The sequence below is a fragment of the Bradyrhizobium sp. USDA 4501 genome (assembly GCF_054062115.1).
On sequence record NZ_JBSSEX010000001.1, the window covers coordinates 7,283,744 to 7,340,948 of the forward strand.

The following is a 57,205-nucleotide window of genomic DNA, read 5'->3' on the forward strand; positions in this document are numbered from 1 at the left end:
TAGCAAGTATACTCCTGCTGGCTGGCTGTTGCGAGGCAATAGCCATAACTGGCGCTGTACGGGTAGCCGTAGCCATACGGATAACCGTAGCCATACCCGTAGTCGTAGCCATACCCATACGGGTAGCCGTATCCGTAGGGGTAACCGTAGGCAGCGTAGGCACCCGCCAAGCCCAGACCTATCCCAAGTCCAACAGCGGCCGCTCCAAACCCGCCTCCGCGCCAACCACCGCCGCGCCAGCCGCCGCCACCAAATCCGCCATGAAAACCACCATGAAAACCGCCGCCGCCGAAGCCTCCACGCGCAGAGGCAGCAGTCGGTGCAAACGCCACGGCGATAACTGCGATCAGTGAGATTAGGATTTTCCTAAACATCGGACTCTCCCAGCTTTTAGAAAGTCGCCCGATTCTAAAACACCTCACGTTCGTTTTGGTTGCTGAACTACCTGGTCCAACCGCCGACGTCGGGAGAGCTCCCTGGCCACGCTCATCAGTGTGTCCCGCCGAGCCCGGAATAGCCGACCATGAATACCTGTACGAACAAGCTAGCAGCCAAGACTGGCAGCAGAGAGCAATGGGATGAGCGAGCAACCGCAGGATTGGCGTCGCCGACAGGCAAGTCAGATTACCTGCCAACTGCCAGAGTATCGCGAGGACGCGCTGGCGGTGCAGCGCTTCGCCGAGGAGTTGGTAACCGGCTTCCTGTCTGAATCTGAAACCACCTGGATGTGGTTCCGAATCTTCGCGTGCCTGAACGGCGCTCCCGAAAACCAACCTCGCGCAACTGTCCGCGATTTAGCGGAATCCCTGTCCCGGAATTACTGAAATCGCCGTCCGCGAATTACCGAAATCGGTGTCCGGAAATTGCCGAAACACGCAGCCTGTGCAGCGAAGACGGTGAGACGGGTGGTCTACGTTCGCCATATTGTCTGTCACGACAATCGGGTTTTACTTGTCAATCGCGACAAATGCTGGATAGGCGGCCATGAATGTAAGGTGGCGGCTGCTGCGCGTGTAGACGAAGCGCGTGACGAAGAACACAACTGCCGCACTCGGCGAATTGTGTCACATGCGCCGGACGGCGTGACGTTATGGGTGGTGCAGCTTGGTGGTTGCCAATCGGGTTTACTTTTCCTCGGCTGGCATCAGCGCCACTCACGACGAAAGCTACCAGTGTGGCGGCGCTCGCTGTCAGCCGAGGATGATGACGACTTGCTGGACTGACTTACCGGCCAAGATCGGTGAGGGCGTCTCTCAGCAGCAAGGCTAGCCGGCTCTCGCATTCCGACATTGCGGCAGGATCGGATGTGTCGTCGACAACGATTTGTCCGCTGACATAGCCATCTCGCGACCTGACATCGAAGTTCCGGCAGATCACGGGCTGGTGGAGGGCATTCGTCGCTCTCTGGAGCGGTCCCCATTCGATAATTGAAGTCATCTTAGATGTCCCCGACTCACGTGGGCAGGCAAATTCTAGCACCGTTTGGTTTGCCGTGGTGGGAATTAACCTCGCGTCTCCAGCGACACGCCTAGGATAAACGCCTTAGCGATCGTAGCGCTCTTCGTGCGCTTTAGCCTTTTTGCGATTTTCGCTGCGCCCAACTTTTGCTTCGCTAACGCCTTAAGGTCGCGAACCTCGTCCGTTGTCCACTTGCGGCGAATTGCTTTTCTATTTTTGGCCACGTGGCGCTCCTTATTGAGAGGAGCGCCGTGTAGCACATTGCGCGATGTAGGCAACCCGGTCAGGACAAGTTCATCGACACTCCGGCAGGGCTAAGAGATTGTCGTTGTAGTAGCCGTCAGCATGGGTCCGAACATATTTGCCGTTCGGTCCATTTACGACTCCCACGTCGGCTCGCTTGCCGCCGACCATCGTGAAGAATGTGTTGGCCCCGCTTTCAATTGATTGGATGACTTGTGATCGCGGCCACTTCCAGTTGATGCCTCCGAGATGCGTGATGCCCTCGTGCGGATCGTTTCGTGGCTGCTTATTGATGCAGGTCACCTGTACGTCTGGCAATTTCCCCTCCCAATTAGCTCTTCTTCGAAAGCTCAATTTGGAACACAACTAGAGGGAGATGGAAATATGACATTGGTATCAAAACGAGTGGTGCGTCGTTTCCCCCATTCTAATGTGTGCCGCAGCAGCGGCGTTTAAAATCGGAGTGCTCACTTATTGCATCTTCAACCTTTGGCTGCTCGACCGCTGGCGTGGTCTCATCCACCCCATGGCCTTCTGCAGCAGCCAGTCGGCCGCCTGGGAGGCGTAGGACGCAAGGCTGAAGATAGCCCGGTTGTCGCCCTTGAGGACTTCGAGCCAGCCTTGCTGCAAGCTGGGGACTGGGCTTCGATATAGCTGTAACCGAAGTGAGCCGCTATGAACGCACTACCGAGTTCGGCGACGCATTCCTCGGCCGCCTTGGCATTGCTGAACACCTTCGCGTTGAACTTGTGGTTCAATCGTAACTGGTGCCCAGTGGCGTGGATCGGTTCGTGGCCAACGTCGAGACAAAGTCGTCGTCCGAATCGAATGCGGAATAGGCCGGCATCATGATTTTGCCTCGTGCGGGGTAATAGGCCGGTTTGGTCTGTCGCCTCGTAGTGCACCGGAATGCCACTCGCTGGAAGAACCCTTTCGATCCTCGTCATCGGCACAAGCCGTTGAAATCGCAGCAGATGCGAACGCCCTGCGAGCGCACCATAAACCCACGATACAACGTCGGTGATGAACTCCACGCCGGACGATCGCGATACACCTCGGGAGCTTGGCGAACGCCAAGCGCCACTGCTGGCGTGGTGCGCACCGCCTCATGCACCGGCCACAGATTGTAGTGAGCCACGTACAGGCTCACGACTGCTGCGTGGTGATCCAGATTCTTTGAGAAGCCGTTCGTGAGGCGCGCAAAGCGCTTTTCCGTCCTCGCCAGCATTGTAGCCGCGGCGATCGGCAAAGGCTTCATTGGCGGCACCGATGCGCTGGAAGCGGTCTTTGCCCAACCGCTGGTGGGTCGCACCGTCCTCGCGCTGGTGACGCATGCGATAATTCGGGTGGCGCTGGCAGGAGGCTTGCTGGTGGTGCTGCCGACGGTCGCCGGATTCCTATTTGTACTCTATCTCGCTCGCGCCGAGTCTTTCGTTTGAGTTGACGAGCGCAATGGTTTCATCCGGAATAGCCGCTGCCGGTATTGGCTCACACATTGGCGAAACCAAATGATGCTTAGCGCAGACGTGTCCAGCATGCTGGACCGCATTCTAGATGCAGCAACCGATAACCTCAGGTTCGCAAAGATTCTGGTTCAGATGGGGCTCGATCCCAACAACGTGACCTGGGACGCCATCTTCAGCCGGCTGCTGGAAATCTTTCTGCACAACATCACCCTGGCAAACATGTTCGCCCTGGTCGGCGCGATCTTCTTTGTCGCCACCCTGCTGACGCAGACCATGGTGCCGCTCCGGGTCGCTAACATGATCGGTTGCGTATTCTTCGCCATCTTCGGTGCGCTCACTGGAGCCGTCACGACATTTCTTCTTTATCTCCTGATGGTTCCCATCAACGCCTACCGCCTTCGTCAAATGCTCGCTCTCGTGAAGAAGGCGCGCGCCGCAACACAGGGCGACATGTCGATGGAGTGGCTCAAGCCGTTCATGACCCAGCGCAAGTATCGCAAGGGTGATATCTTGATGGAGAAAGGTGACGCAGCCAACGAAATGCTGCTGACAGTTACCGGCAGATTCCGGGTCGTCGAAATCAACGTCGATGTTCCGCCGGGCCGCCTGATGGGCGAACTCGGCTTCCTCACGCCTGACAACCGCCGGACCGCGACGATCGAATGTATCGAGGACGGCCACGTTCTAACCATCACCTATGAAAAGCTGCTCGAGATCTACTTCCAGAACCCGCAGTTCGGCTATTACTTCCTTGTCTTGACCAGCCAGCGCCTACTGGAAAATCTCGCGCGGGCCGAAGCCATCATCGCGCAGAACAGGATCGCGGTGCAGACGGGCTCCGCGAACTGACGGCGGTCCGGCTCGATAAACTCAATGGAGGCGGGTATCCAACAGACGGTTCCCCGACGGGTTAGTGCAGCGTACCAGGGCGCGCGAAAAGGCGAGAACCGGAGGTCAGCGAGGCCCGGGACCGAGCGTGCGCCGCCTTAGTTCGGGCTTGGTCTCGGTTGCTCACTGCTCGCTGGTTTCGGCATGGCGGCGAACGCGGGGCGCAGTTGGATACATATGGTGATATTTGCAGGAACCCTGACGGTCGCGCTCTACATCGTCACGGACATGGAGTATCCGCGCCTCGGTCTCATTCGGATCGAGAGCTTCGACCATTTTCTTGCCGACGCTTATGAGCGGATGAACTGAGCCGCTAGGCGGGTGGAGGAACGGATCGTCGCTCCGTTCCCTTCGGGAATACGCGCGGCAGGCAGCCACGTTAATCTAAGTCAAGAACGCGTGACAGGGACACTGGATGCTGTTGCTGGTTCGCCGTTGTTATGAGGAGGGACGCGCGACATGCGGATCATCAGAACAATATGCTGGATATGCGCCTTCCTCGGATTATTGCATGTCGGCCTTCCTGCGCGAGCACAGACAAACGACCAGGGGCCGCAAACGCCGAGCAATGCACCCGCGCCGGTTCCCGAGCAGCCGGCGCTAAAGCCGGCTGAGCTCGAGGCGCTGGTAGCGCCCATTGCATTGTATCCCGATACGCTAATGTCGAATGTGCTGATGGCATCGACCTATCCGCTGGAAGTGGTGCGCGCGGATCGCTGGATGAAGCAGAACAAGAACCTCAAGGGAGATGCCCTCAAGGCCGCGGCGGAGAAGCAGGATTGGGACGCGAGCGTCAAGGCGCTGATTGCGACACCGTCCGTACTCCAGATGATGAACGAGCGGCTCGAATGGACGCAAAAGCTCGGCGAAGCGTTTTTGGCTCAGCAACAGGACGTGATGGATGCCGTGCAGCGGTTGCGTTCAAAAGCCTACGACCGGAAGAAGCTGGTCACCACGAAAGAGCAGACAGTGACGGTAAAAGCAGAGCAGAACCGGCAGTTCATCTACATTGAGCCCGCCGTGGCTGACAGCATCTACGTTCCTTATTACGAACCGCAGGTGGTTTTCGGCGATTGGCCTTACTCCGACTATCCCGCTTATCCCTATTATTGGGGCTATCCCGACTACATCGGTGCCGGCATCATCGCAGCCGGCGTTGCCTTCGGCACAGCCTACGCACTGGGGCGGTGGGCCACCGGTGGCTACTGGGGCGGCGGCGGATGGTGGGGCGGCAGCCGGGTCAACTGGGTTGGTGGAGCTAATCGACATCAATCGTGGCGCTCGCGTCGAGCACTGGCAACACGACGTAAGGCATCGACAGGGTGCACGCTACAACAATTCGAGCCTGCAACAGAGGTTCGGCAGCGCCAATCAGAGGCCCGGTGGCGATCGGCAGAGAGTGCGGGCAGGCGCCGATCGTCCGAACGTCGGAGACCGGGCCCAGCGCGCCGACCGCGCTCAACGCTCCGACCGCGGCCGAGCAACAAACAGGCAGGCAGGCGCGGGCAGGACGGCCGGCAACCGCCAAGCGCGTAACCGCTCGACGGCTGCCAGGAACGCAAGATCTGGTGGTCGTGTGGCGCACCGTGGAGTTTCCAGAGCTGCCCATTTCAGGCCAGCGGCGGGCCGCGGCGGCGGTGCGCGGTTCGCTGGCGCTGGACATCGAGCTGCAGCATTCCGAGGCGGCGGTGGTCGCGGAGGCGGGGGATTTCGTGGGGCTGGGTTTCGCGGTGGCGGCGGGTTCAGGGGTGGTGGCGGCCGTGGCGGCGGGCGGCGATCGGACATCAATCTCAAGCACGACGTGGTGCTGCTCGGTCGGCTCGACAACGGTCTCGGTTACTACCGCTTCGCATACAACGGCAGCGACAAAACCTATGTCGGAGTGATCGCTCAGGAAGTGGAGGCGGTGAGACCCGACGCGGTCACACGCGGCCGCGACGGATATCTGCGTGTCTACTATTCCCGGCTCGGCCTCAAGTTTCGGTCGTATGGTGGTTGGGCCGCGTCCGGAGGCGTGCTGCCGAACACTGGCGCGCTGCCGCGCTGAAGACCGCGCCCACGGTCGGCTGCTCCAAGCGCGGATTCGCTGGCCCTAAACTAGCCAGCGGATCGGGGCTGGATCGCCGAACCAACCGGCAACCCCAGCTTTGAACGTGCTGGCCTGTTTCCATCCACAGTGGTCCGCTTTGATTTTTTGGAGCGACCTAGTTTGGGTTTTAGCCCTGTGGCAACCAAGCCTAGGCCGATGCTCTCATTAGAGATATCGAGAAGCCTATTCAGTGTTGTGGGTGTATAAATTCCTGCGTTGCAATTCGCGCTCATTTCGCGCATGCGCGTTTGATCCAGACAAGTTTGTTTCTCCAATTGAGGTGGCGGTGATTGCACTATGCAACCGCGTTCGATCGGATGTGTAGAGTCCCAACCGCAACGCAGGAGTTGCGGTCATGGGCAGTGATCTCCTTAGAAGCTTTTGTATTGTACTCTTTGGACTAAGCCCGCTCGTCATCATCGGCATCGCGATGTTCTTGCCGTAAGGCACTTGGCGCACATGCGCCGCCGCCCGGGCCGGTAGACGCCCCAGCACGCGCGCCCAACTTTTTGAGTTAAACAGCACGGCCGCCTCAGTTGGCGGCCTTATTCGTGCAGGAAACCCGGATGCATTCGCGTCCAAATGTCCGGCACGGAATGACAAGAACTGATGGCACGCAAGGGCTAGACTCGCGGCTTCTTGAGAAGGGGTTGCCAAGTGCCGTTCTCGCGGAGCCAGTCAGTCAAGTTGAAGGTCGCACAGTCCCAGATCTCGATGCTCGGTTGAATGGCATTTGTTTCCAATGTGTCGCGTGTTTCGGTGCGGCGGACGATCGGGGGGCTGCTCTTGGCTCGATCGTCTGTAGGCGCTTTCCTCATGGCAAGTTCCTTCGGGGTCACTGAGCAGTTTGCGGGCGGCATCGTCGGCTTACAACCCTCGGCGAAGAGCCTCGCGCTTACAGCGGTAGCGCCAAACAAATGACCTGGGGATCCCTTCCGCGTCGGACTTGAAAGCCAAATTTGGCGAAAACCCTTCGCATCGCCGTGTTCTCTGGCAGGACTTCGGCGACGAGCTGCTCGAGCCCAGCCGTGCGCGCCAGGATGAGGAGGTGGTGCATGAGCAAGGTGCCGACGCCCTGTCCCTGATAGTCGTCGATGGTCACGAAGGCGATCTCGGCCATTCCGGGATCCATGACGACGTAGCGACCGCCGCCGATGATCACCTCGTGTTCGTCCTCGTCGGCAAGCGCGATCAAGGCGACGTGATTGGCGAAATCGATGTTCATGAAGAAATCGACCTCCTTCTTTGAGAAGCTTCGCTTGGGGCCGAAGAAGCGACGTTGCAGCGACTGGCTACTCGTGCGGCCAACGGCGGCCAACATGTCGTCCTGGTCGTCCGCTCGTAACATGCGGATCTCGACGCTCCGGCCATCGCGCAGGCGTTCGGCCGCTGCATAATTCTCAGGCACGGGCATCAGCCTATCCTCCCGGCGCAAGAAAGACGTACGGCTGGGGCTCGTGGCTTGACCTAAATCAACGATCCGGTGCGCGTGACGCTTTCAATCGGACTGTCGGCGGAAGGACCGAAACGATGTCGCTGGACAATCTGCAACTCCCGGGCGGCCCGATGTCAGGGGTCGTCGCCAAGGCCGTGGAATATATGGTGGATGCCGGGCAGCGTAGCGTACTGCTGCTGGACATACTGCGGCAGCGCGGCGATCAGTATCGCGAGCATGTTGCCCAGACGGCGCCCCACGTCCTGAGCTATGCAGCCGAGCTCATCCTGGACGGTCGCACGCTCGAGCAGCCGGTCAACTATGCGTTGGTGCGCATCATCCCGCCCAAGGGTGTGGAAATCGACCTCAAGCGGCGGCCATTCGTTGTCGTCGACCCGCGTGCGGGCCATGGACCGGGGATCGGCGGCTTCAAAGCCGATAGTGAGATCGGCGTCGCGATGAAGGCGGGGCATCCCTGCTATTTCATCGGCTTCCTGCCCGAGCCAATGCCGGGCCAGACCATCGAGCGCATTGCCCACGCTGAAGCAATCTTCATCGAAAAGGTCATCGAGCGGCATCCCGAGGCTGATGGGAAACCATGTGTGATCGGGAACTGCCAGGCCGGCTGGGCGATCATGATCCTCGCCTCGTTACGGCCGGAACTGTTCGGTCCGGTGATCGTGGCGGGCGCGCCGCTCGCTTATTGGGCTGGCGTACACGGCAAATACCCGATGCGCTACTCCGGCGGACTGCTCGGCGGAAGCTGGCTGACCGCGCTTTCCAGCGACCTCGGCGCCGGCAAGTTTGACGGTGCCTGGCTGGTGCAGAACTTCGAGAATCAGAATCCGTCGAACACGCTCTGGACCAAGCAGTACAACGTCTACTCCAAGGTCGACACCGAGGCCGACCGCTATCTCGAATTCGAGCGCTGGTGGGGCGGGCACGTCAACCTCAATGCCGAGGAGATCCAGTTCATCGTCGATGAACTCTTCATCGGCAACAACCTGGGTGCCGGCCGGGTCAAGATGTCCGACGGGACCACGGTCGATCTGCGCAAGATTCGTTCGCCGATCGTGGTGTTCTGCTCGAAAGGGGACAACATCACGCCTCCGCAACAGGCGCTGCACTGGATTCTGGACCTTTATGCTGATGTCGACGAGATCAGGGCACATGGGCAGACCATCGTCTATACCGTGCATGAGACGGTCGGCCATCTCGGCATCTTCGTTTCCGGTGGCGTGGCCAAGAAGGAGCACGCGGAGTTCTCAAGCAACATCGACCTGATCGACGTGCTGCCGCCCGGCCTTTACGAAGCGACGTTCGAGGCGAGGGGATCCGACACGCTCAATGATGAGCTTGCGGTCGGGCAGTGGGTGATGCGCTGCGAGGCCCGCACACTCGACGACATCCGGGCGATGGGCGGGAACTCGCCGGAGGATGAGCGGCGTTTCGAGACTGCCAAGCGTGTCTCGGAAATGAATCTCGCCGCCTATCAGAAATACGTGCAGCCCTGGGTCAAATCGATGGTGACGCCACAGATGGCGGAGATGATGCGCAACTGGCATCCGCTCCGCCTGCAATACGAGGCGTTCAGCAGCGAGAACCCCTGGATGAAGATGGTGGAGAGCGCCGCGGAGAAAGCGCGCGACGACCGCAAACCCGTCGCCAAGGACAATCCGTTCCTGGCGTTCCAGGAGCGGGTATCGCAGCAGATCGTCAGTTCGCTCGATCAGTGGCGTGACTCGCAGGAGGCACTAAGCGAGGCGATGTTCCTTGCCGTTTACGGCTCGCCGGCGCTGCAGGCCGCGGTCGGGGTCGATCCGCAGTCGACACCCTCCCAACGCCGCGACATGGATCCAAAGCACCGCGAGCTCTTGCAAGCTCGCGTAGCGGAGCTGACTTCCAGGATCGGCTCCGGTGGTATGCGAGAGGCCGGCATTCGGGCCTTGCTTTACGTCGGATCGGCCCGGGGCATGGTGGACGAGCGCAGCCTCGAGGCGCTGCGGCGGCTTCGCCAGGCCGATGAGGCCGCGCGCGTGACGCTCGCGGAGTTCAAGATGTTGGTCCGCGAGCAGTTCTTCATGCTGCTGCTTGATCGGGAGGCCGCACTTGCGGCCATTCCAAGGCTATTGCCGGACAGCATGGACGAGCGCCGCAGGGCGTTTGCCGCCATTCAGGACGTGTTGTCGGCAAGCGCAGAGATATCCGGTGAAGTGGCCAGGCGATTGAAGCAGGTCGCCGGGCTGTTCGGGCTCGACGGTTACGACAACACCGTCCCTTTCGATCCGAAAGCCCGGGCATCATAGCAATTCAGAGCGGAGCGATGGGTGTCATGGCAGCCGGACCGAACGAAGCCCAGCCGGGATCGAAATATGATCGCCTCATCGTCGCCGCGAAGGGCGTTCCCTCGGTCTCCACGATCGTGGTGCATCCCTGCGATGAAAGCTCGCTGCGAGGGGCGATCGACTCCGCCGAGGCTGGAATCATCAAGGCGGTTCTGGTCGGTCCGGCCGCGCGAATCCGGGATACCGCGACAAAGCACAATATTGATATTGCGGGCTATGAGATCGTTGATACGCCGCCAACTGAGGCTGCTGCCGCGGCCAGGGGCGTCGAGTTGATTCATGAGGGGCGAGGCGAAGTCCTGATGAAGGGCAGCCTCCACACCGATGAACTGATGCGCAGCGTGACGGCAAAGGTCGGTGGGCTGCGCACCGACCGGCGCATCAGCCACGTGTTCGTGATGGACGTGCCGGCCTACGCCGAAACGGTGTTCGTCACCGATGCCGCCATCAACATCTTCCCGGACCTCGACGCCAAGCGCGATATCATCCAGAATGCCGTCGATCTCTACAATGAGGCCGGTTTCGGCACGACACCGCGGGTGGCGATCCTGTCGGCGGTCGAGACCGTCACGTCAAAGATTCCATCGACCATCGAAGCGGCCGCGCTCTGCAAAATGGCGGACCGCAAACAGATCACCGGCGCGCTGCTCGATGGTCCGCTGGCCTTTGACAATGCGATCGACCTGGAAGCGGCGCGGATCAAGGGGATCAGGTCGGAGGTCGCCGGCCGGGCGCAAATCCTGGTCGTGCCCGACCTCGAGTCCGGCAACATGCTGGCGAAGAATCTGGCCTATTTTGCCAAGGCCGATGGCGCCGGCATCGTGCTCGGCGCGCGGGTGCCGGTGGTGCTGACGTCGCGTGCCGATTCGGCGCGGTCACGGATGGCGTCAGCCGCGGTTGCATGCCTTTACGCGGATGCCCGGCGTCGCCGTGCTCCGATCGCCGCCGCGTGACTGCCATGGATACGATCCTCGTCGTCAATGCCGGCTCCTCAAGCGTGAAATTCCAGGTCTTCGCGGTGGAAGGCGAGGGCCGGCTGCGGCGGCAGCTGAAGGGCCAGATGGACGGCATCGGCAGCCGGCCGCGAATGCGCGCCAGCGGCTCAAGTGGCGAACCGCTGGCCGACCGCGCCTATCCGATCGAAGCGGTTGCCGACGTTCCTGCCGCCATGTCCGTCGCGGGAGCCTGGCTGAGGGAGGAACTCAACATCAACCCTGTGGCCGTAGGCCATCGGGTTGTTCACGGCGGCCCGGATTACGCGCACCCGGTGCTGATCGATCCTGTGGTCGTGTCGCGGCTGGAACGCTACGCGCAGCTGGCGCCGCTGCACCAGCCGCACAATCTGGCGCCCATCAAATCCCTGCTGACCAATTTTCCGGCCCTGCCGCAGGTGGCCTGCTTCGATACGGCGTTCCACCGTGATCATGACCCGCTGGCGGATCATTATGCCATTCCGCACCAGCTGTACGCCGAAGGCGTCAGGCGCTACGGCTTCCATGGCCTGTCATACGAATATGTGGCCAAGCGGCTGCCGCAGGTGGCGCCGGAGGTCGCGGTTGGACGTGTGATCGTGGCCCATCTCGGCAGTGGCGCCTCGATGTGTGCGATGCGGGCAGGCCGGAGCGTCGAGAGCACGATGGGATTTACGGCGCTCGACGGCCTCGCGATGGGAACGCGGCCCGGCCAGATCGATCCCGGTGTCGTCCTGCACCTGCTCACCGAGAAGGGAATGTCGGCCTCCAAGGTGCAGGATTTTCTCTACCGCGACTGCGGCTTAAAGGGACTGTCCGGCGTCAGCAACGACATGCGCGAGCTCGAGACAAGCGGAGACCCGCAAGCTGCATTTGCGATCGATTATTTCGTCTACCGTGTTGGCCTTAACGCCGGCATGCTGGCAGCCGCGCTGGAGGGACTCGACGGCTTCGTCTTCACCGCGGGGATCGGTGAGAACTCCGTTTCGATCCGTGCTCGCATTGCCGAGAGGCTGTCCTGGCTTGGGATCGCGCTGGATCCCGCCGAGAATGCGCGGCACGCGACCAGGATCTCCGGACCCGAAAGCCGAATCCCCGTATTCGTCGTGCCGACCGATGAGGAACTGATGATCGCGCAGCATACGCTGACGCTGCTCATGAACCAGCCATCGCCCAATCCTAAACGCGAGAGAGTGTCATGACCATCCCGGTTTATCCTGAGACCAGTGTCGCGCTGAAGGGCAAGAAGGGATTGATCGTCGGCATCGCCAATGACCAATCGATCGCCTGGGGCTGTGCCAAGGCGTTTCGGGCGCTCGGCGCCGAACTCGCCGTCACCTACCTGAACGAAAAGGCCAAGAAGCACGTCGAACCGCTGGCCAAGGCGCTGGAATCGCCGATCTTCATGCCGCTTGACGTGATGGTCGAGGGCGAGACCGAGAAAGTGTTCGAGCGGATCCAGAAGGAGTGGGGTCAGCTCGACTTCCTGCTTCACTCGATCGCGTTCTCACCGAAGGACGCCTTGCATGGCCGTGTGGTCGATGTGGATCGCGCCGGCTTCCAGAAGACCATGGACGTGTCCTGTTGGTCGTTCATGCGCATGGCCCATCTCGCCGAACCGCTGATGAAGAACGGCGGTACGATGTTCACCATGACCTATTACGGCAGCCAGATGGTGGTGAAGAACTACAATGTGATGGGCGTCGCGAAGGCGGCGCTTGAGGCAGCCGTGCGCTACATCGCGGCCGAGCTTGGGCCGAAAGGCATTCGGGTCCACGCCATCTCGCCAGGACCACTTGCCACGCGCGCAGCATCCGGCATTCCCGAATTCGATGAGCTGATGGACAAGGCGCAGTCGCAGGCACCGACGCGCAGCCTCGTCAGCATCGACGACGTCGGCAAGGCCACGGCGTTCCTCGCCCTCGACGGCGCAAAGCTGATCACGGGAGACGTGCTCTACGTCGATGGAGGCTACCATATCATCGATTGACGCACGTAAGCTCGGGGTCAGCTGTAGTGCAGGCCGATGACCTCCGCTACGCAGGCAGGGCGGGCACCGCCCTCCATCTCGATCACAACGCGGTAGTGCACTCTCAGCCCATTCGGCGGCACGTCTTCGGCTTCCGCGATGCCGACGCGACCGCGCAACTTTGATCCGGCGGGCACCGGTGCCAGGTAGCGGATCCGGTCCGCGCCATAGTTGAGCGTGTTCTTCAACCCCTTCAGGCCCATCACCGAGCGGATGAACATCGGCGTCAGGCTCAGCGACAAGAGGCCGTGGGCGATGGTCTTACCTCCGGGCATTTCGGCCTTCGCGCGTTCCTGATCGACGTGAATCCACTGCTCGTCGCAGGTCGCGTCGGCGAATTTGTTGATGCGTTCCTGGGTGATCTCAATCCATTCGCTGATGCCGACCTCGGTGCCGACCGCCGACTTGAGTTCGCCAAATCCGTTGAATATCCGCATAGTCCTTCTCGCTCTGTTCTGGCTCGCTTTCGTCAGAATGCCATTTCGGGAACGGCATCGGGAATTGCGAGTTCCGCCTCCGTCACCGCCAGTACCTCGGCGACCGTCAGGCCCGGCGCCGTTTCCAGCAGGGTCGCCTTGCCGCCGGGGAAGGCGATGACCGCCATATCTGTCACGACAAGGTCGACAGGTCGCGCTGACGTCAGCGGCAGGTTACATCTGGCCACGATCTTCGACTTTCCTTTTGCCGCATGTTGCATGGCGACGATGACCCGCTTGGCACCGCTGACGAGGTCCATGGCTCCGCCCATGCCCGGCACCATTTTGCCCGGGATCATCCAGTTAGCCAGATGCCCCGTGGCGTCGACCTGCAGGCCGCCGAGCACCGTGATGTCGACATGACCGCCACGGATCAGGCCGAACGACATGGCGCTATCGAAGGTCGCCGCGCCCGGCAAGGCGCTGATCGGCTTGCCGCCGGCATCGGTCAGCAGCGGATGAGCCATGCCCTGCTCGGGAATTGGGCCCGTGCCGATCAGGCCGTTCTCGGACTGGAAGTACACGTTGAGCCCTGCAGGAACGTAGTTCGCAACCAGGGTCGGAATTCCGATGCCGAGATTGACGAGGTTACCCGGCCGCAGTTCTTTCGCTACGCGACGCGCAATGATGGTCTGTGCATCCATGGCTCACCCGTTCGCAACGAGATAGTCGACCAGCGGTCCCGGCGTGATTACGTGATCCGGAGCAATCACGCCGACCGGAACAATATGTTCGGCGGTCACGATCACCGTGTCGGCCGCCATCGCCATCACTGGATTGAAATTTCGCGCGGTGAGGGCATAGGACAGGTTGCCGGCGTAGTCGGCCAGGAAGGCGTGGACGAGCGCGAAATCGGCGCGCAGCGCGGTCTCCAGCAGATATGGTTTGCCGTCGACTTCGATCTTCTGCTTGCCTTCCTCGACAAGCGTGCCGACGCCGGTGGGCGTCAGGACGCCGCCAAGACCGCATCCGCCGGCGCGGATCCGCTCGACAAAGGTGCCCTGCGGAATAAGGTCGACCGTGATCTGCTTGCCCAGCATCTGTTGCTGGGCTTTCGGATTCAGCCCGATATGAGTTCCTATCATGCTCGACACCTGGGTGCCGTCGAACAGCTTGCCGACACCCTTGCCGGGAGTGGCCGCATCATTGCTGATGAGTGACAGGCCCGATTTCTTCTGTCGGACCAGTTCATCCAGCAGGCGCTCCGGCGTGCCCACGCCCATGAAGCCGCCGACCATGATGCGCGCGTTGTTCGGAATCATCGCAACAGCTTCTTCGGCGGATACGGCCTTCATAATTGGGCTCCGGCAATTGATCCGAGGCGGGATATCCCGGTGAACACTGTCGTTTGGCGAAGCGGCTACGTTGATCTGGGTCAAGGCCCGCGTCATTCGCCGTCGGCGCGGTGGCTAATCCCAATGCTATCCAGCATCTCCGCCCACAATTTGCGCACCTGTCGATGCCGATCGTTCACGGCCGCGCTGACGGCGTCGCGGACGGGCTTGAGATCGTCACCTTTCAGAAAATGGATCTGGGCCTGGATCAGCCGGCTGCTTTCAAATTCGATCCGGCGCAACGCCACGACAAAAGGATCATCTGCCGACGCCTCGACCGGCAACAGGGCGGCGGGCCGGATGGCGCCGTGCGCGGCATGCCCGAGGGCTGCAATGTCGACTGTCGTGGCAAGCCGGCGATCGGCAACTCTGGAAACCGGGCTGGGCGCCCAAGCCAGTTCCCAGATCAGCGTGTTGTAGAAGGCCATGACATCAGGCGTCCACGAGGTGGCGCGCAGGAGAAGGGAAACGATCTCCGTCTCGCGATGCAACTGTGTGTTCAATTCGGTTTGCCAGCCGGCCTTGAACTGGCCCGGCAAGGCGAGGGCCAACTGTCGTGCAAGCGCGCCATGCACCGAGACCAGGAATGATGACACCCGAGTTTGCTGTGGCGGCGGTACGCGACCGGAGGAATCGAGCGGGCCAAGGAACTGGTTCATGACGTAGCCCTTGGCACGGGAATCGCACGCAGGTGGTCGAAGCCAGCCGGGAAGGGCATCATCTCGCCACCGGCGTCGTCGGGTGCGATCCATACCGTCTGCTTACCCTGCCAGCGCCCCGCTAGGACGTCTTCGGCGAAGCGTGCGAGCAGGTCGGCCGTCAGTGCGGCCTTCTCGAGGGTGAAGGCGTGGTAAGCGTTGGGGATGATGACTAGTGAGCTGTCGGCAATGTGAGTGCGCAGGGTTTCGTGAAGCGAACGCGGCGTGAGGAAGTCAAATTCTCCGTTGAGGATCATCGTTGGCGTCCTGATCGACGCCAGTTGTGGTGTCAGCGGCTGGAAGTCGAGGAAGGATTCCATCAAGTTTTGCACCGCATAAACGTCATTGATTAGCCAGCCCTGTCGCTTCACCGCGTCGAGATTGCCGAGCAGAGGCTTGAGCCAGGAGTCCGAGAGATTCATCGGAAGCAACAAATCCTGCAAATAGCTGGTTCCGCCCAAGATCAGCCCGGTGCGCAGCGCATTGCCAAGCAGCAGAAGTTGCGGCGACATTTCTGCGAAGGCACTCATAGGCACCAGGCCCGACAGCCTGTTGCTGTGCAAGATCGCGTAGCGCAGCGCGATCAGTGCGCCGAAACTGATGCCGCTGAGGAATATCGGGCCATCACCGAGTTCATCAATCAGGAGCCGAAGCGCCTCAACCTGATCATCCTGGCTGATAAACAGTTCTGGTTTGGCCGAGGCGCCCTGACCGAGCAGATCGAAAGTGGCGACACGAAATCCTTTGCCAACCAGCGTGTGCCGATAGGCCGCCCAGAGCTCCGAATATTGAGTAAGCCCGTTGACGAGCACATAGGCCGGCGCGTTCGTGGCACCGTCTAGTTCATAACGGATGCGGTGCGAGCCATGCGAGAGAAACGGCATTCGCTTCACTTGCTCAATGCTTTCGGGTGTCAAATTGTGGTGCGCGCCCAGCCGCACCCTTGACCTAGGTCAACGTCGGCCGCGCGGTCCCGACGGAACCTTCCCAAAATCGGTCAGGGAGGCATTCCATGAGGCGTCTTTTCATTGGCCTGCTATTGCTTGCCGTAAGCGCATCCGTTGCGGCTGCCCAACCGTTCACGCGCCGCTCGTCGCAAGTCCAGCATGACGGCCTGAAGCAGTATTACGAGATCGCCGACTTCAAGCTCGGCGGCAAGTATGACCTGGCCATTCCGTCCAAATGGGAAAATGGCGGCGAGGGGGGCGTGACCCTTGAATCGCTTGGCGGAGGAAAGCTGCGCACGGCCTATATCGCGGTCGGTACGCCGCGACGCAATGCCGCGGGTGAGATCACCAATGCCGTTGTCATCAATTCCTACTACTCCGGCGACTCCACCGACATGTACGAGCAGTGGGTCAAGGGTGCCGCGCTATCGGGGGGCGTCCCGATCATCGGACCGGGCCGGCCGATCGACACCGACCGCTATTACGTCGTGATGGTCGATCCGCTCGGGACCTGGGGCGCAAGCAAGCCGTCAGATGGTCTCGGGATCAAGTTTCCCCAGTACACCTATTACGACATGGTGCAGGCGAATTACCGCATGCTTCGCGATCATTTGAAGATCGCCAAGGTCGCGCTTGCGGCCGGCGTCTCGATGGGTGGCACGCAGACCTATGTCTGGGGCGTCATGCATCCGGAATATGTCAGTGCGCTGATGCCGATCGGCGGCACGACACAATCGGACGCCGGAGATCCCGTCGGCAACTGGACATTCCAATTGATGACGGCGGCGATCGAGTCGGATCCGGTCTGGCAGCAGACCAAGGGCGACTACTACAACCTGCCCAAGGAGAAGCACCCGCTGATGGGCATGGCGTTCGGCTGGTCGGTATTGGGTCTGACCGGTTACGATCTTTCATACCGGACTACGCAGGCGTTCACCGCGGTGCAGCCGGAAATCTTCTATTGGGATCCGCCGAACGAGAAGGCCGGGCTCAACGTGATCAATCGTTCCAAGCTCTATGACGCTGTTGACCTCGTATGGCGCAACCGCGTGGGCGAGCTTCACAACATCAACAATGACCTCGGTCGCATCCAGTCGCGCACTCTGGTCATGCACATCAAGAACGACCTGTGGCTCAACTTCAAGCTTGCCGAGAAAGCGGTCGAAAACATCCCGGGCGCCGACCTGATCGCCGAAGAGAGCCCGGTCGCGCATTACGGCGTGTTCTCGATCATCAATGGCCACAAGAACGACCCGAAATTCGTGGCGTTCATGGATGACGTCGCCAGCCTCGACAAGGCGCAGCAGTTCGTCGACAAGAACTTCCGCACGCCGGGCGTGGCGTCCGACATTGATCCGAAGAAATCCTTCTGGAAGGACTACGTCACCTATCCCTATCCGGTGAAATACGCGAATGCTAAGGACGCCAAAGGAACGATCTGGCAGATCGGCTACATGGATGAATACTACGGCAGCGAGAAGGATCCGAAGGTCCTCGTCATCATCCACGGCAAGGGAGCGTTCGCCGGCCACTACGGCAATATCATGCAGTACGCCCTGCGCAGTGGGTTGCGCGTGATCGCGCCGGACCTGCCGCACTACGGCATGTCGGGCCCGGGCAATCTCGACAAGAGCCCAGCGCGGACCATGCAGGACATGCGTGAAGTGGTCTATGACGTGATCGTCAACCAGCTCAAGGTCAAGCAAGCGGCCTACCTTGGCCATTCCTTGGGCGGCCAACTGATCCTGGGCTATGCGCTGACATATCCGGACGCGGTGAAGAGCCTCATTCTCGAGGCGCCCGCGGGCCTCGAGGAATATCCGCGCGAGGTAACGATTGCACCGGGCAAGACTGCTAAGCTGTTCGACGCCTCGCTCGCGGGTAACTTCGACAAGTGGAAGGATGTCTGGGGGCCGACCCAGGTATTAGCCAACGAAATCGCGCGGCCGGAGCAGAACATTCGCGACTTCTTCTATTTCAAGAAGCGCGATCCCGCTACCGGCGTGGTCGGGCGCAGCAAGAGTGGCTACTTCATGAACGACAGCGAGTATGCGCGGTTGCATACCGAGCAGCGTATCGGCCTCATCAAGGGCAACCCGAAGGAGCTCGAGCAATGGGCCAACGTGTACATTCTCGACATCTACGGTATGGTATCGGAGTTGCAGCAGGATGATCCGAAGAACCTGTATCGGCGGCTGACCGACATCAAGGTGCCCATTTTCCTGGCCTTCGGCGACAAGGAGCCGTTCATTCCCGGAACGCCCTTTAATGGGTTGAAGGACCTCGGTCGCGACATCATCACCCCGTTCATGACGCGGATGACGCGCGCGAACAACCGGCCGATCCTGAAAATCTATCCTGACACCGGTCATTTCATCCACACCGACAATCCGGTGGAATTTCCGGCTGACGTGACCGATTTCGTGATGACCGGCAATCTCGACACCAGTTCGCCGCTCGAGACGGACAGAATTATCAACGGCGTGGTGTCGGCGATGGCTGTTGCGCCGACGCCGGACGGACCGAATCCGACAGCCGGATTGAATAAGTGACCAGCAGGCTGAGTTGCAACGAGAGGATCAAACTGTAGCAATGCCCAAAGTGCGTGCCGGAGAGGTCGACCTTGGCTGGCGGGAGTGGGGCGAAGGCGAAACCACGGTCGTCTTCATCCACGGCAATCTCGCCAGCAAGGACTGGATCGAGCTCGCCGCCCCCTTGTTCCCGAGCGGCCTTCGGGTCATCGGAATCGACTGGCGCGGTTGTGGCGACAGCGATCGCCCACCCGCGACACTCGGCTACGCTAATTACTCAATGCAGCAACATGCGCTCGACATGCTGGCGGCGCTGGATGCTCTGCAGATCCCATTCTGTCATCTCGCGACGCATTCCACCGGCGGCATCATCGCGGCGCGCATGCTGCTGATGCGGCCGGAGCGGTTTGGCCGGGTATTCGCGCTCGATCCGGTGACGCCACTCGGGCTCGCGTTCAACGCGGAGCAGATCGGGCTGTTCCGCGCGATGATGGCGAGCCGCGAGGTGACGCGCGCTATGATGGCGACGGCGGCTTCTTCCTTGTTCCTTCCGGACAGCATGGCGCCGAATGCGGTGCCGGTGTTCCGCGAGGGGTTGGGCGCGATCCCTGCCTTGTTCGAGCGCATCCTGGAGCAGACGTTTGGCGTCTCCGAGGGCATATGGATCGGCACGCCGGTCAATCTCACGCGCGAGCGGGAAAGCCGCGAGCTCGAGCGGCGGATGCCCGAAATCCGGCATCCACATCTCGTCGTCTGGGGCGAAGGTGACGGCTGGATCGCGCCCGCCGACCTCCGGACCATGGCGGCGGCGATGCCGAACTGCCGGTTGGTCGTCGTCCCGGGCGTCGGCCACTCAATGAACCTGGAAATGCCGCCACTCTATGCCGGCTATTTTGGCGCCTGGTTTGGTGGCCTGAACGACCAGCGATGGTGAAACTCGTGAAGATCCGAAATCCTTGGTTCGGTCGACGGGCGATTAGAAGCGGCATGCCGCAGAAGAAGGCCTGCTCGCTTCGAACCTCAACTGACTGTTGCTAGCTCCAATTTGAATCGAAGGGATCGCTTCGGAGGATCAATGGCTGACACCCCAAAACTCCCGGTCGAAAAGGCGCTAAAGAAATTGCGAAATAGTGATGAGCCGAAGTCGAAGAACGAACGTCATGACGAGAAAATGAGCGCGCTCGACGAAGAAATAAGGCGCATGAGAGCGCAGAGGCTGCGCCTGGATCGGCTCAAACGCACCCGCGACTAGGGGAACTCGTTGTTGTGGTAGCCCGAACGAACCCCCGTGACGTCGCCGGCTCCTGAGCTTTTGGCCGGAAACGAGTCAGCGATGCTCAACGCGGTTGACAGACCCGCTGCGCTCGGGCGAGTGAACTGACGATCCGGCAAGGTTCGAACCTGCAACCCGCAGTAGAAATCCGCTGCTCGGCCATTTGGCCTACGGCGCGTTGAGCGGGCGGGTGCGGTGGTGGGTCGGTTTGAAAACCCACCCCGAAAGATTTCCCTTGGTTAATTCAAGGCCGCGTCCATCCCACCCGTAGAACTACGGGTTCGGCATCAACGGCCGCACCTTCACCAATCGCGAAGCAACTATGATGCTGTATTCGATGTATCCAACATCGGTGCGGCGGTGGATCGCCGCGCGCGGCGGGTTAACGCCGCAGATGATCTTCCTGCGCGGCAAGCAACTGCAGGCGATGTACCAACCGTGTTACCTCGATGCGTTAGGATCGGTTGGGCGCTGAACCTTCTCGGTCGGCTCCAATACGGTCCCGCCCACGCCGACGAGATGATCGAGTAGTCGGGCAGTTTGCCGCGGCGCATGAGGCCGGAAGTGACCCGAATGCGAAGTCCGGGCGCCCCCTGAATTGTCAGCTCGTCGGGGTAGACCGGAAGCGGGTGGCCGAGCTTCCGAACGGCGCTTTTGACCCAGATCGGAAGTTCACAGATCGTCCTGCTTAAGCGGCGCGACGCGTTGCTCCGCCTGCCGATAGCCCTTCAGGGCCTGGCGTAGCGTGGGGAAGATCCATGTTTCATGTTCCGGCCGGTAGAGACCGGCTTCCCGAAACCAGTCAAGAAACTCGGCCTTGCGCCCGGCTAGTATCAGGGACGCTCCGCGCGCTTCCAGCCTTTCCCGCAAATCGCGAAGCGCATACAGACCGTTTATGTCGATCTGGCTGACTGGAATTGCATCAATCACAAACCATCGAAGTTCCGGGCCTGCGGCCTCGGCTGCCGCGAGCGCTCTCGTCTTGAAGTAATCGGAATTGAAGAAGGTAAGCGGGCCATCGAAGCGGTAGAGCACGAGACCCGGAAACGTCCTGGCGTCCGGATGTCGGTCGATCGAATGCAGGCCGGGAAGCCCGTCGACTGTTCCCAGGACTTCGTCTCTGGGCCGTGCGGTCAACTTGACGAAGCGGACCAGGGCCAACCCCACCGCGATGAGGATTCCGTTGATGGCCCCCAGCGCGACCACTCCCAGCGTAGTGATCACGGCCAAGCCGACCTCGGTACGATCGATGCTCCAGATTTCGCGTAGCGTTCGTGTGTCGAATAGCGAAATTGAAGCGAAAACAAGCAGTGCGCCCAAGGCCGCAATCGGCACATATCGTAAGGGGCCGGTCAAAAACAGCAACACTGCAGTGATCGTCACCGCAGCCACTAGGCCAGTCACCTGGGTGCGGCCGCCGGCTGCAGCGGCTACCGCCGTGCGCGAGTCAGCGCCGGTTACGGCGAACCCTTGAGATAAGGCAGAGGCGAGATTCGCAGCACCAAAAGCTGCCAATTCACGATCTGCGTCGACGTTGTACCCACCCTTCGATGCAAAGCTGCGCGCTGTCAACATGCCGCTCGAAAACAGCACGAGAGCTAACCCCGCCGCGCTGCCAAGTAGGGATGGTATGTCGTCTTGAGGAAATCTGGGCAATCGCAACGGCGGCGCACCGCCGGCGACCGGCCCTAGAATTGCAACTCCATATCGGTCCAGCCCGAACAGGGCGACCGCCGCGCCGGCAGCGATCAATATGAGTGGAGCAGTCGGAAGTCGCGGCGCCCAGCGCGCCAGCCCAAGCAATATTGCCAGGCTTGCCGCTCCCATGATCAGCGTCGGAACCTGCGTCTGAGGCAGCTTGGTGAAGATTTCGAACAGCTGCGGAATGATCCGTTTGGACTCGATGGAAAAGCCGAGAAGCTTGCCGACTTGCCCGAGGCAAATCGAAATTGCGACTCCATTCAAGAGTCCGACAAGGATTGGCTTGGAGAGAAATTCCGCCAGCGCTCCGAGCCGAAAAAAACTCGCTGCAATGCAGAATATGCCGGCCAGAAACGTAACTGCGACCGCCAGCGACCAGTATAATTCGGAATTTCCGCCCGCCAGCGGAGCTACAGCGGCAGCGACCATAGCGCACCCCGCTGCATCGGGATTCACGATCATTTGCCGTGAAGTGCCGAAGATGGCGTACGCGACTAGCGGCAGAATGCTCGAATAAAGCCCCACGACTGGATTGAAGCCCGCCAGCTGCGCGTAGGCGATCGCGACCGGCAAGGCCACTGCGGCAACGGAGACTCCTGCCAACAGATCATGCCGAAAGTCTTCGGCAAATCTGTAGGACAAGAGTTTGATCAATCCGGGCGCAATACGCGTTAGACGATCCATCATGCCGGGTCACGGGTAGAGGTGCGCCGGGGCGCAAGCCACACAAGTCAAGCTGCGCAGGTGAATGTCCCGCAACGTTGATTTGGGTCAATGTCGCCCATCCCAAGGTACCCACGTTCCAATCACTCGGACCCGACCGGGATCTGTACCACGGCGATGGATTAACAGATGAGAAAGCCAGCAATCTTCCTAGCGCTGTTGCTCCTAGCGATGTCTGGGGCGCGAGCACAACCTGATCTCCCAGCTCCTCTATCGAAATTTGCGGGCTCACTTGTTGATTTGCCGCGCGAGCCTTCAACACTTCGAGGAAGAATTTACGTCCCAGCGCATTCAAGCCTATTGGTCCGGGACGGATCCACCAGGCTCGACCTGTCCGTGACGCTTTCGGTTCAAAATACGTCGGAAACGGGAACGCTTGTCATCGAGCGGATCGACTATTTCAATGTTGATGGTCAGGTGATCGACAGATATCTGCCACGGGCGATCGCGCTAAAGCCCTACGGCGCAATCCAAATTGTGATCCCACAACAAGACATTCGCGGTGGCTTGGGCGCAAATTTCGTAATCGATTGGTCGTCGCCGGAAGCAATTGATGAGCCTTATTTGGAAGCGATCATGATCGGAGGCCCGGGCACTCAGGGCCACAGTTTCGTTTCAGTCGGTCGAAAGGTGAGCCGTCCCTGAGAGGGACTTGGATCGGTGCCCGGCATGTCGCCTATCGGTCCTAATGCGAAGTGGGGGCGGACTGCGAGATGCCCGGTTATCGGGGTAAAGCGGAATTCAGCTTGCACGGCGCTGTCTACGACGCGGAGTGCGCCGGACAAGCAGCGCGAATGGAACCGGACCGCGCCATTGCTGATCCCGAGGCGGGGCGCTTCTTGGATCAGTTCTGCCTAGATAAAGCCACGAACTAGAAGGACGGTTTTGCTGTTTCGCGCATCACGCAAAACGATCAAATCGGCTTGCTCGAACCAGGGTAGGGATAATGAAGTTCGTAAGGTGTCTGCTTGCGGCAGCGCTCCTGCTTGCGGGTGTCGGGGCAAGTCACGCGGCAGTCCGCATTGCTGATGATCGGGGTGGTCAAATTGGAGGCTACATCACCAAATTTCAACGCCTGCGCTCATCCGGACAATCCGTGATCATTGATGGTCTCTGTGCCTCGGCCTGCACCATCGTCCTCGGCGCAGTCCCTCACGACAAAATCTGCGTGACCTCGCGTGCGGCGCTTGGTTTCCATGCCGCCTATGATTTCGGCATCAACGGCCGCACCTTCACCAATCGCGAAGCAACTATGATGCTGTATTCGATGTATCCAACATCGGTGCGGCGGTGGATCGCCGCGCGCGGCGGGTTAACGCCGCAGATGATCTTCCTGCGCGGCAAGCAACTGCAGGCGATGTACCAACCGTGTTACCTCGATGCGTTAGGATCGGTTGGGCGCTGAACCTTCTCGGTCGGCTCCAATACGGTCCCGCCCACGTCGACGAGATGATCGAGTAGTCGGGCAGTTTGCTGTGGCGCATGAGGCCGGAAGTGACCCGAATGCGAAGTCCGGGCGCCCCCTGAATTGTCAGCTTGTCGGGGTAGACCGGAAGCGGGTGCCGAGCTTCCGAACGGCGCTTTTGTGAAGGGTTTCGGATGCCGGCCGCATGACTGACGGCGCGGCACATTCGGCGTCCGGCGTCCGAAAGCCTCCAAGGGAGATGCTATGGTGCGGGCGGCGGCGGTGAGGACGGTGAGGATATGGCATTCATCGGCGCTGATGTGAACCGATGGAGCACCCCATGCAGAAGTTGAACGACCTGAGCCGATCCCTCACACCCCTCAAACCGGACGGTACGCTGATCGCTGTGATCGAGATGAGCCTGTCGAGCTGGCTCGTTGCGGGGATTGTGCCTGGTGTCGAGCGCCAGCCGTCGAAGAAGCTTGAGGTCGACGAGAACGCCTTGCTGAAGCTGCTCAATCGCTGGCGAGAAGAGGCGCGGAAGGCAGGACACCGCATCGAACGCATCGCGGTCGCTTTCGAGGCCGGCCGTGACGGTTTCTGGCTGGCCCGCTGGCTCAGGGTGCGCGACATCGAGGCGCATGTCATTCACGCATCGAGCATAGCGGTATCGCGCGAGCACCGGCGCGCCAAGACCGATCGTCTCGACACCGAACTGCTGAAACGCTCTTTTCTCGGCTGGTTGCGGGGCGAGCGTGATCACTGCAAGATGGTCGCGATCCCGACAATCAAGGACGAAGATGCCAAGCGCCCCACCCGTGAGCGCGAGAGCCTTGTCGGAGAGCAAAGTCGGATCGTCAACCGAATGAAAGCAGCGTTGATACGGCTCGGCATCCGCGGCTTCAATCCCAAGCTGAAGAAAGCCGCCGAACGCCTTGACGGCTTGCGCACCCCCGAAGGAGAGCCGATCCCGCCCAACACCCTGGCTGAGCTGCGTCGCGACATGGCGCGCCGGCGGCTCGTCAGCGATCAGATACGGCAGATCGAGGAGGCTCGCCTGGAGCGTCTCAAGCAAACGCCCAGTGATGGACCACACGCAATGGAGCGCCTGTTGGCGCGGGTAATCGGGGTTGGTGTCGAGACCGGCGACATGCTGGTGCAGGAGGTACTATCGCGAAGCATGCGCGACCGAAGGGCGATAGCGCGTTATGCCGGCCTCACTGGCTCGCCTGACGAAAGCGGCAGAAAACGCCGGGAGAGAGGGCTGACCCGTTCCGGCAATGCCCGAGTGAGACGAGGCATGATCGAATTGGCGTGGCGATTTCTCAGATTCCAGAAGGACAGCGTCTTGGCGCAGTGGTTTCGAACTCGTACCGAGAATGCCCGCGGGACGCGCAAGACCATGATCGTGGCCTTGGCGCGCAAGCTCCTGATCGCTCTGTGGCGACTCGTGCGGGAGGGCGTAGTGCCGGACGGCGTCGTTCTGCGGCCGGCATCATGAACGGAGGAAGGACACCCCAACAGTTTCGGCCTTCCGTCCGCCTGTGACGGTGTCGCCGATGACGGTTCGAGGTGGCGGGGTCCCGACGTGTTTCCTTGGCTTCGATGCCGAAAGGGAGAATGGGTCCGCCGCTTCGGAGCTTCGCTGCCGATGCGCATGACTGCATCATGGTTCGGGGTCCTTGGACCCACCGGATACAAGGTTGTGGCGCGATTGATCGCGCCCGCAAGCGGGCTCCCCTCCGATCGTCATCCCGATCGCACCAAGCGATGCCGTCGTGCTCGAAGCTGTCAAGGTGTGGCCTGGCAACGGCGGAGCCTGTCGTACGATTCGTGCGGCGGCCAACCTTGACAGCTTCTGCGCGCGCCAGCGCAAGCGAAGTGCGGGTCGGGACGAAGAAACGGCCTCAGATCGAACAAAGAAACTGACGAAGGAAAAGATGCGCCGACCTATCGCCTATTTAAACGCCTCCCTTGACAAAGCCCATACAAGGAAACCGCGCTTAAGGGAAACGTAGGCGGTGCCGCAGGCGCTATGGGGATTTGACTGCCGCGGGCGAATTGGCTGATTTGAATCGAGCCGATGCAACGAGGTGTTTGAGGGTGAATCGGCTGGCGAATGCGCGGCGGGTGGTGTCGAGCTCGACAAATTGTCGAGCGCGTTGTGGCGGGCGGTGGATATCTGAGCGCGCTCTGCCGTGGCTGGCCGAGAGGCAGCGAGCACTACGAATAGATTTGCAGGACAGCGACGTGGTCATGAGGTGTCGATCCTGATGCGGTTCGTTGGAGCTGTCGGCCGATGCCGTGGCGTACAACCGCGCTCGAAGACCTCGATGATGATCATGCGACCGCCGCAGCATGGGCAAGCCGGCTTGTTGGCATCGACGGCAGCCGCGGTGGGATTGGCTTCAGGCTTTGCACCGGTGAGCACCTCGCGGACGCGTGCGATGTTGTCGGCGCAAGCGCCTTTGGCGAACAGGCCGTAATGGCGGATGCGGTGAAGGCCCTTGGGCAGCACGTGGATGAGGAAGCGGCGGATGAACTCGTCTGTGGCGAGCGTCATCTGCCTGTATCGATCGCGGCCCTCGATGCGGTAGTCCTTCCATTTGAAGGTGACGCGCTGCTGGTCGCAAGCGATCAAGCGGCTGTTGGCGATGGCAACCCGGTGGGTGTAGCGCGACAAATAGGCCAGCACCGCCTCCGGTCCACCGAACGGACGCTTTGCATAGACGACCCACTTGGTTTTGCGCAGCGGCGCCAGGAAGGCTGCGAAGCATGGGGTATCAGCGAGCTGGCTGTTGTCGCCAAAGAAGCTCAGGCGGCCGGCTTGATGGGCGACGACGAGCTTCTGAAGGAACAATCGCCGGAACAGGCGGGAGAGCACGCGCACGGGGAGGAAGAATCCGGGCCGGCAGGACACCCAGCGCTGACCATCGGGCGAGATGCCGCCGCCCGGCACGATCATGTGCACGTGGGGGTGATGGGTCAGCGCCGAGCCCCAGGTGTGCAGCACGGAGGTGATGCCGATCCTGGCCCCCAGATGCTTCGGATCGGCGGCGATCGTCAGCATGGTCTCGGCCGAGACCTTGAACAGCAGGTCGTAGAGGACGGCCTTGTTCTGGCAGGCGATGTCGGCGATCGCTCCTGGGAGTGTGAACACCAGGTGGTAGTACGGCACGGGCAACAGCTCGGCCTCGCGATCGGCGAGCCACTCCTTTGCGGCGGCGCCTTGGCACTTCGGGCAATGCCGGTTGCGGCAGGAGTTGTAGGCGATCGTCGTGTAGGCGCAGTCCGCGCAGCGCGCGACATGGCCGCCGAGCGCCACCGTGCGGCAGCGCTCGATCGCCGACATCACCTTCAACTGGTCGAGGCTGACATGGCCGGCATGGGCTTTGCGCCATGCTACGCCATGGCTGCGGAAAATATCCGCAACGGGCGCGACACAAGCGCCGTCAGCCGGGCGGTCGGACCTCCTTGAGCTTCAGCGTGATATGCGGGCTCATGACCTCGCTGATCGTCTTGGTGGCGACGCGGGTATAGAGCGCGGTGGTGTCGAGCTTGGCGTGGCCGAGCAGCACCTGGATGACGCGGACGTCGATGTTCTGCTCAAGCAGGTGGGTGGCGAAGCTGTGCCGCAAGGTGTGCAGCGAGACGCGCTTGTTGATCTCCGCCATCTGGGCGGCGGCGTGGCAGGCACGGTTGAGCTGGCGTGTGGTCATTGGCTGGGCCGGGTCACGGCCAGGGAACAGCCAGCCTTGCGGCCGAGCCATCTTCCACCAGGCCCGTAGCAGCGCGAGCAGGCTGGGCGACAGCATGACATTGCGGTCCTTGCCGCCCTTGCCCTGCTCGACGCGGATGATCATCCGCTTGCTGTCGATATCGGAGACCTTGAGCGAGACGACCTCGTTGGCACGCAGCCCGGCACCGTAGGCCGCGCTCAGCGCCGCCTTGTATTTGAGCCCCGGTGCGGCATCGAGCAGCCGTGCCACTTCCTCCACGCTCAGTACCACCGGCAGCTTGCGCGGCTCGTGAATGACATGGGTATGCTCGACGATCTCGTGGCGCTTGAGTGTGACCCGAAAGAAGAACCGCAGCGTCGAGACGGTCTGGTTGATGGTCGGCGCGCCAACGCCGCTTGCCGTCAGATGTAGCTGATAGCAGCGCACGTCCTCGAAGGTCGCCGTATCCGGTGATCGCCCGAGAAATGCGGCGAAGTTCTTGACCCGTTGCACATAGTCATGTGGGTCTTCGGGGCCAACTTGCGGATCGTCATGTCTTCGATCATGCGCCGGCGCAACGGGCTCATTGCCTCGTCGGTCATGGCGATGCTCCTGTCTTGAGTGAGGTTGTCGAACCCCTCGATCTCAAGACAGGACGCCCCGTTGCGCTATCGTCTTGGCCGTGCCGCCAGCCGCGGCGTCCTACCGCGCGAGCGGTTTAGTCCTCTGACCCATCTGCGACATTGCGGCTGGCGGGGAGGGGTTTTGTCGGTCATCCTGATTTGTGGTACTTTGAGCCCAGGAAGAGCACAAGCTAACTCAAGCCGGCCCGGCGGAAGGCTTCTAGATAGTGCTCGCGGTCGGCCTCGTATTTGAACGGCAAGTTCTTCCCGATCCAGGCTAGGGAGAAATCGGGCTGTCTGCGGAGCAGTTCCTGCAATGCAGCCGTGGCGATTTCGCCTCGTCCGGCCATCGCAGCCGCCGCAGTCAGCATGCGGTAGCCGGAGACATGATCGGTGCGAAGCCGAATGCTGGCTCCGGCCAGGCGCATCGCCTCCTCGTAATTTCGTCCGACCAACTGGGCATGGGCGGCGATGCCGTTGTAGATCGCCGCAAATGGATCGCGCGGGCTGAGGCGCAACGCCTTCGTGGTGGCGACGCCGGCTTCCTCCCAGTGGCCGCTGAACGTCAGCGCCAGGCCGTACACGCTAAGTGCCAGCGCAAAGCTTGGATTGAGCTTCAGCGCCAGCTCAAACTCGCCAAGCGCTTCGTCGAAACGTCGCAGCAGCACATGAACGCAACCCAGCGCATGATGCGCCCAGGGATCCTCGCTGTCGGCGCGGACTGCCGCCAGCGCCGCGCGTTCGGCAATCGGCACCGATGTCGCCATCTCGCTCCAGCCATTGTAGGCGCAAAAGGTGTGGCTGGCGGACAGAACGGCAAGCGCTTGTCCGTAGTACGGATCGATCGCAATCGCCTTCTCCAGCAGCTCCTGCGCTTTGACATAGTCGGCTGGCGTGATCCGCCAGAAATGCGACATCGCCCGCATCACCAGACCCCAGGCGTCCATGCTGTCCGGGGTCTTGCGTTTGGAGTGAAAATGCTCCGCCGCATAGAGCTGCGGCTCAATCGACGCAACGATCGCCTCGGTGATCTCGTCCTGCACGGCAAACACATCGGCGAGGCTGCGATCGTAACGCTCCGCCCACAGGTGGCTGCCGGTGGCGACGTCGTTGAGCTGCGCGGTGATGCGCACGCGATCGCCTTCCTTGCGCACGCTGCCTTCGATGACATAACCGACGCCGAGGGTCGCCCCGACCTCTTTGATGTTGACGGACTTGCCCTTGTAGGCAAACGACGAGTTGCGCGCGATCACAAAGAACCAGCGCAGCTTCGAGAGCGCGGTAATGAGGTCCTCGCTGATGCCGTCGGAGAAATAATCCTGGTCCGGATCGTCGCTCATGTTGGCAAAAGGCAGCACGGCGATGGCGGGACGGTCAGGCAGAGGTAATGCCGCAATTCGCTCGCTGGATTCGTTCAAGTCCGGCTCCGCGCAAAGCTCTCCGAGCTCGTCGTCCATCGGCGGCGTGCGCACTTCGCCGACGAAGCGCAGACCCTTGCGCGAAATGGTGCGGATCAGCTTCTGCTGCTGGCCGCTGTCGCCGACCGCCTTGCGCACGGCATAGACGCGGCTGGTCAGCGTCGCATCCGAGGTGACGCGGCCGCCCCACACCGAAGCAACCAGATCGTCCTTGGTGACGACGCGATCGCGATTCTCGATCAGGTAGAGCAGAAGGTCGTAGACCTGGGGCTCGACTGCAATCAGTTCAGACCTGAGCCGCAGCTCGCGGGCGCTGGTATCAAGCACGTAATCGGCGAAATGAAACTGCATGCTCGTATCCTGGACCGGACTGCCGCAACGGCCTGTCGCGATTTGGACCGCATCGACCGTGGTTGCAACCGTCTTTGGTGCGCCGCGGCGCGTGTTTGCCGCGTCCGGCTGGGGGCTCAGGCGATCACGGCCCGATCACGGCCCGATCACAATAGCACAATCAGGAAATCAGCAGGGCTTCTTCAGGCAAATCACGGCGTTCTCAAGACCGGCTTCAAGCCTGTCATCCTCTTCGCGGCTAAGTATCGGTCAAGGGGCATGAAACCTCTGGAAGGATGACGACCATGGCTATCAAAGCTGGCTTTTCTCCGACCACCGGCCTGCTGTCGGTGTTCGACGACAATCTCAACAACTCGATCACCGTGAGTCGCTCCGCGGCCGGAACGATCCTCGTGAATGGCGGCGCGGTCCCGGTCACGGGGGGCACCTCGACGGTCGCTAACACCTCCTTGATCCAGGTGTTCGGCACCGGCGGCAACGACACAATCGCGCTGGACGAGGCCAACGGTGCACTCCCGGCAGCTCAGCTGTTCGGCGGCGCCGGCAACGACGTCATCACCGGCGGCTCCGGCAACGATCGGCTGTTCGGCGGCGCGGGCGACGACACCCTGATCGGCAAGGGCGGCAACGACCTGCTGTTCGGCGGCGGAGGCAGCGACACGCTGGTTGGCGGCGCGGGCGACGACCAGATGTTCGGCGGCGCCGGCAACGATCTCATGGTTTGGAATCCGGGCGATGGCACCGACCTGATGGAAGGTGGCGACGGCATCGACACCGCCCAGGTCAACGGCGGCAACGGCGCCGAAAACTTCATCCTCACCGCCAACGGCTCCCGCGTACGATTCGATCGCATCAGCCCGGCGCCGTTCTCGCTCGATATCGGCACCACCGAGAACATCGTGCTCAACATGAATGGCGGCGACGACGTCTTCACCGCCGGAAACGGCCTTTCCAGCTTGATCAAGCTAACCGTAGACGGCGGTGCGGGCAACGACTCCATCACCGGTGGCGACGGCAACGACACGCTGCTCGGCGGTGACGGCAACGACACCATCATCGGCGGCCGCGGCAACGATCAGCTGTTCGGCGGCGCGGGCGACGACACCTTCGTCTGGAATCCGGGTGACGGCAGCGACAAAGTCGACGGCGGTGACGGCAACGACACCCTGGTGTTCAACGGCGCCAATGTGACCGAGAACATGACCGTCTCGGCCAAGGGCAGCGGCGCCACCCTAACCCGCGACGTCGGCACGGTCTCGATGAACCTCGCCGGCATCGAGACCATCGATGTCAATGCGCTAGCTGGTGCGGACACCATCACCGTCAACGACCTGACCGGCACCAGCGTCAGTCAGGTCAACATCGACCTCGACGGTAATGACGCGCAGCCGGACACGGTTGTGCTCAATGCGACCAACCGTGACGACGCGATCAATGTCACGGAAAGCAACGGCGTCATCACGGTGACGGGACTTGCGACGGACGTGACCATCTCCAATGTCGGCGCCGGCGACCGTCTCGTCATCAACGGCCTCGGCGGCGACGATGTGATCTCGGCTTCCGGACTGCGCAACGGCATCCTGCTCACTGCCAATGGCGGCGGCGGCGACGATGTCCTGATCGGCGGGAACGGCAGCGAGATCCTCAGTGGCGGCGCGGACGATGACATTCTGCTCGGCGGCAGCCCGCAGAATGTCCTCGATGGCGGTGCGGGACACAACGTCGTGATCCCGGGCGCGGCGCCAGGCCTCGCGCATACGGCGGCGGCAAGCGCGAGCCTGCTCGGCCAGTTCATGGCGTCGAGCTTCGTCTCGGCGGGAGCGGATCACGGCGCGATGCCCGTCGCCGAGCCGCCGTTGAGCCAGCAGCCGCAGCTCGCTCAGCCGCACGCCGCCTGAGGCCGACGGCGTCGTCCTGGAGAACAACCATGAGCATCGAAACCAATGGTGCGAGACCGACCGACCCGGGTCTCGAAATCCTCGTAACGCTGCTGCATCTCCAGGGCGTTGCGGCCGATGCCGGACAGATCGGGCATCGGCTGGGAACGGACAGGATCGGCGCAGCGGATATGCTCCGCTGCGCCAGGGATCTCGGCCTCAAGGCCCGTGCCTACCGAACCGATTGGTCACGGCTCGGCAGCACGCCCTTGCCCGCCATCGCGTCCCTGCGCGATGGCGGATTCCTTCTCCTTGCCAAGGCAGATGCGGACCGGGTGCTGGTGCAGTCGCCGCTTGCGCCTCGGCCAGCATTGATGTCACGGGACGAACTCCTCGCCATCTGGGATGGGCAGCTGATCCTGATGACCCGACGTGCCGGATTGTCCGACATGGCGCGGCGATTCGACATCAGCTGGTTCGTCGCCGCGATCCAGAAATACCGGCATCTGCTGGGTGAAGTGCTGATCGCCTCATTCTTCCTGCAACTGCTCGGCCTGGCTTCGCCGCTGTTCTTCCAGGTGGTCATCGACAAGGTGCTGGTGCATCGATCGCTGAGCACGCTCGATGTCCTCGTGCTCGGGCTCGTGACGATCTCGGCTTTCGAGACCGTGCTGGGAATTCTGAGGACCTATTTGTTCGCGCACACCACCAACCGCATCGACGTCGAACTCGGCGCACGGCTGTTTCGGCAATTGCTGGCTTTGCCGATGGCCTATTTTCAGGCGCGTCGCGTCGGCGATTCGGTGGCCAGAGTTCGCGAGCTGGAAAACATCCGGAGCTTCCTCACCAGTTCGGCGCTGACGCTGCTCATCGACCTGTTCTTCACCTTCGTCTTCGTCGGCGTGATGTTCTTCTACTCGCCGCTGCTCAGCTGGATCGTGCTGGGCTCGTTCCCATTCTATATCGCGATCTCCGCCGGAGCGACGCCGCTGTTCCGGCAGCGGCTGGACGAGAAATTCCGCCGCGGCGCCGAGAACCAGGCCTTCCTGGTCGAGAGCGTCACCGGGATCGAGACGGTCAAGGCCATGGCGGTCGAGCCGCAGATGCAGCGGCGCTGGGAAGAGCAGCTGGCGGGCTATGTGGCTGCGAGTTTCCGGGTCCTGAGCCTCGGCAACAGTGTAAGCCAGACGGTGCAGCTCGTCAGCAAACTCGTCACCGCAAGTATCCTCTACTGTGGCGCAAGGCTCGTGATCGACGGCAGCCTTTCCGTGGGCGAGCTGGTCGCCTTCAATATCCTCGCCGGCAGGGTGAGTACGCCGGTGCTGCGTCTTGCTCAGCTCTGGCAGGATTTCCACCAGACGCGCCTGTCGATCGCACGGCTCGGTGATATTCTTAACACCGCCGCCGAGCCGACCTATTCGGCGGCGCGGGCGCGGCTGCCGGCGATTCGGGGGGACATCAAGTTCGACCACGTCTCGTTCCGCTATCGCGTGGACGGGCAGGAAGTCCTGCGCGACGTCTCGTTCGAGGTGCCGGCAGGCCAGATCGTCGGCGTTGTCGGACCTTCCGGGTCCGGCAAGAGCACGTTCGCCAAGCTGGTCCAGCGGCTTTACGTTCCGGAACGCGGACGCGTGCTGGTCGACGGAATGGATCTCGCGATGGCCGAGCCCACCTGGCTGCGCCGCCAGATCGGCGTCGTGCTGCAGGAAAACATGCTGTTCAACCGCTCGGTGCGCGACAACATCGCGCTTGCCGATCCGGCGATGCCGATGGAGCGCGTGATCGCGGCGGCGCGGCTTGCAGGCGCGCATGAATTCATCCTCGAACTCGCAGAAGGCTATGACACCATGGTGGGCGAACGCGGTTCGACTCTATCCGGCGGCCAGCGCCAGCGGATCGCCATTGCGCGGGCCCTCGTCACCGACCCGCGCATCCTGATCTTCGACGAAGCGACCAGCGCGCTGGACTATGAGAGCGAACGAATCATTCAACAGAACATGAAGGATATCGCCAACGGGCGGACCGTGCTGGTGATCGCGCACCGGCTGTCGACCGTGCGGACGGCGGACCGCATCGTGACGCTCGATCGCGGCCGCCTGGTCGAGGATGGCAGCCACGACACATTGATCAAGACCGGCGGCCGCTATGCGTCGCTGCATCGGCTGCAGGGAGGATTCCATGAGGTCGGCTGAACTCGCGGCGCCTAAACCGTCAACGCAACACGTGATCGCGTTCCGCAGTCCGCGAGGGAGGCGCCGCGAAGAGCTGGCGTTTCTCCCCGCCGCGCTTGAAATCGTGGAGACGCCGCCATCGCCGCTCGGTCGCACGATCGGCAGTACGATCGTCGTCTTGTTCTGCCTGGCTCTGGCTTGGGCCTGGTGGGGCACGATCGATATCGTCGCGTCGGCCACGGGAAAAGTCCTTCCCAGCAGTCGCGTCAAGATCATCCAGCCGTTCGAGACCGCCGTCGTGCGCTCCATTCGGGTACAGGACGGCCAGGTGGTCAGGGCCGGCGATGTCCTGATCGAGCTCGATCCGACCGCGAACGAGGCGGAGCGAGATCATCTGCGCAACGACCTCCTTGCCGAGCGGCTCAATATCGCACGTTTGCGCGCGGCGCTTTCGGAGAATCCAGCGGCCGATTTCATGCCGTCGGCCGGCGTAGATCCGGAGCTGATCAACACGCAGCGTCAGCTGCTGCTCAATCAGGTGACGGAGCATCGCGCCAAGATCGCCGGGCTCGCGCGACAGCAAGCTCAGAAGGAAGCCGAACTGGCCACGACAGGGGCGACGATCCACAAGCTGGAGACCATCATTCCGGTCATTCAATCACGCGTCGATATCCGCAAGATGCTTGTGGAGAAGGAACTGGGCTCGAAGCTGACCTATTTCGAGGTGTTCCAGCTCCTGGTCGAGCAGCAGGAGGAACTCGTGGTTCAGACCAGTCGCTTGCACGAGACGGAAGCGGCCATCGCAGCGATTCGCGAGACGCGCAGCCAAGTGGCAGCGGAGTATCGGCACACGATCTCCGACGACCTCGCCAAGGCCGAACAGAAAGCGAGTGGGCTCACCCAGGACCTGATCAAGGCCGAGCAAAGAACGAAGCTGCAGCAGTTGACGGCGCCGGTGGACGGCGTGGTGCAGCAGCTTGCGGTTCACACCGTTGGCGGCGTAGTGACGCCGGCGCAGCAGCTGCTTGTGGTGGTGCCGAGCGAGAGCCGGCTCGAGATCGAGGCCATGGTGTCGAACGGCGATATCGGCTTCATCCATGCCGGACAACAAGCCGAAATCAAGGTCGATACTTTCAATTTCACCCGCTACGGCCTGTTGCATGGCGAGGTGCTGTCGGTGTCACAGGACGCCGTGATCCGCGACCGCCCGCAGGATCGCGCCGGCGATCGGGCGCTGGGTACGGCACGCGAGAGCAGCGAGCCGAAAGGCCAGGAACTGAACTACAGCGCGCGAATCTCGCTCGATTCTACCCAAATGCAGATCGACGACAGAATGGTCAATCTGTCGCCCGGCATGGCCGTCACGGTGGAGATCAAGACGGGATCGCGGACCATCCTGAGCTATCTGTTGTCGCCGCTCCGCCGCTATCGGCAGGAAACTTTGCGGGAGCGCTAGTAGGCAGGGTAATGTTCGCACTGATTTCGGCAAGGCCGTTCAAACGCTGGAATAGCTCGATCTGGTGTTGTCGGCGGCGCTGTTTGGCTAGACCAACCGGCTGATACACGCGCTCGGCGAACCGCGGGCGTGACGACGGCCTGCTGGAGCATGATGAGGTCGGGTTGAATCGGTCTCTCGACCGCCGCGCTGCACTCCTTGCGAGCGGGAGCCCACCGACTTCGCTATGACCATTCAACCTGATCGCATCGCGCTCTACGCACGCACTCATAAATCCGGGATGTCCGCCCTTGAGGCAGAGCAGACTCGCAGCCCTGACCGAATGGGCTCGTCTTGTGGCCCTGGCCGTGTGAAAACGTCGATGCTTTTCTAAGATTCCCTGGTCATTGTGTGGGGGGAAGCTGATGAGGCGCTTCGTGAAGCAGGCGGATCGTGGGCAGTGGACGCTACCGACCTTTCTTAGAATGCCCCCAATGTCCGCAGCCGGGAGGGAAGCCGACCAAAGTCGAGCGGGGCGTCGTGGTCGGCTTTTGACCATCCCGGACGTCGGCCCCAACCCGCAAGCGCCAGCGAAACCTTCATTTGAACATCGGCTATGTCCGACCACTATGCTCCCTTCACCGCACTGGCGAGGTGTGCCTTTATCGGAAACTTTAACCCATCATCGGCGACATGAGACGTCAGCGCGTCTTCTACCTCGCTGACCAAGACCCTACGGGTTTCATCCGAGACTTTGGCCACATGGCCTGAGAGCGGCGATCCGCGCACATAGTCCTGCACGAACCGCGAAACTGACGGAAAACGAACGGTTCCTGCAGCCGACTCAATCGTTATGTCGCTGAAACCTTCCGCAGCCACAAGCGCGCGTAGCTGTTTGGCATCGGCGAGCGCAAAAGGAGCGCGCATTATGCTCGCCGCCTCAGTGCTGACGTGCCGCGAAAGCGCACCGGCTAAGGCGCTGAACCCAGGACTGTATTGGATGTCCTGCCACACCATAAAGCCGAGGCGGCCGCCAGGTACCAGCACGCGATACATCTCGCGCAGTGCGGCGGGTCGATCTGGAAAGAACTGGAGTCCCAATTGGCAGTACACGACATCGAATGTCCCCGCAGGCAGAGGCATGTTCGTCGCGCTGGCCTCTTGCCACGTGATCGGTGCGCTTGTGGTCGGGCGGGCAGCTGCGATTGAGGCGGCGACCGCCAGCATACCGGGATTCAGGTCGAGACCGGTCACGCTCCCGGCGGGGCCTACTCGCTGCGCGGCGAGCCGCGCCACCACGCCGGTACCGCATGCGACGTCCAATACGCGCTCACCTGCTCGCGGGTCTGCGAGTGCAACTACGAGCGGTGCCCAAGGTGCGAAGACAGCCGGAACAAGGGCGTCCTCGTATGTCTCAGCGGCATTTCCAGCTACTTGCCATTGTCCTTGGTCAACCATGGCCTATCCTTGATAGCCACGTCCCCCGCTCGCTTCCGTGTGAAGCTAGCACATCGAGGGGGACAGCAGTCGCGGCCCTTTAGCGCACGTGAACATCGCAAAGTGCTCGATCTGAGGCGTGTACTCATAAACGTTGGCTTGCGGTCATAAAGCGGAAGTCGCCCGGTCTGACCGCCAAGGGCGGCTTTTGACCCAGCGGAAACGTCGCAGCTCTTTGCATTTGGTGTTATGATTGGGCACCAACGGCGGTGCAGCATCTGGGTTTCGGGGAGCGGCCATTGGGGCCTAAAAACGAGTCGGGATTTCAACTCAAGCCGTTGGCCAGCGAGCGGGCTCTGGAGCGCGCTGAGCGATTGGCCAATCTTCTGGCCTCCATCGTCGAGTCCAGCGACGATGGAATTGTGAGCAAGAATCTAGATGGCATTATTACGAGTTGGAACAAGGCGGCCGAGCGCATTTTCGGTTACTCGGCCACGGAGGCTATTGGTCAGCCCATTACAATCGTGATTCCGCAAGACCGGCTCAGCGAAGAACGGGAGATTTTAACCCGCATCCGACGAGGCGAGCGCATCGACCATTTCGAGACTGTCCGGCGACGTCGGGATGGTAGCTCAATCATCGTTTCGCTAACTGTTTCTCCTGTCAAAGACGCCCACGGCAACATCGTCGGCGCATCAAAAATTGCTAGAGATATTACCCAGCAGAAGCGAACTCAGGAGCAGATTAGCATTCTGGCTCGCGAGGCGGAGCATCGAAGCAAGAACATCCTTTCTAACGTACAGGCAATTATCAACCTTTCTCAGTCCGACACCTCCGAGGGCCTCAAGGAAGTGATCAGCGGGCGCATCCAAGCGATGGCAAATGTTCACTCGCTGTTTGTTGAAACGCGGTGGATAGGAGCCGAAGTCTCGGCGATCGCCAAGCAGGAGTTTGCCCCTTACCTCGAAGAGAGTCACCAGAAGCGGATTGTGATGGAGGGGCTGCAGACGGTGTTAGAACCCATCGCTGCGCAGGCGATTGCTGTTGTCCTGCATGAGTTAGCAACCAATGCTATCAAGTATGGAGCGCTATCCAACACAAGAGGCCGGATAGAATTGGCCTGGTCGCGCGCCGAGGATGGACAGCTGGTGCTCCGCTGGACCGAACTGGGCGGACCGAGGGTAAAGGCGCCCCAACGTAAGGGTTTTGGTAGTCGGCTCATCGAAGGGACGATCAATCCACTTGGCGGGAAGGTGCTGTTTGACTGGCGCGCGGAAGGGCTGGTTTGCGAAATCGCCGTTCCGACGTGAGATGCCAATCGAGCTTCGCTGCTCTCGCCGCTACAACTTTTGCTTATGGCCGATTCTGTTGAAAATGGCGGCTGTTGCGACGCAGAGGTATCAGTGATTCAGTCTGTCTAATTGGCAGGACTGAAGATCATGATGGGACATCGGCAACTCGACCAGGCTGCGTTGTTCTATGAGTTCTCGCTCGAAAGGCATATCCTCGCCGACCACTTGCTCCGGTCGATCGACAGGTTTGTCAACCTTGAACGGGTCAGGCAGGAGCTGGCGCCTTTCTACAGCAGCATCGGCCGACGTTCGATCGATCCCGAGCTGATGATCCGGATGCTCCTGATCGGTTACTGCTTCGGCATCCGATCGGAGCGGCGGCTGTGCGATGAGGTCCACCTCAATCTGGCCTATCGGTGGTTCTGCCGGCTCGGTCTGGATGGGGCGGTGCCGGATCACTCGACATTCTCCAAGAACAGGCATGGCCGCTTCCGGGAGAGCGACCTCTTCCGTCACGTGTTCGAGAGCGTCTTGTGCCGCTGCATCGAGGAGCGACTGGTCGGCGGTGAAGGATTTGCAGTTGATGCGAGCCTGATCAAGGCCGATGCCAATCGGCAGAAGGGGATCGAAGGCGATAAGGGACTTCTGCCGCATGCTGCCGGTCGAGCAATCGATGAGCGTCTGGCTATGCCGCTTTCGGAGCCGCGACCGAGGTCACCCCGAAGTTCATATCGCTCTCCGATCCGGCGGCGCGCTGGACGGGGCGCACGGCGGCCAAGCGTTTTTCGCCTATTCGACGAACTACCTGGTCGACATCGAGAACGCGATCATCGTCGGTGTTGAGGCAACGACGGCAATCCGGCAGGCGGAGGTATTGACCGCTAAGCGCATGATTGAGCGCTCGCTGGAGCGCTTTGATCTCTATCCGAGCCGGCTCCTCGGCGACAGCTGCTATGGCTCGGCCGAGATGCTCGCCTGGCTAGTCTATGAGCACGGCATCAAGCCGCACGTTACAGTCTTCGACAAGTCGGCCCCGCACAGACGGGATCTTCTCGCGCGACGACTTCACCTATGACCATGCTGGGGACATCTATCGTTGCCCTGGTGGCAAAGTTCTTACCACGACGGGAACGTTGGTGAATGATGGTGCCACCATGCTTTACCTCGCCAGCAAGCGCGATTGTGATCGATGCGCATTGAAGGCTCGGTGTTGCCCCAAACAGGCTTCACGGAGAGTGCCGCGCTATCTATGAGGGCGCTCGCGACATGGCGCGCCAGATCGCGAGATCGTGGGAGGGAGGCACCTCGCGCCGGCTGCGCAAGAAAATCGAGACGTTGTTCGCGCACCTCAAGCGCATTCTCAAGCTCGACCGTTTGCGTTTGCGAGGTCCAAACGGCGCGCGCGACGAGTTCATCCTCGCAGCCACCGCCCACAAACCTTCGAAAGATGGCCAAGCTGATCCCGATGCCCACCCGGAGGCTCGCATAGGGTCGGTAGAGCAGTTCGGCCACGTCGCGGCGGAGCTACTAAAACGAAATACTGCCAGCCTTTTTCAACGGAATCGACCATATGCAGACATTCGTCACCCCGGCCCGCGCCCTCTCGGCTTGGGCTCGGCCAACGGTGCGACCTCGACCGTGGCGCTCTCTGTGGCGCGCTCTCGCTCAATAGTCAGCCGCACTTGCTGACCGACCGCGGTCAGCCCGATGAGGTTGCGCATTTGCGTGGCGCTGCGGATCGGGATTTCGTTGGCCTTCAGAATGATGTCGCCGCGGCGAAGGCCCGCGCGCTCTGCGGGCGAGCCGGGGCTGACCTCCTTGACACGGGCACCCTGCGTCACACCCGCAGCGGGCGCCTCGAGATCCTCCAGCGCAACGCCGATGCGGCCACGCTCGACCCGCCCTGTCTGCGCGAGCTGCTCCATCACCTTGCGGGCCATGTTGATGGGTACGGCAAAGCCAATTCCCACATTGCCGCCTCCCGGAGAGATGATCGCCGTGTTGATGCCAACGAGTTCGCCGCGCAGATTGATCAAGCCGCCACCGGAGTTGCCGGGGTTGATCGCAGCATCAGTCTGGATGAAATCTTCATAGCCGTGCTTACCAAGGCCGGTGCGCCCGAGCGCGCTGACAAGGCCTGACGTGACGGTCTGGCCCAGGCCGAAGGGATTGCCCACCGCAATGACGAAGTCGCCGACCTGAAGCGCGTCGCTGTCGCCCAGCGCGATGGCTTTCAACTCGACGGGCCCCTTGACCTGTAGTAGCGCGATATCGGTCGGCGCATCGCGGCCGACCACGCGACCGGCAAACTTTCGGCCATCCTTGGTTCTGATTTGCACCGCGGTCGCGTTGGCAACAACGTGGTTTGCCGTCAATACATAGCCGCGCTGGGCGTCGACAATCACGCCCGATCCGGTGGCGTTGATTTCCTTCTCCAGCTGCTTCGGAACGTCGAAGAACTCCCGGAAAAACGGATCCTGGTACAGCGGATTGTCCTCGCGCACGCGTCCCTGCACCGAGATGTTGACGACGCTCGGCGTCACCTCCTTGACCAACGGCGCAAGGGTTGGCACGCGGCCGATGTTAACGTCTGGAATTTGGGCGAGAACTGGCGGTCCGGAAAGGGTTAATGCCAGCGTCGAGCTGAGCCCGAGTCGCGCAAGCCCACGCAAGTATCGCATCATTTCTCTCCGGTAGCACACGCGTTTATCGCCCCGTCCTCCGGGGCGGTGGCGGCGATTAACTGGTTGGCTCAAGTCGACTGTTCAAGAGCCCTCAGTGCATCGTTCGGATGAGCCGCCAAAATTTTCGTAGAAGCTCTTGAACGGATTTTGTCCGTTACCTAAGTCGCTTCCGCCCGGGGGCCGGTTTCCGGACCCGGATTTTTGACATCGCTGACCTAATCAGGAGGATGTGCATGCATTTCCGTCCATTGCACGACCGCGTGCTCGTGCGCCGCATTGATGCCGAAGAAAAGACCGCTGGCGGCATCATCATTCCCGACACCGCAAAGGAGAAACCGCAGGAAGGCGAAGTCGTCGCCGCGGGCCCTGGCGGTCGGAATGAGCAAGGACAATTGGTGCCGCTCGACGTTGGTCCCGGCGACCGCGTGCTTTTCGGCAAGTGGTCTGGCACCGAAGTGAAAATCGACGGCCAGGACTACCTCATCATGAAGGAAAGCGATCTTCTGGGCGTGGTCGACAAAGCCGGCTCGCTCAAGAAGGCCGCTTGAGCAAGCTGGAAGCTGACAGTCATTCGAGAAAGGAGCAGATAATATGGCTGCCAAAGACGTGAAATTCTCAACTGAGGCCCGCGAGCGGATGCTGCGCGGCGTCGATACGCTCGCCAATGCGGTCAAGGTGACGCTTGGTCCCAAGGGACGCAACGTCGTCATCGAAAAATCCTTCGGCGCCCCGCGCATCACCAAGGATGGCGTCACTGTTGCCAAGGAAATCGAGCTCGAAGACAAGTTCGAGAACATGGGCGCACAGATGGTGCGCGAAGTCGCCTCGAAGACAAACGACCTCGCCGGTGACGGTACCACGACGGCGACCGTGCTAGCCCAAGCCATCGTCAAGGAAGGCGCAAAATCGGTCGCCGCCGGCATGAACCCGATGGACCTCAAGCGCGGTATCGATCTAGCGGTTGAAGTCATCGTCAAGGACCTGCAGGTGCATGCCAAGAAGGTCACCTCCAACGAGGAAATCGCGCAGATCGGCACCATTTCCGCCAACGGCGACACCGAGATCGGCCGTTTCCTTGCCGATGCCATGCAGAAGGTCGGCAATGAGGGCGTGATCACCGTGGAGGAAGCAAAGAGCCTCGATACCGAGCTCGAAGTAGTCGAAGGCATGCAGTTCGATCGCGGTTATGTCTCGCCTTACTTCGTGACCAACGCAGAGAAGATGCGGGTCGAGCTCGAGGATCCCTACATCTTGATCCACGAGAAAAAGCTCTCCGGGCTCCAGACCATGCTGCCGCTGCTGGAGGCGGTGGTGCAGTCGGGCAAGCCACTGCTCATCGTCGCCGAGGACGTCGAGGGCGAAGCACTCGCGACTCTTGTCGTCAATCGGCTCCGCGGTGGCTTGAAAGTGGCAGCCGTCAAGGCGCCCGGGTTCGGCGACCGCCGCAAGGCCATGCTCGAGGACATTGCGATCCTCAGCGGCGGAACGGCGATATCGGAGGATCTCGGAATCAAGCTCGAGAACGTAACCCTCAACATGCTCGGGCGCGCCACGAAGGTCGTCATCGACAAGGAGAACACGACCATCGTCAACGGCGCAGGCGCCAAGAAGGACATCGAGGCCCGCGTCACCCAGATCAAGGCGCAGATCGAGGAGACTACCTCCGACTACGATCGCGAGAAACTCCAGGAGCGTTTGGCGAAACTCGCTGGCGGCGTCGCCGTGATCCGCGTCGGCGGTGCCACCGAGGTCGAAGTCAAGGAGAAAAAGGATCGCGTCGACGATGCAATGCACGCAACGCGCGCCGCGGTCGAGGAGGGTATCCTGCCCGGAGGCGGCGTGGCGCTCCTGCGCGCGTTGAAGGCGCTCGATGGTCTCAAAGCTTCTAATGCAGATCAGAAGGCCGGCATCGATATCGTGCGTCGCGCCATCCAGGTTCCTGCCCGGCAGATCGTCCAGAACGCCGGTGAAGACGGCTCGCTCGTCGTCGGCAAGCTGCTCGAGAACGCCGACTACAATTGGGGCTTCAACGCAGCCACGGGAGAGTACCAGGACATGGTCAAAGCGGGCGTGATCGATCCTGCCAAGGTCGTCCGCACCGCGCTGCAGGACGCGGCTTCAGTCGCCGCCTTGCTCATCACGACGGAGGCCCTGGTGGCCGACAAGCCGAAGAAGGCGGAGACGGCGCCTGCCGCGCCGTCCATGGACTTCTGATCAACCCTGAGCCCGGTCGGCGACGGCCGGGCTCATCCGATCCACCACGAGAAAGCAACGGTAGCACCAAGGAGCTTCAGATGAGCAGGCGCATGCAATCTCCACCACCCAAAGGCGGGGCGGCTGTAACGCATTGGCTCGTGTTCGCCCTCAGCCTTCTCACCATCGCTTGGATCGGCTTGCCGAAATTAGGAGGATGAGATGACAGGAAATGATACCCTTTCCGCTCGTGCTGAGACTTCAGCCCGCCGGGCCCGAATGATGATTGCGGGCGCGTTCGCTTATGCGGCAATGCTGCTCCCGGCGGGTGCCTGGGGCCTGGACGGTCCCCCAAGGCAAATCCCCGAGCGCGCGAACCACCTTCTGCCGCTTCCGCCCATCCCCTATCTGGATTCGATGCAGTGGATGAGCTGGAAACCGAGCCCGCCGCTGTTCAAGATGGACACGCTGCTGTTGCCAGACAGCAATGAACCCAACGTCCTTCGTCTTCCGTCCGACCTGGAAGGGACTGCACCCCAAGTGAGCTAATGCTCCACGCGCGGCCCGTCCATGGGTCACGCAGCTTCCCTGGCGCTCGAGGACGGCGAACCTGCGCCTCAACCGCGCTGTCCGAATTGCGGGCCCGGGTGCATAACTCGCTTGTTAACGAAACGGACGTCAGGTCAGGTTACTGGGGACCAAAAGCCCTAAAAAATTTTTGGCCCCCTCTTGAAACCAAAAACGACTTTGCTAATTTTTTTGTCGCCACCGAACGGTGGTGTCCGGGCGCCTCAGGGGTCCGGCCGTTGAGACGGGCACCGGTCGTGTCCGGTGCCGCTCGTAACCATCTTGCTCTTTGGAGGATTTGGCTATGCGCACTTATGATTTCTCGCCCCTTTGGCGTTCGACCATTGGCTTCGATCGCCTTTTTGACCTCGCGGAAATGGCCCAGCGGGCCGGCGAGGACAACTATCCGCCCTACAATATCGAACGGCTGTCTGAGGACCGCTACCAGATTTCGTTGGCGGTTGCAGGTTTTGCGCCCAACGAGATCGCGATCACGGCCGAACAGAACGTGATCACCATTGAGGGCAGCAAGTCGGAGAAGGCTGAGCGCGATTTTCTCTATCGCGGCATCTCCACCCGCAGCTTCAAGCGGCAGTTCAACCTGGCGGATTACGTTCAGGTCAAGAGCGCCGCATTCGACAACGGCTTACTCAAGATCGAGCTGGTCCGGGAAATTCCGGAAGCCATGAAGCCGCGCCGTATCGCAATCAACGGCGTATCGGCCGACAATGTCCAGAAATTGGAAGCCAAGGCAGCCTAAGCAGGCTCCGACCGGCGCCGCGCGAGGCTTCGCGCGGCTGCCGCTCGTCGTCAATGCAAAGGAGGATACCATGCGGCCGACGACCGCTGACGACAACGTGTTTGACTTCAACGCGCTCCTGCATCCCGGCACCGCTTTCGAACATCCCAGGGATGTCGTGTGCCACGCCGGCCTGACGACGGCCGAGAAGCGGGCAATTCTGGCATCCTGGGCGTCCGACGCATCGGCGATAACATCATGCCCGTCGCTCCGCTCGCCCGCCGGACTGAAGAAGCCCGTATCGATCGACGAAATCCTCGAGGCCCTGTGCGAACTCGACGGCGGACCCCGGAATCCTCCGGGTGGAAAGCCTTGTCGGTTGCGCTCAACCGAGCGTGCCTTGGCCGCCTGAGCCGGAAGGGGACGAATGATGATCGAGGGAAATCTTGAACGCCTGCGTGCCCATTGCGCCAATATTCGGCGCTACCGCAGGCTCCTCGAGACGCGGCTGTCGGACCTGGAGCGAGCGTATATCGCACGCCGGATGAGCGAAGAGCAGCGTTCCGTGGAGGCTCTTTTGCACGAGACGTTTCCCGATCGCCTCTCGCTGCAGACGGATCGCCGACGAACAACGAACCTGGAGATGGCCGGGCTGCTGCATCCAGCCGAGGCGTTCGCTCATCCAATGGACGTTGTCGAAGATTTCGACCTCACATCGTACGAGAAACGGGCCATTCTATCGCTTTGGGCCGCGGATGCTTGCGCCGTGAAAGACGATCCAGAATTGAACCAGACAATCGATGGAGCCGTGAGCTTCGACGACATCGTGGATGCCCTGTGCCTTCTGGAGTCCGATTCGGATCGAAGGACCGATGGGTCCAACCGAAAAGGCCGACGTTTTGGCAGCCATGAGGCGGACGATAGTCCCGCCCTGTAGACCGATGCTTTTGTTGCTCTGCCGCGACTCTGACGAGCGCGGCAGAGGCGGGACTTTGTTGAGCGCTGCGAGGGGGAAATGTCTCAAACTGTCTCTCAGAAATTGCCGTCGCTCGGCACCGGGCTGACGAAGTATTTAACGGAAATTAGACAATTTCCGATTCTCACTCAGGAGGAAGAGACCACCCTTGGTCGGCGATGGCGAAACCACGGCGATCGTGAAGCGGCTTATCGCCTGGTGACAAGCCACCTGCGTCTCGTTGCGAAAATCGCCATGCGATATCGAGGTTATGGCCTACCCATTGCCGATATCATTTCCGAGGGCAATGTCGGCCTGATGCAGGCCGTGCGGCGATTCGATCCGGAGCGGGGCATCCGCCTTTCCACCTATGCCATGTGGTGGATCAAGGCAACGATCCAGGATTTTGTTCTTCGCTCCTGGTCGCTGGTGAAGATCACGGCGGACGCTGCCCAGAAGAAGTTATTCTTCAAACTGAGGCAATCGAAGAGTGCGATCGCCGCCTTGGAGGACGGGGATCTGAGGCCAGAACAGGTCAAGACGATCGCCACTCACCTCAAGGTACCCGAACGTGAAGTCGTGAATATGGACCGTCGCCTGCGTGGCGACCTGTCCCTGAATTTACGGCACAACGATGCCGGCGACGTCGGCGATGCCCTCGAACGACTGGTAGATCCGTCGCCTACTCATGACGTGACGTTGGCCGAGCACCAGGAACTGGCTCAACGGCGCCAAGCATTGACAGCAGCCATTGAGAAGCTAAGCCCCCGTGAAAGGCATATCTTCACAGCACGCTATTTGAGTGAAGATCCCCCGAAGCTCGAAGCGCTCGCCTTGGAGTACGAAATATCGCGCGAGCGTGTCCGCCAAATCGAGCAACGGTCATTTGAAAAGGTACAGTCCGCGATGCTGGCAGGAGGAGCCTGTCTGAAAAGTCAAAGTCCAGACAACATTCGAAGGAACGGTAAGCACACTTTCGGCTCAGGCGCTTGACTGTACGATGCTAACGCCATTCATTCTTTGTCTGATGGCGCGAACGCGGCAGGAGCCAACTGCGCGGCACGACATATCTCCGCATTTGAAACTGCTCGCCTGCGTTCAACGTCATTAACTACAAAGGCATCAGAAGACGCGTGTGCTGACGCCAGCTCGTTCGCCGAAGACACGGAGATTCGCGACGCCGCCTGAAGCGCTCCCACGCATTTCAAAAATAGGGATTCGGGGCGCACCGTGGTGGGGCTCCCTCTTCTAGGTGCTTGGCAAGCGCCCGACGCAGAAATTTCTGCATCGAACCCAGAATTTTTCTTAGACCCCTCTTGAAGCCCAACTCGTTTTTTCTAACCAAGGTCCCAGCCGTGGCCCGTGGTCCCGCCTGATAGACGCCGATAGTGTGAGAAACAGCGGTACTGTCAAAGGTCATGCCGGACGCAGCAACAATGCTCAGTCGTCGCTCGGAAAATCCAACTCATCCCTCAAGCAGAGAGAGCATGAGCAGTGCTCTGAAGCCGTAGATTGCTAAATCGTTTGGATCATACCAAGCCGTTCCCGCAAACCGGCGCAAACTACGCGGTCCCTGATATTCGGAGTTGGCGGAGAAGCATCAGGGACTTGCGCTCCGCGCTGGCGTATTCCCTAAGTCGTGAATAGCGGAAATGGTCCAGCCCGACACCACTGTTGGTCGGCTGCGCTCCGCGGCAACATTAGCTTTGAGATGGGATATGATCGGTGGGCGAAGTCGTGCGCCCCAATGCGCTGTAATATTCCTGCTGAAAATTAGAAAAAAGCGGCCCGGCCTTGGGGTAGCTCTGGGGTGGGCCGGGCCGTCAGGACATGCCGAAGTGTGAGTTTCCGGCCGCGCCATGAGCGGTTCCGATTCGGGCAGCAAGAGGGCGCGCAATTCGATGTCGAGGGGCGATCATTTTGCCAACTCTGCCAGATTTAGTATTTCGGCGACGATTTTACGCCGCTCCGATGTGTCGTTTGATCGATTGAACTTATCTTCCAGCACTTGGAAGGTTGTTCTGATCAGCGTGTCATCGAGCACGACCGGCAATTTATCCACGGCATCAAATCCGGCAGCAGCTGCCTCCTCAAACCCAGCCACGAATGCCTTCTTAAAGGCCTCGCGATCGTGCAGAAGATGCACGATCTTCGGCTCAATGGACGCGCTGAAGGCATGTCCGAAAACAAGAAACATACTCATGCCGCCACCGCCGTTTCAGCCTCGAGCGACGCAAAGAACACGCGGGGAGTTCCAGCGAATGGTACGACGACTGATCCGGGCATTACGAAGGTGCGATCTCGACCTTGGGGATTGGGGTCAACCAGGCCGAGATCGCGCTGCCTCGCCGCTGCTGACATCGCGATCATTGTTCGCCTTCATGGCCGCGTTCTGGCCAAATGGTGGCTCGATCTTGGTTGTCCGCGATGTTCACCGTGTCGGCATTGTCGTCGGGAGCCTCGCGGCGATCCGTCATCGCCTCGACGGCTTCGATCACATGCCGTCTTACTACCCGGGCGCGCCTGGCGCGAGCGCTAGCGGCTCACGAACCCTGCTTCACCTCGACCGGCTTCCGCGCGAACTGCGGAAATGTCTCGGCCAAGACCGGTCCACCCAGCCGCCAGGAATAGCAGTCGCCGACGAAGAATGGCTGCTCTCGCTGCTCAAACAGTTTGCGTACGACCTGCGCCATGTCGTCAGCCGGCAGACCCTGCCGGGTTATGAACTCGCGATCAGTCACGATTCGAGCGACGCTTAGTGACCGAACTTCAAACCCGTCCCTCTTGACGGGCTCACCGCGCGACTTCGCTGGCGCGGCCTCATTGCGCGTTCGGAGGACAGCCGATCGTCAGCTTGATGTGGTCCGAACTGCCAAATTTTGCGTTTTTAGGGGCGTGTTATCCGAAATGAAATCAATGTCTTGTGCGGGCGGGGCTGCCCATGCGCACTCATGGGAGAGAAGGGTGCGCATCCCCGAGTCGTGAAACGGGTGCGGCAAGTTTTGGTAGAGACTTTCGATTTTTGCGCAGATCGGTTGTTCGCATTGGAGTGAGGGTCTTAGCCCATCATAACCTTGTCGGCCCGGCTACGTCCGGTTCTTCGATCAACCCCGAGTTCGAAAGTAACACGATCACCTGGCCTAGGTGTTACTCCAGGCAGAAGGGACGTGACATGGAAGAAGATATCTTCCCCACCGGTATCCGGCTTTATGAATCCGAAGCCTTTGTCTTCCTTAAACAGCTTGACCATGCCCTTGGGCATTTCACTATTTCTCCGCTCAAAGACCGCATAATCGCACCTCCCTGTTAACGAGTTGCTTAGGCTGCGAACAGCAAGTGGTTAACGCGTCCGTAGGAATCCGGGGAAAGCGGCAAGCTCGGTATCCTCGCGGAGGCCCGTTTCTCCTGCCGATGTTTTTGTTCCACGCGCGGAAAGTAATAGAGGTTGCTGAGGGGCGGCGGATATCGAGAGAGAGCACTCGAAAGATTGTAGCAGGCGATCCGTGCCAGCCCGCACGATCTGCTGATGTGTCTTTGGTTGATCTGGCGTGGGCTCTTGCAGTTCCTTCCACGGGCCTGCCCTGCAGGCAATGCGCCAAGCTGCTCGCCTGCATCCGGGTTATGTAGTTACCTTCCAATGCATTGCCGCGCCGCTTATCTTGGGCGTTTGACGAGGCGCGCCCAGTCGCTGGAGCAGCTTGAGCGTTGGCCGGAAAAGCGACCGTGGATGCGGCCTGACGGTAATGTGCTTCTCGTCGAAGGTATCCGCCTCGCAGCCATCGAGTGACACCGCGATCCTAACGAACCGGACAGCGGAAATCCTCTTTTGAAGATTTAGCAAGTCAACCGCCTTCGGCGTCAGAGCTGCGACGCTCGCCAGTTGTTCGGATTGCGAAATATGGTCCTGCGTCAAAGAAATAGCTACATCGGAATTCCCAGAGCATCTAGCGCTCGGGCCCAGGCCACGAAGGCATATCCGATGGCTTGAGCGCGGCGCGCTCCAGTCTGCGAAGCGGTCAAACACGCGGGAGCCCCGCGCCAATGCAGCTAAGGCCAGCAATCAGCAGCACGCCTCCAGGATGATCGAACGACGCCGGCTTGCATACAAGGCGAGCATAGATCCCACGATCGTGGTCACGATACCGAATTCCAGGATCATCGATTCAAATCGCTGAACTTTGAAATTGGCTTTTGACGAAGAGAGAATATCTCAGAGACTGCCACGCCGGGCGCGCTCATCGTTTTTCGGTTTAACGTTAAGGTCGCGATCCGTGGACGGATGCGCCGCCGAGCCCGCGAACGCCGGCTTGCTCAATAGGGGAGGGAGGTCCGAGCGAGAAACCTCTACCGACGCGGACGAGGCTTCATTCCGACGCAAAAGCAGGGTCCGCTCTTTTGAAGCCAAAGCGGCGACGCGAAATGACGGACGTCAGGGCGTGCCTCGATCAATCGGGCCGTCGCACGCTGAGAAGCCGCTAGAAGTCGCGATGAGTGGACGCCAGCGAACCGCTCTAGCGCGGTTGGTCAGGGATTTCTTGCCACGTCTTCGAGTGCTCTGAAATCCACTTCGCGGCGTCGTGCTCAGTAGTAAAACCCTTGATGACTTCCGTTTCGCCATCGGGCCACAGAATGTCGATCCTCCAGCCGGGGCCGGGATTTTTGCAAGCCATGAAAGCTGGTCGCTGCTCGATCATTTGTTGACTATGCGCCGACGGTGGCTAGCTACAAGCCAGTGATCCTGCCACACCTCCATCTTTTTCGCTCGTGCGACCCTTAGATCTCACGCCGATCCTTTCGTGGTCGTGAGTTAAGAAGATCCGGCAGCGGTGACAGTTGGGGGCGTGGCTCGGAACTTGGCTCTGTGGTTGCTTCGTCCTGGACATTGGTCCGGCGCCGGCGGGTAATCACAAGGCCAATCAGGCCGGCCGCTATCAGCGCGGCCCCGGCGATTATCAGCCAATGCGGCAATTGCAATGAGAGCAGCAAGGCCTTTGCCATTTTCACTCCAGGACAGCGTACTCAAATGCCACGCCCTCGGGGGCGTTTTCCTCGAACCATTTCTCGGCGGCCTCGATCGAAGCGAAGACCTTGATGTGGTCCTCGTCGCCGATTTTCTTGGCTGTGTCCGTGTAGATCCAGACAGTTTTCATCGCATCAACTCAAATAATCCTTGACCTCGGTCAACCGCCGCTTGGTGCCCCACGGCATCTGCCCCAGCAGCATATGCCTCGTGCCGACCGCGACCCGATCGCGTTAGATGTTGTCCTGTTCTGCGTGATAACCCTTCATGTCCGCGGCGAACCGGTGGGCGACCTCGGGCGGGATTTCCAGCAGCTTTCGGTTGATCGGCATGGCATTGGCATGAAATTACGACAACACTGCCAAGCTTAAAATACCGCAGCCGGCGTGGGTGCCATGGTTCATCTTCCAAACGGATTACTGCGGCGGAGGCATGCAGAAGCTCCCGCTCTTCCAGCCACCATGTTTTGACGGATAGGCGATGGCTGAAATCTTATTGGCCCGCATCGCCGGTGCGAGTGCAATGATGGGTTTGACCGACGTCTTGTGCGCCAAGCTGCCATCCTTGCGCTAACGCTTGCGGGATCGCGGGGCGCAGCGAGCAGTGAAATCACGCATATGAAGGACGATTCGACCAAAATCACGCTCGGCAAAATGCGACAAACAGGCGCAACTCGCACATTGTTCTCTGCAAAGATTATCGGCGCTCCCACAATGTCCGGCTAGGCGCAGCGATAGCACGACGGGATGTGCCTATCCGATCTTGATTTAATTGCACGGCCTTGAAAGGCAGGGCTCGATCATTCGATCGCTCGACGTGCCGCCCGAAATGGATCCTAATTAGCTGCACCGGCAGACTGCGTTGGTGTACGTCGCTCGGCAATTACGCCGTAGTCAGTGCCCAAAAAACAACCACAGCAGGATGATCACAGGAATTGGCACGCCCAAAAGCCAAAGCAAAACGCCTCGTCCCATCTCGCTTCCCTCCCTTATTTATTCACGCCAATGGCAACTCCGGAGACGCGGCCATGTTCCTAGCCCACCGATCTTGTCGTCCTTGCCGCCGCTACGAAACCGGCGCCATGCTGATCACGTCGAACCGCAGCGTTGCCGAATGGGGCACCGTGTTCGCCGATCCCGTGGTCGCCACCGCCATCCTCGATCGGCTCCTGCACCACAGCCACGTGCTGACGATCCGCGGCGACAGCTATCGTCTCTGCGCCAAGCGCAAGAGCGGCCTCATCAAGCCGCCGCCCGACGGTGACGGCTCCGGTCGGCTCCGCCTCCCTCCGGCCCATTAACGTCGGAAACAACCTTCAACCAAGATCATAATCCAGACGGTGGGGGCAGTTCTTCCTGACGCAAAGGGGGCAGTTCCGGATGGCGTTTGACACTCTCGTTGCTGATGACGAATGAACAGTCGCCGCTGCTTGCGATCCATATCTCCAGTTCAGTATCGACTCGGCGAAAGTGCAGGGCCATATCATCCGCCACAAACTTTGGTCGTCCGTGATCGTCCACATGGGACGCTCAACCTCCTTTGGTGCAGTTGGTCGCCTTCGGCCTCCCGCGCCAGCCGTTCGGCTTTTAGGCGCTCTCGATTATCGTGGATCGCTTTTTGCGCTTTGGCGTAATCCGTCATGGCTTCCGTCGGCCTGACAGTTTTGAATGCTTTGTTTGCTTCGCGATCCGCAGCCGTCGGCGCCCGTCGGTTTCGGTCTTTAATCATGGTTAGTCGAATCCAATCGGCTGCATCCGTACTTGAGGCCGATGATCGGACAGTGGTCGTTGCGGCTTCGCGCTCTTGTTGTGGGGGCCGCGGCGACCGTTGCACATGGGTCCGCTGCGGCGGCCGCAGATAGGATCCATCTGGGATTCGTTGGCTATCGCTCTGCAACCAATGACTAATGTATCAACGCGAGCAGCGTGCAGGGTGACCCGCAGACTGCTTTCATGTGGCGCTTCAGCAAGAGCGGAGCGCTCACGGGCAGGCGCGGGGCAGGATCAGTTCGTGTTCGCGCCGAACGCGTCCGTGCCTGTGCAGCACACGATCACGAACTTCGCGCTGGGGATCGACAAGATTGACGTTCGTCAATTCAGCAATCTCTTCCCTTGGATCGCTTCCGACCGAGAACCAGGTTGGCAACGACACGACAATTACCTCTGGATGTCGACGACGCAATTCTTCTTAAGAATGTGATTGCAGCGAATTTGCAGGTCCTCTTATGCATCCATAAGCGATGCATCGTGCTGATGCATTCTGTCGACCTAGCGATAACGGTTGAACATATTTCATCGCACTTTAGGTGGTCTGGTCTCATCTACGACGTCAGGCCAGAAACAAAGCCAGTCTGGCTGCGTAGCGCAGATGTTTCCGGCGACGTCAGCAATGCGATCAGGCGTTGCGCCTGCGACGCCGACGATGCCTGTGTCGGAATGGCCGCCGTATACATCGTCGCGAGCCCGCACTCCGGCGGCAGGCTGCCCGACGGCACGATGCCCTTGGTGCTGATGATCTCGGTCGATTGCGTACAGCCGATCGGCCGCCGATCTCCGGATTCGGCCAGATGTCGCATGGCCGTCGTACCGTTTGGAAAGATCTTCAGGCGGTCCGCGACGACATCAGCGATGTCGAGCTGCGCGAGCACCCTGCCGACATGAATTCCGGCCGTCGACGCCTTCGTATCGGGCACGAAGATCGCGTCCGCCGCGAGCAGCGCCGCACGCAGGCTGGCCGTGTCGTTGGCGCTGACCAATGGATCGCCGGCCCGGACGGCGAGGGCGGTTTCAACCCGGCCGATGTCCGTGATCGAGCTGCGCAAAACCAGCCCTTCGTCGGCCAGCTTCGCGATCAGAGCGGCGGTCAGGATGACAATGTCGGTTGCAGTGCCAGTGCGTAACTTGTCGGCCATGGCGCCGACCGCGCCAAAATCGCCGGCAATGCTGAGCCCGGTCTCAGCTTCAAATGCTGGCGCGAGGCTGCGCACCAGGCCCAGCGCCGCACCGCCGCTCAGGATGTTCAACGTCTTCATGCGCACTGTTCCTTCACTCGCGGACTCGCCGGTGCGTGCCTATTGGGGCTTGTCCAATCTCTTGACGACGTCTGCCCACTTCACGATATCGGCGCGCAGGAATGCGTCGAACGCCGCCGGCGTCATGGTCATCGGCGCCGCGCCCTGCGCGGCCCAGAGCTTCTCGACCTCTGGCCGCTTGATTGCGGCGTTCACTGCCGCGTTGAGCTTGTCGATGATCGGCGTCGGCGTGTCCGCCGGGGCCATCAGGCCGAGCCAGATCGTTGCCTCATAGCCGAACACGCCCGCCTCGGTCACCGTCGGAACGTTGGGCAGCACCGTCGAACGAATCTTGCCGGTCGTTGCGAGTGCGCGCCACCCGGTTTTCGGCGACATTCGGCGCCATCGCCGGAACGGCATCGATCATCATCTGGACCTGGCCGCCGATGACGCCGCCGCGGGCTTCGCCGCTGTTGCGGTAGGGCACGTGCACGACGTCGATGCCGGCCATGGCTTTGAACAGCTCGCCCGCCATGTGATACGGCGTGCCCTGACCTGACGAGGCATAGTTCAGCTGTCCGGGCTGCGCCTTTGCGAGGGCGATGAACTCCTGCAAGGTCTTTGCCTGCACGGCGGGGTGGACCACGATCACGAGATCCGAGGTATTCAACGACGCGATCGGCGTCAGGTCGCGCATCAGCGCATATTTGCGCTGCGGTACCAGCGATTCGTTCGTGGTCTGGGTGTTCGACATCATCAGGAGGGTGTAGCCGTCGGCCGGCGCCTTGGCGACCTCGAGGGTGCCGATCACGCCGCCGGCGCCGGTGCGGTTCTCCACCACGAAGGGCTGGCCGAGGCTTTCCTGCAAGATGCCGCCGATCTGTCGCGCGACGACGTCGGCCGGACCGCCGGGACCGAAGGGAACGATGATCCTGACCGGCCGCGCGGGATAGTCTTCGGCGTCAGCATATGAGCCTGACATGGACACGGTCAGCAACGCCGCGACAAACACCAAGGCGTATCGCAGGCTTGCCATTGACTGAATCCCCCAACTTTAGTCTTGTTTCTTGATCAGAAGTCTAGCTGCAACCTGAAGCCTCTGTCGACGACAGACTCCGTTTTCGCGCATTGGAATAAGAGCGGGAGGACGGTGTACAACTTCGCCATCGCGTGCGGGGAATCATATGAGGAAACATCCTGGGCTATCGCGCCGCGACATGCTGAAGGGCTCGGGCGCCGTGCTCACCGGGGCCGCCCTTTCAACGCGCGTGACGGCCGCCGCGCCACCGGCGGAACCGGTGACGCCGACGCTGATCGAGGCAGCGAAGAAAGAGGGACAGGTCGTCTATTACACCTCCACCGATCTGCCGGTCGCGGAGAAGCTGGCGAGGGCGTTCGAAGCGAAATATCCCGATATCACGGTGCGCGTCGAACGCACCGGCGCGGAGCGCGTGTTCCAGCGGGTCGGCCAGGAATACGCCAGCAACATTCATGCCGTCGACGTCGTCAACTCGTCCGACGCCGCGCATTTCATCGTGTGGAAGCGCGACGGTATTCTCGCGCCCTATGTTCCGGAGGAGGTCGCAAAATACTACCCCGAGGAGCATCGCGACGCGGACGGGCAATTCGCAAGCTTCCGGGTCTGGCTTTCGATCATTGCCTACAACACCAATCTCGTGAAGGCCGAGGAGGCGCCCCAGAGCTTTGCCGATCTGCTCGATCCGAAATGGAAGGGCAAAATCGTGAAGGCGCATCCCGGCTATAGCGGCACCATCATGACCGCGACCTATCAGATGCAGCGCGATCTCGGCTGGAGCTTTTTCGAGCAACTCGCCAAGCAGAACATCATGCAGGTGCAGTCCTCGACGGATCCACCCAAGAAGCTCGATCTCGGCGAGCGTGCTGTGATGGCCGACGGCAACGAATACAACATCTTTCAGATGAAGGAGGCCGGCCGCCCGGTCGAGCCGGTCTATGCCACCGAGGGATCGCCGATCATCGTCGGCCCGAACGGGATCTTCAAGGACTGTCCGCATCCGAATGCCGCCAGGCTGTTCCAGTCCTTCGCGCTCGGGCGTGAGGGCCAGCAGCTCAATGTCGAGATCGGCGGCCTCAGGTCCGTCCATGCACAGGCCAAGGAGAAGGCTGGACGCAGGCCGCTAAAGGACATCAAGACGATGAAGGACGATCCGGTGGCGGTGGAGCGGGAAGGGGAATCGATCAAATCGCACTACACCCGCATCTTCCGCGTCTGATGGGACGGTTCAGGCCAATAGCTGCCCGTCCGGGCGCCTGCCGCATGGCACGTGAGCAGATTTCGCGCTGGCTGGGTCAATAATGCCCCTCGGCGCGGGGGATATTTGATGTTACCAATTTGGCCATGAACCAGCATGCCAAGGTCGACATCCGCCATTCCACCTGTCCGCACGATTGCCCGTCGGCATGTGCGCTCGACGTCGAGGTGATCGAGGGACGCTCGATCGGCCGCGTCAGGGGCTCCAAACAGCAGACCTATACGGCCGGCGTGGTCTGCGCCAAGGTCGCGCGGTATGCCGAGCGGATTCATCATGCCGAGCGGCTGATGGTCCCGCTGCGCCGGACCGGCCCGAAGGGCTCGGGCCAGTTCGCGCGGATCTCCTGGGATGAGGCGCTGGACGAGATCGCGGCGCGGTTCGATGCGGCCGAGCGGGAGTTCGGCGCCGAGTCGGTCTGGCCCTATTACTACGCCGGCACCATGGGGCTCGTGATGCGCGACGGCCTCAACCGGCTGTCGCATGTGAAGAAGTATTCGCGCTTCTACGGCACGATCTGCGCAACCATCGCGCGTATCGGCTTTGCGGCCGGGACCGGCAAGATCGCCGGTGTCGATCCCCGCGAGATGGGCGTCTCGGACCTCGTCGTGATCTGGGGCACCAATCCGGTGAACACCCAGGTCAATGTGATGACGCATGCATCGCGCGCGCGGAAGGAGCGCGGCGCGAAGATCGCGGCGGTCGACGTCTACAACAACGAGACCATGAAGCAGGCCGACATCAAGATCCTGCTGCGGCCGGGCACCGATGGCGCGTTTGCCTGCGCCGTGATGCACGTGCTGTTCCGCGAGGGATTTGCCGATCGCGAATATCTCGCGCGCTATACCGATTGCCCCGACGAGCTGGAAGCGCATCTGAAGACCCGCACGCCGGAATGGGCCTCAGTGATCTCGGGCGTGCCAGTCGAGGAGATCGAGGCGTTCGCGCGGCTGGTCGGACAGACCAAGCGCTCGTTCTTCCGTCTTGGCTACGGCTTCACCCGCAGCCGCAACGGTGCCGCCCAGATGCACGCTGCCTCGTGCATCCCCGCGGTCACCGGCGCCTGGCAATATGAGGGCGGCGGCGCGTTCTTCAATAATGCCGCAATCTGGCGTTTCGACGAGTCGATCATCGAAGGCCACGACGCGATCGATCCCTCGACGCGGGTGCTCGATCAGTCCAAGATCGGCCGCATCCTGACCGGCGATGCCGAAGCACTGCGGGGCGGCGGGCCGGTCAAGGCGATGCTGATCCAGAACACCAATCCGATGACGGTCGCGCCCGAGCAGGCGCTGGTGCGCCAGGGCTTTGCTCGCGAGGATCTGTTCGTCGCGGTGCACGAGCAGTTCATGACCGAGACGGCGCAGATGGCCGATATCGTGCTGCCGGCGACGATGTTCATGGAGCACGA

At 61.0% G+C, this 57,205-nt stretch carries 48 protein-coding genes and 6 pseudogenes (2 of these 54 cut by a window edge); 32 read left to right on the top strand and 22 right to left on the bottom strand.

Annotated elements, in window-relative coordinates; translation table 11 throughout:
- On the bottom strand, nt 1-374 hold the 5' portion of the coding sequence (locus ACVWZM_RS33640; protein ID WP_253589749.1) for a hypothetical protein. 4 nt of this gene lie to the left of the window's left edge; the window shows 374 of its 378 coding nt (coding positions 1-374); its start codon is at nt 372-374; the stop codon falls past the left edge of the window.
- A 204-nt stretch (nt 375-578) separates the two neighbouring features.
- On the opposite strand from ACVWZM_RS33640, the gene ACVWZM_RS33645 reads away from it, so the two are divergent.
- Complete coding sequence (locus tag ACVWZM_RS33645; RefSeq protein WP_253589750.1) at nt 579-824, top strand: hypothetical protein; 246 nt, start codon at nt 579-581, stop codon at nt 822-824.
- A gap of 928 nt (nt 825-1,752) precedes the next feature.
- Here the strand turns inward: ACVWZM_RS33645 and ACVWZM_RS33650 are convergent.
- On the bottom strand, nt 1,753-2,019 hold the full coding sequence (locus tag ACVWZM_RS33650) for a DUF3892 domain-containing protein (protein ID WP_141342262.1): 267 nt from the start codon (nt 2,017-2,019) through the stop codon (nt 1,753-1,755).
- 197 nt (nt 2,020-2,216) lie between these two features.
- Complete coding sequence (locus tag ACVWZM_RS33655; RefSeq protein ID WP_456856814.1) at nt 2,217-2,648, bottom strand: zincin-like metallopeptidase domain-containing protein; 432 nt, start codon at nt 2,646-2,648, stop codon at nt 2,217-2,219.
- Between the two features lie 243 nt (nt 2,649-2,891).
- Here ACVWZM_RS33655 and ACVWZM_RS33660 point away from each other — a divergent pair, with 243 nt between their 5' ends.
- The 4 genes and pseudogenes from ACVWZM_RS33660 to ACVWZM_RS33675 all read left to right on the top strand — a co-directional run bounded on the left by ACVWZM_RS33660 (nt 2,892) and on the right by ACVWZM_RS33675 (nt 6,102).
- The gene (locus ACVWZM_RS33660; protein ID WP_456855654.1) at nt 2,892-3,140 is read left to right on the top strand and encodes a hypothetical protein; all 249 of its coding nucleotides are present in this window, start codon (nt 2,892-2,894) and stop codon (nt 3,138-3,140) included.
- Nucleotides 3,141-3,209: 69 nt separating this feature from the next.
- On the top strand, nt 3,210-4,016 hold the full coding sequence (locus ACVWZM_RS33665) for a Crp/Fnr family transcriptional regulator (protein WP_141342264.1): 807 nt from the start codon (nt 3,210-3,212) through the stop codon (nt 4,014-4,016).
- Between the two features lie 216 nt (nt 4,017-4,232).
- Complete coding sequence (locus tag ACVWZM_RS33670; protein ID WP_283812358.1) at nt 4,233-4,364, top strand: hypothetical protein; 132 nt, start codon at nt 4,233-4,235, stop codon at nt 4,362-4,364.
- 150 nt (nt 4,365-4,514) lie between these two features.
- A pseudogene (locus tag ACVWZM_RS33675) lies at nt 4,515-6,102 on the top strand (DUF3300 domain-containing protein).
- 937 nt (nt 6,103-7,039) lie between these two features.
- Here the strand turns inward: ACVWZM_RS33675 and ACVWZM_RS33680 are convergent.
- Nucleotides 7,040-7,558, bottom strand: coding sequence for an N-acetyltransferase family protein (locus tag ACVWZM_RS33680; RefSeq protein WP_456855655.1), 519 nt, complete (start codon nt 7,556-7,558; stop codon nt 7,040-7,042).
- 116 nt (nt 7,559-7,674) lie between these two features.
- Here ACVWZM_RS33680 and ACVWZM_RS33685 point away from each other — a divergent pair, with 116 nt between their 5' ends.
- The 4 genes from ACVWZM_RS33685 to fabI are packed head-to-tail and all read left to right on the top strand — an operon-like array spanning nt 7,675 to nt 12,885.
- Complete coding sequence (locus tag ACVWZM_RS33685; protein ID WP_141342265.1) at nt 7,675-9,885, top strand: DUF3141 domain-containing protein; 2,211 nt, start codon at nt 7,675-7,677, stop codon at nt 9,883-9,885.
- Between the two features lie 26 nt (nt 9,886-9,911).
- A complete protein-coding gene (locus tag ACVWZM_RS33690) occupies nt 9,912-10,877 on the top strand; it encodes a phosphate acetyltransferase (protein WP_141342281.1) in 966 nt (321 codons plus the stop codon).
- Between the two features lie 5 nt (nt 10,878-10,882).
- Nucleotides 10,883-12,097 carry an acetate/propionate family kinase gene (locus ACVWZM_RS33695; protein ID WP_076826004.1) on the top strand — a complete coding sequence of 405 codons (1,215 nt, stop codon included), beginning with the start codon at nt 10,883-10,885 and terminating at the stop codon, nt 12,095-12,097.
- Nucleotides 12,094-12,885 carry an enoyl-ACP reductase FabI gene (fabI, locus tag ACVWZM_RS33700; RefSeq protein WP_076826002.1) on the top strand — a complete coding sequence of 264 codons (792 nt, stop codon included), beginning with the start codon at nt 12,094-12,096 and terminating at the stop codon, nt 12,883-12,885. The genes ACVWZM_RS33695 and fabI overlap by 4 nt, the downstream gene beginning before the upstream one ends.
- A gap of 17 nt (nt 12,886-12,902) precedes the next feature.
- On the opposite strand, the gene ACVWZM_RS33705 is transcribed toward fabI, so the two are convergent.
- The 5 genes from ACVWZM_RS33705 to ACVWZM_RS33725 form a co-directional block, all read right to left on the bottom strand.
- Nucleotides 12,903-13,361 carry a MaoC family dehydratase gene (locus ACVWZM_RS33705; protein ID WP_057016850.1) on the bottom strand — a complete coding sequence of 153 codons (459 nt, stop codon included), beginning with the start codon at nt 13,359-13,361 and terminating at the stop codon, nt 12,903-12,905.
- A gap of 32 nt (nt 13,362-13,393) precedes the next feature.
- Nucleotides 13,394-14,044: a 3-oxoacid CoA-transferase subunit B gene (locus ACVWZM_RS33710; protein ID WP_076826000.1), complete on the bottom strand. Its 651-nt coding sequence runs from the start codon at nt 14,042-14,044 to the stop codon at nt 13,394-13,396.
- 3 nt (nt 14,045-14,047) lie between these two features.
- Nucleotides 14,048-14,695 (bottom strand): CoA transferase subunit A, encoded by a 648-nt coding sequence (locus tag ACVWZM_RS33715; protein ID WP_076825998.1) that lies wholly within the window; start codon nt 14,693-14,695, stop codon nt 14,048-14,050.
- A 92-nt stretch (nt 14,696-14,787) separates the two neighbouring features.
- Nucleotides 14,788-15,393, bottom strand: a complete 606-nt coding sequence (locus ACVWZM_RS33720; RefSeq protein WP_456855656.1) for a hypothetical protein — start codon at nt 15,391-15,393, stop codon at nt 14,788-14,790.
- Nucleotides 15,390-16,316, bottom strand: a complete 927-nt coding sequence (locus ACVWZM_RS33725) for an alpha/beta fold hydrolase (RefSeq protein ID WP_076825995.1) — start codon at nt 16,314-16,316, stop codon at nt 15,390-15,392. The genes ACVWZM_RS33720 and ACVWZM_RS33725 overlap by 4 nt, the downstream gene beginning before the upstream one ends.
- A 128-nt stretch (nt 16,317-16,444) precedes the next feature.
- On the opposite strand from ACVWZM_RS33725, the gene ACVWZM_RS33730 reads away from it, so the two are divergent.
- From ACVWZM_RS33730 to ACVWZM_RS33745, 4 genes and pseudogenes are all read left to right on the top strand, one after another.
- On the top strand, nt 16,445-18,931 hold the full coding sequence (locus ACVWZM_RS33730) for an alpha/beta hydrolase (protein WP_456855657.1): 2,487 nt from the start codon (nt 16,445-16,447) through the stop codon (nt 18,929-18,931).
- Between the two features lie 40 nt (nt 18,932-18,971).
- The gene (locus tag ACVWZM_RS33735; RefSeq protein WP_076825991.1) at nt 18,972-19,844 is read left to right on the top strand and encodes an alpha/beta fold hydrolase; all 873 of its coding nucleotides are present in this window, start codon (nt 18,972-18,974) and stop codon (nt 19,842-19,844) included.
- A 141-nt stretch (nt 19,845-19,985) separates the two neighbouring features.
- Nucleotides 19,986-20,162 carry a hypothetical protein gene (locus tag ACVWZM_RS33740; protein WP_456855658.1) on the top strand — a complete coding sequence of 59 codons (177 nt, stop codon included), beginning with the start codon at nt 19,986-19,988 and terminating at the stop codon, nt 20,160-20,162.
- A 295-nt stretch (nt 20,163-20,457) separates the two neighbouring features.
- Nucleotides 20,458-20,658 (top strand): annotated as a pseudogene (locus ACVWZM_RS33745) (hypothetical protein); the annotation flags it as partial.
- A gap of 197 nt (nt 20,659-20,855) precedes the next feature.
- Here the strand turns inward: ACVWZM_RS33745 and ACVWZM_RS33750 are convergent.
- The gene (locus ACVWZM_RS33750) at nt 20,856-22,571 is read right to left on the bottom strand and encodes a SulP family inorganic anion transporter (protein WP_456855659.1); all 1,716 of its coding nucleotides are present in this window, start codon (nt 22,569-22,571) and stop codon (nt 20,856-20,858) included.
- Nucleotides 22,572-22,778: 207 nt separating this feature from the next.
- Here ACVWZM_RS33750 and ACVWZM_RS33755 point away from each other — a divergent pair, with 207 nt between their 5' ends.
- The 3 genes from ACVWZM_RS33755 (at nt 22,779) to ACVWZM_RS33765 (ending at nt 25,513) form a co-directional block, all read left to right on the top strand.
- A complete protein-coding gene (locus ACVWZM_RS33755; protein WP_456856816.1) occupies nt 22,779-23,252 on the top strand; it encodes a DUF3124 domain-containing protein in 474 nt (157 codons plus the stop codon).
- A 301-nt stretch (nt 23,253-23,553) separates the two neighbouring features.
- A complete protein-coding gene (locus tag ACVWZM_RS33760) occupies nt 23,554-24,012 on the top strand; it encodes a hypothetical protein (protein WP_076825986.1) in 459 nt (152 codons plus the stop codon).
- Nucleotides 24,013-24,352: 340 nt separating this feature from the next.
- On the top strand, nt 24,353-25,513 hold the full coding sequence (locus tag ACVWZM_RS33765) for an IS110 family RNA-guided transposase (protein WP_083715145.1): 1,161 nt from the start codon (nt 24,353-24,355) through the stop codon (nt 25,511-25,513).
- 753 nt (nt 25,514-26,266) lie between these two features.
- On the opposite strand, the gene ACVWZM_RS33770 is transcribed toward ACVWZM_RS33765, so the two are convergent.
- From ACVWZM_RS33770 to ACVWZM_RS33780, 3 genes and pseudogenes are all read right to left on the bottom strand, one after another.
- The gene (locus ACVWZM_RS33770; RefSeq protein ID WP_076825985.1) at nt 26,267-27,436 is read right to left on the bottom strand and encodes an IS91 family transposase; all 1,170 of its coding nucleotides are present in this window, start codon (nt 27,434-27,436) and stop codon (nt 26,267-26,269) included.
- Between the two features lie 28 nt (nt 27,437-27,464).
- Nucleotides 27,465-28,333, bottom strand: a pseudogene (locus ACVWZM_RS33775) (tyrosine-type recombinase/integrase).
- Nucleotides 28,334-28,545: 212 nt separating this feature from the next.
- On the bottom strand, nt 28,546-30,123 hold the full coding sequence (locus tag ACVWZM_RS33780; protein WP_253623534.1) for a winged helix-turn-helix domain-containing protein: 1,578 nt from the start codon (nt 30,121-30,123) through the stop codon (nt 28,546-28,548).
- A gap of 284 nt (nt 30,124-30,407) precedes the next feature.
- On the opposite strand from ACVWZM_RS33780, the gene ACVWZM_RS33785 reads away from it, so the two are divergent.
- Genes ACVWZM_RS33785 through ACVWZM_RS33795 form a run of 3 tightly spaced genes read left to right on the top strand, consistent with a single transcriptional unit; the run spans nt 30,408 to nt 35,627 of the window.
- Nucleotides 30,408-32,021, top strand: coding sequence for a calcium-binding protein (locus tag ACVWZM_RS33785; protein WP_456855660.1), 1,614 nt, complete (start codon nt 30,408-30,410; stop codon nt 32,019-32,021).
- Between the two features lie 29 nt (nt 32,022-32,050).
- A complete protein-coding gene (locus tag ACVWZM_RS33790; RefSeq protein ID WP_076828156.1) occupies nt 32,051-34,192 on the top strand; it encodes a type I secretion system permease/ATPase in 2,142 nt (713 codons plus the stop codon).
- Nucleotides 34,179-35,627, top strand: a complete 1,449-nt coding sequence (locus tag ACVWZM_RS33795; RefSeq protein ID WP_456855661.1) for an HlyD family type I secretion periplasmic adaptor subunit — start codon at nt 34,179-34,181, stop codon at nt 35,625-35,627. Before ACVWZM_RS33790 ends, ACVWZM_RS33795 begins: the two co-directional genes overlap by 14 nt.
- A gap of 606 nt (nt 35,628-36,233) precedes the next feature.
- On the opposite strand, the gene ACVWZM_RS33800 is transcribed toward ACVWZM_RS33795, so the two are convergent.
- Nucleotides 36,234-37,064, bottom strand: a complete 831-nt coding sequence (locus tag ACVWZM_RS33800; protein WP_063790114.1) for a methyltransferase domain-containing protein — start codon at nt 37,062-37,064, stop codon at nt 36,234-36,236.
- A 353-nt stretch (nt 37,065-37,417) separates the two neighbouring features.
- Here ACVWZM_RS33800 and ACVWZM_RS33805 point away from each other — a divergent pair, with 353 nt between their 5' ends.
- Entirely contained in the window at nt 37,418-38,353 is a 936-nt protein-coding gene (locus ACVWZM_RS33805; RefSeq protein ID WP_456855662.1) for a PAS domain S-box protein, read from the top strand.
- Between the two features lie 129 nt (nt 38,354-38,482).
- Nucleotides 38,483-39,824: pseudogene (locus ACVWZM_RS33810) on the top strand (transposase).
- Between the two features lie 94 nt (nt 39,825-39,918).
- Here the strand turns inward: ACVWZM_RS33810 and ACVWZM_RS33815 are convergent.
- Nucleotides 39,919-41,016, bottom strand: coding sequence for a trypsin-like peptidase domain-containing protein (locus ACVWZM_RS33815; protein WP_456856818.1), 1,098 nt, complete (start codon nt 41,014-41,016; stop codon nt 39,919-39,921).
- A gap of 236 nt (nt 41,017-41,252) precedes the next feature.
- Between ACVWZM_RS33815 and groES the strand changes: the two genes are divergently transcribed.
- From groES to rpoH, 7 genes are all read left to right on the top strand, one after another.
- Complete coding sequence (gene groES / locus ACVWZM_RS33820) at nt 41,253-41,567, top strand: co-chaperone GroES (protein WP_456855663.1); 315 nt, start codon at nt 41,253-41,255, stop codon at nt 41,565-41,567.
- 43 nt (nt 41,568-41,610) lie between these two features.
- The gene (groL, locus tag ACVWZM_RS33825; RefSeq protein ID WP_057018175.1) at nt 41,611-43,233 is read left to right on the top strand and encodes a chaperonin GroEL; all 1,623 of its coding nucleotides are present in this window, start codon (nt 41,611-41,613) and stop codon (nt 43,231-43,233) included.
- A 201-nt stretch (nt 43,234-43,434) separates the two neighbouring features.
- Complete coding sequence (locus tag ACVWZM_RS33830; RefSeq protein ID WP_246786760.1) at nt 43,435-43,761, top strand: hypothetical protein; 327 nt, start codon at nt 43,435-43,437, stop codon at nt 43,759-43,761.
- A 322-nt stretch (nt 43,762-44,083) separates the two neighbouring features.
- A complete protein-coding gene (hspD, locus tag ACVWZM_RS33835) occupies nt 44,084-44,539 on the top strand; it encodes a small heat shock protein HspD (protein WP_018272795.1) in 456 nt (151 codons plus the stop codon).
- A 70-nt stretch (nt 44,540-44,609) separates the two neighbouring features.
- Entirely contained in the window at nt 44,610-44,930 is a 321-nt protein-coding gene (locus ACVWZM_RS33840; protein ID WP_141341757.1) for a hypothetical protein, read from the top strand.
- 15 nt (nt 44,931-44,945) lie between these two features.
- A complete protein-coding gene (locus ACVWZM_RS33845; protein WP_200844541.1) occupies nt 44,946-45,455 on the top strand; it encodes a hypothetical protein in 510 nt (169 codons plus the stop codon).
- A 78-nt stretch (nt 45,456-45,533) separates the two neighbouring features.
- Complete coding sequence (rpoH, locus tag ACVWZM_RS33850) at nt 45,534-46,466, top strand: RNA polymerase sigma factor RpoH (RefSeq protein ID WP_456855664.1); 933 nt, start codon at nt 45,534-45,536, stop codon at nt 46,464-46,466.
- Nucleotides 46,467-47,388: 922 nt separating this feature from the next.
- Here the strand turns inward: rpoH and ACVWZM_RS33855 are convergent.
- Nucleotides 47,389-47,676 (bottom strand): hypothetical protein, encoded by a 288-nt coding sequence (locus ACVWZM_RS33855; RefSeq protein WP_141341754.1) that lies wholly within the window; start codon nt 47,674-47,676, stop codon nt 47,389-47,391.
- 58 nt (nt 47,677-47,734) lie between these two features.
- Between ACVWZM_RS33855 and ACVWZM_RS33860 the strand changes: the two genes are divergently transcribed.
- Nucleotides 47,735-48,232, top strand: coding sequence for a hypothetical protein (locus ACVWZM_RS33860; RefSeq protein WP_456816343.1), 498 nt, complete (start codon nt 47,735-47,737; stop codon nt 48,230-48,232).
- A 299-nt stretch (nt 48,233-48,531) separates the two neighbouring features.
- Here the strand turns inward: ACVWZM_RS33860 and ACVWZM_RS33865 are convergent, their stop codons facing one another.
- Both ACVWZM_RS33865 and ACVWZM_RS33870 read right to left on the bottom strand, forming a co-directional pair.
- Nucleotides 48,532-48,735: a cold-shock protein gene (locus ACVWZM_RS33865; RefSeq protein ID WP_038383590.1), complete on the bottom strand. Its 204-nt coding sequence runs from the start codon at nt 48,733-48,735 to the stop codon at nt 48,532-48,534.
- A gap of 1,738 nt (nt 48,736-50,473) precedes the next feature.
- Nucleotides 50,474-50,623: a hypothetical protein gene (locus ACVWZM_RS33870; RefSeq protein WP_168856000.1), complete on the bottom strand. Its 150-nt coding sequence runs from the start codon at nt 50,621-50,623 to the stop codon at nt 50,474-50,476.
- A 930-nt stretch (nt 50,624-51,553) separates the two neighbouring features.
- On the opposite strand from ACVWZM_RS33870, the pseudogene ACVWZM_RS33875 reads away from it, so the two are divergent.
- Nucleotides 51,554-51,824 (top strand): annotated as a pseudogene (locus ACVWZM_RS33875) (ATP-binding protein); the annotation flags it as partial.
- 151 nt (nt 51,825-51,975) lie between these two features.
- Here the strand turns inward: ACVWZM_RS33875 and ACVWZM_RS33880 are convergent.
- From ACVWZM_RS33880 to ACVWZM_RS33895, 4 genes and pseudogenes are all read right to left on the bottom strand, one after another.
- On the bottom strand, nt 51,976-52,221 hold the full coding sequence (locus ACVWZM_RS33880; protein WP_456855665.1) for a hypothetical protein: 246 nt from the start codon (nt 52,219-52,221) through the stop codon (nt 51,976-51,978).
- A gap of 252 nt (nt 52,222-52,473) precedes the next feature.
- Nucleotides 52,474-52,644 (bottom strand): hypothetical protein, encoded by a 171-nt coding sequence (locus tag ACVWZM_RS33885; RefSeq protein ID WP_456855666.1) that lies wholly within the window; start codon nt 52,642-52,644, stop codon nt 52,474-52,476.
- Between the two features lie 169 nt (nt 52,645-52,813).
- Nucleotides 52,814-53,524: a molybdate ABC transporter substrate-binding protein gene (locus ACVWZM_RS33890; protein WP_456855667.1), complete on the bottom strand. Its 711-nt coding sequence runs from the start codon at nt 53,522-53,524 to the stop codon at nt 52,814-52,816.
- Between the two features lie 39 nt (nt 53,525-53,563).
- Nucleotides 53,564-54,485 (bottom strand): annotated as a pseudogene (locus ACVWZM_RS33895) (tripartite tricarboxylate transporter substrate binding protein).
- 202 nt (nt 54,486-54,687) lie between these two features.
- Between ACVWZM_RS33895 and ACVWZM_RS33900 the strand changes: the two are divergent.
- Complete coding sequence (locus ACVWZM_RS33900; RefSeq protein ID WP_456855668.1) at nt 54,688-55,758, top strand: extracellular solute-binding protein; 1,071 nt, start codon at nt 54,688-54,690, stop codon at nt 55,756-55,758.
- A 125-nt stretch (nt 55,759-55,883) separates the two neighbouring features.
- Nucleotides 55,884-57,205, top strand: the 5' portion of a protein-coding gene (locus ACVWZM_RS33905) for a molybdopterin oxidoreductase family protein (protein WP_253607766.1). It continues 778 nt past the right edge of the window; 1,322 of the gene's 2,100 nt are visible here — the first part of the coding sequence; its start codon is at nt 55,884-55,886; the stop codon falls past the right edge of the window.

What these genes read in the sequence shown, in the direction of transcription:
- ACVWZM_RS33795 (WP_456855661.1), top strand. Translation starts at nt 34,179, where the DNA reads ATGAGGTCGGCTGAACTCGCGGCGCCTAAACCGTCAACGCAACACGTG.
- ACVWZM_RS33785 (WP_456855660.1), top strand. Translation starts at nt 30,408, where the DNA reads ATGGCTATCAAAGCTGGCTTTTCTCCGACCACCGGCCTGCTGTCGGTG.
- ACVWZM_RS33815 (WP_456856818.1), bottom strand. Translation starts at nt 41,016, where the DNA reads ATGCGATACTTGCGTGGGCTTGCGCGACTCGGGCTCAGCTCGACGCTG.
- ACVWZM_RS33860 (WP_456816343.1), top strand. Translation starts at nt 47,735, where the DNA reads ATGGTACGACGACTGATCCGGGCATTACGAAGGTGCGATCTCGACCTT.
- ACVWZM_RS33730 (WP_456855657.1), top strand. Translation starts at nt 16,445, where the DNA reads ATGAGGCGTCTTTTCATTGGCCTGCTATTGCTTGCCGTAAGCGCATCC.
- ACVWZM_RS33900 (WP_456855668.1), top strand. Translation starts at nt 54,688, where the DNA reads ATGAGGAAACATCCTGGGCTATCGCGCCGCGACATGCTGAAGGGCTCG.
- ACVWZM_RS33740 (WP_456855658.1), top strand. Translation starts at nt 19,986, where the DNA reads ATGGCTGACACCCCAAAACTCCCGGTCGAAAAGGCGCTAAAGAAATTG.
- ACVWZM_RS33865 (WP_038383590.1), bottom strand. Translation starts at nt 48,735, where the DNA reads ATGCCCAAGGGCATGGTCAAGCTGTTTAAGGAAGACAAAGGCTTCGGA.
- ACVWZM_RS33855 (WP_141341754.1), bottom strand. Translation starts at nt 47,676, where the DNA reads ATGAGTATGTTTCTTGTTTTCGGACATGCCTTCAGCGCGTCCATTGAG.
- ACVWZM_RS33645 (WP_253589750.1), top strand. Translation starts at nt 579, where the DNA reads ATGAGCGAGCAACCGCAGGATTGGCGTCGCCGACAGGCAAGTCAGATT.
- fabI (WP_076826002.1), top strand. Translation starts at nt 12,094, where the DNA reads ATGACCATCCCGGTTTATCCTGAGACCAGTGTCGCGCTGAAGGGCAAG.
- ACVWZM_RS33845 (WP_200844541.1), top strand. Translation starts at nt 44,946, where the DNA reads ATGATGATCGAGGGAAATCTTGAACGCCTGCGTGCCCATTGCGCCAAT.
- ACVWZM_RS33665 (WP_141342264.1), top strand. Translation starts at nt 3,210, where the DNA reads ATGATGCTTAGCGCAGACGTGTCCAGCATGCTGGACCGCATTCTAGAT.
- ACVWZM_RS33715 (WP_076825998.1), bottom strand. Translation starts at nt 14,695, where the DNA reads ATGAAGGCCGTATCCGCCGAAGAAGCTGTTGCGATGATTCCGAACAAC.
- groL (WP_057018175.1), top strand. Translation starts at nt 41,611, where the DNA reads ATGGCTGCCAAAGACGTGAAATTCTCAACTGAGGCCCGCGAGCGGATG.
- ACVWZM_RS33710 (WP_076826000.1), bottom strand. Translation starts at nt 14,044, where the DNA reads ATGGATGCACAGACCATCATTGCGCGTCGCGTAGCGAAAGAACTGCGG.
- ACVWZM_RS33705 (WP_057016850.1), bottom strand. Translation starts at nt 13,361, where the DNA reads ATGCGGATATTCAACGGATTTGGCGAACTCAAGTCGGCGGTCGGCACC.
- ACVWZM_RS33765 (WP_083715145.1), top strand. Translation starts at nt 24,353, where the DNA reads ATGCAGAAGTTGAACGACCTGAGCCGATCCCTCACACCCCTCAAACCG.
- ACVWZM_RS33755 (WP_456856816.1), top strand. Translation starts at nt 22,779, where the DNA reads ATGTCTGGGGCGCGAGCACAACCTGATCTCCCAGCTCCTCTATCGAAA.
- ACVWZM_RS33725 (WP_076825995.1), bottom strand. Translation starts at nt 16,316, where the DNA reads ATGCCGTTTCTCTCGCATGGCTCGCACCGCATCCGTTATGAACTAGAC.
- hspD (WP_018272795.1), top strand. Translation starts at nt 44,084, where the DNA reads ATGCGCACTTATGATTTCTCGCCCCTTTGGCGTTCGACCATTGGCTTC.
- ACVWZM_RS33790 (WP_076828156.1), top strand. Translation starts at nt 32,051, where the DNA reads ATGAGCATCGAAACCAATGGTGCGAGACCGACCGACCCGGGTCTCGAA.
- ACVWZM_RS33840 (WP_141341757.1), top strand. Translation starts at nt 44,610, where the DNA reads ATGCGGCCGACGACCGCTGACGACAACGTGTTTGACTTCAACGCGCTC.
- ACVWZM_RS33880 (WP_456855665.1), bottom strand. Translation starts at nt 52,221, where the DNA reads ATGATTAAAGACCGAAACCGACGGGCGCCGACGGCTGCGGATCGCGAA.
- groES (WP_456855663.1), top strand. Translation starts at nt 41,253, where the DNA reads ATGCATTTCCGTCCATTGCACGACCGCGTGCTCGTGCGCCGCATTGAT.
- ACVWZM_RS33720 (WP_456855656.1), bottom strand. Translation starts at nt 15,393, where the DNA reads ATGAACCAGTTCCTTGGCCCGCTCGATTCCTCCGGTCGCGTACCGCCG.
- ACVWZM_RS33890 (WP_456855667.1), bottom strand. Translation starts at nt 53,524, where the DNA reads ATGAAGACGTTGAACATCCTGAGCGGCGGTGCGGCGCTGGGCCTGGTG.
- ACVWZM_RS33685 (WP_141342265.1), top strand. Translation starts at nt 7,675, where the DNA reads ATGTCGCTGGACAATCTGCAACTCCCGGGCGGCCCGATGTCAGGGGTC.
- ACVWZM_RS33735 (WP_076825991.1), top strand. Translation starts at nt 18,972, where the DNA reads ATGCCCAAAGTGCGTGCCGGAGAGGTCGACCTTGGCTGGCGGGAGTGG.
- ACVWZM_RS33800 (WP_063790114.1), bottom strand. Translation starts at nt 37,064, where the DNA reads ATGGTTGACCAAGGACAATGGCAAGTAGCTGGAAATGCCGCTGAGACA.
- ACVWZM_RS33670 (WP_283812358.1), top strand. Translation starts at nt 4,233, where the DNA reads ATGGTGATATTTGCAGGAACCCTGACGGTCGCGCTCTACATCGTCACG.
- ACVWZM_RS33690 (WP_141342281.1), top strand. Translation starts at nt 9,912, where the DNA reads ATGGCAGCCGGACCGAACGAAGCCCAGCCGGGATCGAAATATGATCGC.
- ACVWZM_RS33830 (WP_246786760.1), top strand. Translation starts at nt 43,435, where the DNA reads ATGACAGGAAATGATACCCTTTCCGCTCGTGCTGAGACTTCAGCCCGC.
- rpoH (WP_456855664.1), top strand. Translation starts at nt 45,534, where the DNA reads ATGTCTCAAACTGTCTCTCAGAAATTGCCGTCGCTCGGCACCGGGCTG.
- ACVWZM_RS33695 (WP_076826004.1), top strand. Translation starts at nt 10,883, where the DNA reads ATGGATACGATCCTCGTCGTCAATGCCGGCTCCTCAAGCGTGAAATTC.
- ACVWZM_RS33655 (WP_456856814.1), bottom strand. Translation starts at nt 2,648, where the DNA reads ATGACGAGGATCGAAAGGGTTCTTCCAGCGAGTGGCATTCCGGTGCAC.
- ACVWZM_RS33750 (WP_456855659.1), bottom strand. Translation starts at nt 22,571, where the DNA reads ATGATGGATCGTCTAACGCGTATTGCGCCCGGATTGATCAAACTCTTG.
- ACVWZM_RS33780 (WP_253623534.1), bottom strand. Translation starts at nt 30,123, where the DNA reads ATGCAGTTTCATTTCGCCGATTACGTGCTTGATACCAGCGCCCGCGAG.
- ACVWZM_RS33760 (WP_076825986.1), top strand. Translation starts at nt 23,554, where the DNA reads ATGAAGTTCGTAAGGTGTCTGCTTGCGGCAGCGCTCCTGCTTGCGGGT.
- ACVWZM_RS33680 (WP_456855655.1), bottom strand. Translation starts at nt 7,558, where the DNA reads ATGCCCGTGCCTGAGAATTATGCAGCGGCCGAACGCCTGCGCGATGGC.
- ACVWZM_RS33870 (WP_168856000.1), bottom strand. Translation starts at nt 50,623, where the DNA reads ATGAAAACTGTCTGGATCTACACGGACACAGCCAAGAAAATCGGCGAC.